Source organism: Aliiroseovarius marinus (genome assembly GCF_004360145.1).
In the GTDB taxonomy this organism is placed as follows: domain Bacteria; phylum Pseudomonadota; class Alphaproteobacteria; order Rhodobacterales; family Rhodobacteraceae; genus Aliiroseovarius; species Aliiroseovarius marinus.
This window is the reverse complement of sequence record NZ_SAIT01000011.1, coordinates 55,102-111,493: the sequence shown is the minus strand read 5'-3', so window position 1 is coordinate 111,493 and position 56,392 is coordinate 55,102. Positions and strand designations below refer to the sequence as shown.

Here is a 56,392-nt window from a genome sequence, read left to right as displayed (position 1 = left end):
CGCGCGGCCAGATCCTGCGGCGCGTCGTCTGAGGGCGTAAACTCGATCCGTCCCGGCTGGTAGGATGCCAGACGCACGCCGCCCTCGACCTCAACCAACAGTTTCACGTCGCGATTGGTGCGGATCAACTCGACCACATCCTCGAACCGCGCATATCGCGCAAGCGAGGTTTCGGCATCCGCCGCCACGGCCAAGGCAGTCGCCCCGCCCCCCGGTCCCGAGGGCATAGATTGCGTCGACATGGCTGGCGCACCCATTGGCGCTCCGCCACCAGCGGGCATTCCACCGCCACCACCCGGCCCTGCGGGTGGCGTGGGGTGGTCTTTCAACTTACGCACCAGTTCTTCCGGCGAGGGTAGATCAGCCACATGGGTCAGACGAATAACCGCCATTTCCGCCGCCATCATCGCGTTGGGCGCACGGCCCACTTCCTCGATCGAGGTCAAAAGCATCTGCCACATTCGCGCCAACACGCGCATCGGCAAAGCCTGCGCCATCTGCTGCCCACGCGTGCGCTCGTCAGGCGAGACCGTCGGATCCTCGACCGCTTCCGGCGTGATTTTGATAACGCTGACCCAGTGCGAAACCTCGGCCAGATCGCGCAGCACCGCCATCGGGTCGGCCCCGTCGGCATATTGCGCGCCCAGCTCGGTCAACGCACCCGCAGCGTCACCCTTCAGGATCATATCAAACAAGTCCAAAACCCGGCCACGGTCTGCCAAGCCCAGCATCGCGCGCACCTGATCGGCGGTGGTTTCCCCCGCCCCGTGCGAAATCGCCTGATCCAGCAATGACTGCGCGTCGCGGGCAGAACCCTCGGCCGCCCGCGTGATCAGTGCCAGCGCATCATCCGCAATCTCAGCGCCCTCGGCATCGGCAATCCGGCGCAGCATGGCCAGCATGTCTTCAGGTTCAATCCGACGCAGGTCAAAACGCTGACAACGGGACAGAACGGTGACCGGAACCTTGCGAATCTCGGTCGTCGCAAAGATGAACTTCACATGTGCCGGTGGCTCTTCCAGCGTCTTCAACAGCGCGTTGAACGCACTGGTCGACAGCATGTGAACCTCATCGATGATGTAGATCTTATAACGGGCCGAGGCCGCCCGGTAATGCACGCTTTCAATGATTTCACGAATGTCGCCAACCCCGGTGCGCGATGCTGCGTCCATCTCCATCACGTCCACGTGCCGCCCTTCGGCAATCGCAACGCAGTGCTCACACTCGCCACAGGGCTCAACGGTCGGGCCACCCTGCCCATCCGGGCCGATGCAGTTCATCCCCTTGGCGATAATCCGCGCCGTGGTCGTCTTACCGACCCCGCGAATGCCGGTCATCACAAAGGCTTGCGCAATCCTATCCGCCTCGAACGCATTTTTCAGCGTGCGGACCATCGCCTCTTGCCCGACCAGATCGGCAAAGGTTTCAGGGCGATATTTACGCGCCAGAACCTGATAGGCGGGGGCGTCAGATTGCGTGTCGGTCATGGAATGCCTTCGGGCCGGATTCGTGTCCGGGCCAGACTATGCGGCCAAAGCCGCGCCGTCCACCGAAAGCCAATTGGCGGATGGCTTTCTGCGTGCTACGCCAAACGCATGGAACCACTTTTCCCCATCGCACACCTGCCCGCAGGCAACGGAACCCTTGGCATCTGCCCCATCCCCGGTCGCAGCGGAGATTACCGCGAAGACTTGGAAACCCTGCTCGACTGGTCACCTGATATGGTGCTGACCATGACCACCACGCGCGAGATGCAAAGCTTTGGCGGTGCCGATCTGGGCCGCGACCTCACACAGGCTGGCGTCATCTGGCACCACCTGCCCATTCAGGATTTCGGCGCCCCCACTGCCAAAATCATCGCCAGCTGGAGCGACATATCCCCCACCACCCACCGCATCCTTGCCCAAGGCGGCAAAGTGCTGGCCCATTGCAAAGGCGGTTGCGGGCGGTCCGGCATGATGCTCCTACGCATTCTCTGCGAAGCCAGGGAAGAGCCCGCCACAGCCCTCACCCGCCTGCGCGCAGCCCGCCCCTGCGCTGTCGAAACCGACGCACAGTACGCTTGGGCCAGCCAGCTCTAACCCTTATTTTCTTGTCCTAAATACCTTGGGGGAATGTGAAAGCCCGCAGGGGTTTCGCAGGGGGCTAAGCCCCTCAGGCTCGCGAAGCGAGCTAACGACCTTTCCGCTTGCCCGCCCCACGCACATGCGCGTTGACCATTTTCGAAAACTTCTTCTCCCGTGACCGCGACTGCGCCACGGTTTCCGAGTTCTTCTTCTCGCCCTTGCGCAGCTTCATCCAGCGATCCAACCGTTCTAGATCCAGATCCCCCGCCGCGATGGCAGCCTGTACAGCGCAACCCGGCTCGGTTTCATGTGCACAGTCAGAAAAGCGGCATTGCGCTTCCAGCTCGGCCAGATCGTCGAATACGTTGTCGATACCCTCGCGCGAGTCCAACAGCCGCAGCGCGCGCATGCCCGGCATGTCGATGATCCACCCGCCTTGCAACATCGGGCGCATCGAGCGCGCAGTGGTCACGTGGCGCCCTCTGGCGTCATCCTCGCGGATTGCGCCCGTCGCGGCGTCACCTCCGGTCAATGCGTTGGTCAGGGTGGTTTTCCCCACGCCAGACGAGCCAATGAAGGCGGCGGTTTGCGGCGCTTTACACCACGCCGCGACTTCGGCCGCGCTGTCAGGATCGCGCGCATTCACCGTCAGGATCGTCAGCATCGGGTCCAACGCCTGCGCCTCACGCTCGTAGTCGCGGGGATCGTCGCACAGGTCGGCCTTGGTCAGCACCAGTACTGGATAGCACCCGGCCTCGTGCGCCAAGGCCAAAAACCGTTCCAGCCGCGCGATGTTGAAGTCGTCGTTACACGAAGTCACGATGAACAGCGTGTCCACGTTGGCCGCGATCAACTGCACATGGGCGTCCGTCCCCGCGCCACGCCTCTGCAACAAAGACCGACGCTCAAGGATATGCTGAATACGCATTTCCGGGTCGGCCAGAATCCAGTCGCCCACCGCCAGTTCACCGGCCGAGAATTTCGGCGTCGTCAGCGTTACAGCGCCAGCTTCACCCAACGCAGACATCTGCGCGCGGTGGATTTCGGTCAGTCGATAAGGGGTCAGCGTGTCTGGATGTTCGGCGCGTTCCTGTTCAAACGCGGGCGACCAGCCTAGATCCACAAGCGCCAGCGTCATTGGGCGTCCTGATGGGCCGGTAGAACACGCATGAAACACTCCGTTCAATTGCGGGCGAATGTGGGGGATCGCCGCGCGGGCTTTGGTCCGACTGTGTGAAACGGCGTTTCATCTGTCGGGGAAATCGATGTCCCTCTTGGGGAAACTGCGTTTCCCCTGTCGGGGTTTCAAATCCGGGGGATTTGAAACTAGGTGAGAGGCTGAACACGACCCAGACGGGGCTCGTTGTGGCTGCTTCCTTCCGGACCTGACCATATTGGCGAGGCGCCTACCCGCGCCAACCTCTCGCCTTCCATATATGAGGCTGCGCTGAGGGATGCAAGCCTCAGAGCGGTAGCTCGTAGCAGGTAAATCCACGCGCATCACATGCGGTCAGTTCGTTCAGACGAAGCCACGGATACTCTTGGACAACCTCGCGCCCTTGTGGCGAGGATCGAAACCAGACAGATGCACCGTCGACGGGCACAAACTGCCAGATCGGAGACGCTTCGACCGCGATACAATCCTGATTGGCAACATAATCCATCAACAGCTCGCGAATCTCGATCGGGGCGACTGGAAGAATGTCCTCAGCCACCGGCAGCGGATAGTTTCCCCCGCCCAACACGCGATAATCCGTCGTGGCCAGCAGGAACTGGTCCTCATCCCGCACAGGACGTCCCTCGTGACACAGCGCCCTGATGCGCCCCGCGGTGGCCGACCGCAGAGCCCCAGCGGGCGAAAACCGCGACGGCTGGGTCAGATCAACCTGATAGGTCAGCCCCAGAATGCTCTCGTGAATGTATCCCGGCACGCCGTCATCTTTCAGCTGCACCGCCTTCTGTCCCGGCAGAACCCGATTGAAGATGCTGCAGGACCGCTCAAGCCAATCGCGCAGGAATGCGCCCGTCACCTTTACCAGCGCAAAGCTGTTGGGAAACATATAAAGGTCCGCCAAAGACCGCTGCGTCAGCGTTCCCGCACCAAGGGCCGTATAATAGTCCGGCCCGCCAAAACCCCCGGACTTGAAGGCCGCACTGGCGGCCAGAAGCGGCAGATCGGGCAGGCCCAGCGCGTCTTTGCACAAACGAGCGTGGTCCAACATAGCATGCTGTACCAACCGAGTGGCGCTGTCTGCCCCCACCAGCGTGAAATAGTTATTCAGCGGGCGCACCGTTTCCCCAACCCGCGCCTGCATCGCCGCGCGGGTGCTGTTGTGCAGATCCGAAAACAGCGCCTCAATGGTGTTATTTTCAGGAGCCTCGCAACAGGGATCGTCCGACACCGCGCGCAGGCTGGCCGCGCCGCTACACACACTCCACTGCCCATCAAGACGGGTCATCGACAGGTCAATCACGCCCAGATGAGACCCCCAGAACCCCGGCATGACCGTGGGAATGCCGTTCAGAAAGCCGTCATCCTCGGCGCCTTCGGCAGGGAACACCTGATGCGTATGCCCGCCAACCAGCGCGTCGATCCCCGGAATGGTCGAGAGCGGATGCAGCACGTTCTCCATATCCGCACTGTGCGCTGTGTCCCCCAACCCACTATGGGCCAGCGCGATAATCACATCTGCGCCTTCCGCCTTCATCTGAGGCACATAGCGAAGGGCGGTGTCCAGAATATCACGCGTGTCGATCTGCGCCTGATGCAAAGAGTTCGGCGGCAGGAAACCAATCACGCCAATCGTCAGCACCTGCACCCCACCGTGATCGTCTTCCACCTGCCGCCGCAGCAAGACATAGGGTGCAATTCCCGCGTCTTTAGGCAGGTCCGCATTCGCCGTTAGCACAGGGAAATCCGCCCCGCGAATGGACCGCAAGACCGCGTCGCGCCCCTGATCGAAATCATGATTGCCCAGGTTCATGGCATCATAGTTCAGGTGGTTCATCGCGCGGATCATGGGATGCACTGGATCGCTGCCCACATCGGGCAGGCGCTCGCCCAGCGCCGAGCCATACAGGCAATCCCCGTTATCCACCAAGATCACATTGGCCGCTTCCCCGCGCGCCGCGTCGATCAGCTGCGCCGTCCGTGATAGCCCCCACCCGCTGACAGACCGGTCCGCGTGATAGTCATAGGGCAGGATATTCATGTGCAAATCGGTTGTGGCCAGGATCCTCAGGCGCACGCGAACCCCTTGATCCGCAACTGGATTCTGAACGAAATGCCTCATCCCCTTACCATTTCTTTCCCTCGGCCACTTTTCACACTCACCCCTTGGGTGTTTAGGTAGCTCCAATTCTCGCTAATGTTGCATAATGTCAATTTAATGACCCGATAACGGCAAGATTCAAAACTGGACAGTCGGGTGGGCTCTGATAGCGTGCGCGGCAATGAACCAACGTAGGACCGCCCCATGAAAATCGCCGAGCAGGTCACATTTGCAGCAGGCAATCTAAACCGGGATGCCGAAAGCCGTGGAAACCCGGAAAAGCTCGCCGCATTGGCGCAGACTGGGCACCTGTTGCCCCTGTGGCGCGGGAAAATCCTGCTGAAGCCCGAGGGCGATGGCTGGGATCTGGCTTATCTGACCCAAGCCACGCTGCCTGCCGATTTCGAAGCCGCCCCGCGCGTTTATCTTGGCCTTCAGAACGATGTGCCGCTGTTCGCACTGGACGTGTCCCGGTGGGAGCCCGAGGACGACCTGCCGGACGCCACGCAGTTCGTGGATCGCAGCATCCAGCGCCACCCCGATCTGCCCGCGGACTTTGGCTTTGCCGAGCTGCGCGCAACGATGGCAGGCCTGACCCCGGACGAGGCCGAGGTCGCGGCCACCGCGCGCTCGATCTTGGAATGGCACCGCATCCACGGGTTCTGCGCCAATTGCGGCACGAAGACAGATGTTGCGATGGCTGGCTGGCAACGGGATTGCGGGGATTGCGGGCGCTCGCATTTTCCCCGGACCGATCCGGTGGTGATCATGCTGATCACACACGGCAACTCGGTTCTGGTGGGGCGGGGAATCGGCTGGCCCGAGGACATGTATTCCCTGCTGGCAGGATTCGTCGAACCCGGCGAGACCATTGAAGCGGCCACACGGCGCGAGGTCTACGAGGAATCAGGCGTTCGCGTTGGGCCGGTTGGCTATCTGGCGTCTCAGCCCTGGCCCTACCCGTCATCATTGATGGTCGGCACCTGGGGGCATGCGACAACCACCGAAATCAAGCTGGATCCGAACGAACTGGCCGATGCCCTTTGGATCACGCGCGAGGACATGCTGGACATCTTTGCCGGTCGCAATCCCGAGATCAAACCCGCCCGAAAAGGTGCAATTGCGCATTTTTTGATGCAGAACTGGCTTGCGGATCGCTTGGACTAACTTCATTTTCACCGTCGACGCGAATGGCAGGAGCATTTGATGAAAATCAAGACCCACGAAGACATCGAGGCCACAATCGATCAGGTATTCGACGCCGTCACCGATTTCGAAAGCTTCGAACTTGCCGCATTGCGCCGCGGGGCCGAGGTGCGCCGCGTCGATACGCTGACCCAGCCCGGACAGGGCATGAGCTGGCAGGCAAAGTTTGCCCATCGTGGCCGTCAGCGGGTTGCCGACATCAATCTTGAACAGTTCGAGCGCCCGAACCAGCTGCGCGTCTGGTCGAAAATCTCGGGACTAACCGCCGATGTGGACGTCGAGTTGGTGCCCTTGTCCCGCACGCGCACACGCATGACCCTAAGCGTCGACATGCGTCCCAAGACCATTCCGGCACGGCTGTTAATCCAGTCATTGAAGCTGGCACGCACGACGATGCTGCGCCGCTTCCGTAAACGCGTCTCGGAATACGCTGCCACGATCGAGGCGCGGTACAAGACCTGACCGCGCCTAGCGCATTCTCTTAGTCGCGGGCGGGATCGCGGGGGTAGACTCCAAGAATGTCCAGTGACGACGTAAAATAGGCCAGTTCTTCTAGCGCCAATTGAACGCCCCGATCATCCGGGTGGCCTTCGATATCCGCATAGAATCGCGTTGCGGTGAAAGATCCATCCACCATGTAGCTTTCCAGCTTCGTCATGTTGACGCCATTGGTCGCAAACCCGCCCATCGCTTTGTAAAGCGCAGCCGGGATATTTCGGACCTCGAACACGAATGTGGTCATCATGCCATGCTCGCCACGCCGCTCTAGATTGGTCTCGCGTCCCATGATGACGAAGCGGGTGGTGTTGTGGCCGTGATCTTCGACATCCTCGGCCAGCAGATCGAGGCCGTAAATATCCGCCGCCAGCGCGGACGCTAGAACCCCTTCACCCTGCGTCTTGGCTTTCGCCAGATGTGCAGCCGCCCCGGCGCTGTCCGCAGCACCAACGCCGCGCATGCCGTGCATCTTCAGGAAGTTTGCCGATTGCGGCAGCAACACGGGATGTGCGCGCACCAGCTTGATGTCGTCGATCTTGGCGCCCGGTAGCCCCATCAGGCTGATCCGAACGCGCACGAAAGCCTCGTCCAGAATATGCAGCCCACTTTCAGGCAGAAGCCGGTGAATGTCCGCAACCCGGCCATAGGTCGTGTTTTCGATCGGCAACATCGCCTGATCCGCCTGCCCCGAGCGCACGGCCGCGATGACCTCGTCAAAGGATTCGCAGGGCATGGCTTCCATATACGGTCTGGCGGCCTGACATGCCTCGTGGGAATAGGCGCCTGGCTCTCCTTGAAAGGCGATTCGGCTGGTCATTTTGCGGACCCTCCCTGCGGGTTAGCGTTAAAGGACTATAAGTCGCGCGTCATATCGCTTGAAAAGACACAAGGGAAGCGGCTAGAAGGCTTCTGACTTTGGATGAGACGGATCGCGACATGTTCGACACAATGACCTTTACAAAAGCGAGCGCCGCCGTGATTGGCACGCTCTTGGTACTTCTGCTGGGCAACTGGGCCGGCAGCGCGCTGTATAACACCAGCGGCGGCGGCCACGGCGCAGGCCATGGCGATGAAGCACACGCAGCCGCCACCGGCTATGTCATCGCAGTTGAAAGCGGCGACGCTGCCCCCGCGGAAGAGGAAGAAGCCGTTCCCTTTGCAGATCTGGTTGCAGCAGCTGACCCCGCCAAAGGCGAAAAGGTCTGGGGCAAGTGTAAAGCCTGCCACAAGCTGGAAGACGGCGCCAACGGCACCGGCCCGCACCTGTACGGTCTGGTTGACCGCCCGATCGCTGGCGTTGCTGGCTTCGGCTACTCGGACGTTCTGGCTGGCATGAGCGGTGACGCTTGGACCATCGAAGCTCTGGACGCATGGCTGGCCAACCCGAAAGCTTTCGCTCCGGGCAACAAAATGACCTTCTCGGGTCTGAAGAAAGACAAAGATCGCGCCAACCTGGTTGCGTATCTGGCCACCATCGGCGGCTAAGCGCCCCTTCGGTGAAGAAATTCAAAGGCCGTCCGGTATTCCGGGCGGCCTTTTTCGTTGCGCCGTTTCGGGCGGCGTACGGCGGATTAACACCCAGTTCACCAATTCGCGCCTTGAATGTTATCGGGCAGCGCTTTTTACTCGGATCAACGCATTCCGCTGATGAACGGAGGTACCGCCATGCGCGACGCACAGACCAAGACCATGACCCGACCTGATACCCGCGCCCTGACACTGGGGTTCGGATTGGCCGCGGGGGCCTTGCTGGCGCTGGCACCTTTGGCCGCCAAGGCCGAGACCACGGTCAGCCACGGCTATTCCAATTTCGGCGAGCTGAAATACGGCCCGGATTTCACACATCTGGATTACGTAAACCCGAACGCCCCAAAGGGTGGCGAGATTTCGATCTGGGCGCAGGGCACGTTTGACAGCTTCAACCAGTTCACCCGCAAGGGGACGACGGCCTCGATGGCGACGATCGGGTATGAAAGCATCCTGACCTCGACCGCAGACGACCCCTATGGCACCTACTGCTTCCTGTGCACCACGATGGAGTATCCAGACGATCTGTCTTGGGTCATCTTCAACCTGCGCGACGACGTGACCTTCTGGGACGGCACCAAGATGACGGCAGAGGACATCGCCTTCAGCCACAACCTGTTTGTCGAACAGGGCATCGCCGAATACCGCGCCATCATCACGGAAATCGTCGCGGGCGTCGAAGTCACCGGCCCGCTGCAAGTCAAGTACACCTTCACGGAAGACTCCCCGAAACGTGACCGGATCAGCTTTGCGGGCAGCAGCATGGCCCTGTCGAAAGCGTGGTTCGAAGAAACTGGCGCACGGGTGGACGAACGCTCGGACGCGCCGTTCATGGCGACCGGCGCCTATAAGCTGGGCAGCTTCGACTATGGCCGCCACGTGACCTATGAGCGCGACCCGAATTATTGGGGTGCAGATCATCCGCTGTCGGTCGGACAGAATAACTTTGACGAGATCACGGCGATCTATTTCGCTGACGGCACCGCCGCGATGGAGGGCTTCAAGGCAGGCACCTACACGTTCCGCACCGAGAACTCCTCGCAAATCTGGGCCGAGGATTACGACTTCCCGAACCTGCGCAACGGATATGCAATCAAGGCCGAGTTTCCCGATGGATCGGTCGGAACCGCGCAAAGCTTCATCTTCAATCTGGACAAAGGTGTTTGGCAGGATCCCAACGTGCGTGACGCATTTGGGCTGATGTTCAATTTCGAATGGTCGAACGAGGCCCTGTTCCGCGGGCTCTACAGCCGTGTCGACAGCTTCTGGCCCGGCATTGATCTGGGTGCCAAGGGTGCTCCCAGCGCGGGTGAGGTCGAGATCCTTCAGCCGCTGGTCGATCAAGGCTTGCTGCCCGAAACCATCCTGACCGCCGACGCCGTGATGCCGCCGGTCCACGACGCCGACGAAAACCGCCCTTCGCGCAAATTCTATCGGCAGGCCAACAAACTGCTGGAAGACGCCGGGTGGGAGATCGGATCGAGCGGCTTCCTTGAAAAAGATGGCCAGCGCATGTCGGCAACTTTCGTCACCTACAGCCCCGCTTTCGACCGCGTGATCAACCCCATCGTCGAGAACCTGAAACAGCTGGGCGTGGATGCCAAACTCGACCGCGTGGACATCCCGCAATATATCGAGCGGACCCGCTCGGGCGATTTCGATCTTGTAACCCACTCGATTGGCATGGGGTTCGAACCCGGCACGGGGCTAGAGCAATGGTTCCACTCGAAAACCGCCGAAGACAGCTCGCGCAACCTGATGCGTCTGCGCGATCCTGCGGTGGATGCGCTTCTGCCCATCGTGGCACAGTCGGAAACGCTGGATCAGCTGCGCACCTCGACCAACGCGCTGGACCGCGTGCTGCGCCATATCGGCTTTACCATTCCGCAATGGTACAAGAACAAGCACACCGTGGCCTTCTATGACATCTTCGGCTACCCGGAAAATCTGCCGCCGCTGGCTCTGGGCGAACTGTCCTTCTGGTGGTACGACGCGGACAAAGCCGCCAAATTGGAAGCGGCGGGCGTGTTGAAATAACCCGCCCCAGATAACCGAGCACAAAACCAAGGACCGCATATGGGCGCCTATATTCTGCGAAGACTGCTTTTGATCATCCCGACCCTGTTTGGGATCATGGTGATCAATTTCACGCTGACGCAATTCGTGCCCGGAGGCCCGATCGAACAGATCATCGCCCAGATGGAAGGCGGCGGGGATGTGTTCGAGACGATCTCGGGCGGCGGGGATGCGGGGATCGAGGCCAGCGGTGGCGACGAAAGCTATCTTGGTGCGCGCGGTCTGCCTGCGGAATTCATTGCCGAACTTGAGAAAGAATTCGGCTTCGACAAGCCCCCGCTTGAGCGTTTCTTCACGATGATCTGGAACTATATGCGACTGGATTTCGGCGAGAGCTATTTCCGATCCATCGGCGTGTTCGAGCTGGTGGCCGAGAAAATGCCCGTGTCCATCACGCTGGGGCTGTGGTCGACCGTGATCGCCTATATGATCTCGATCCCGCTGGGCATTCAGAAAGCGGTGCGCGACGGATCGGATTTCGACACCTGGACCTCGGCCATGATCATTGTGGCCTACGCCATCCCGGGCTTTCTGTTCGCGATCCTTCTGCTGGTGCTGTTCGCGGGCGGGTCTTACCTGCAATGGTTCCCGCTCCGCGGCCTGACATCCGACAACTGGGAAGAGTTGTCCCTGTGGGGCAAGGTCGTGGATTACTTCTGGCACATCACATTGCCGGTGCTGGCGTCGACGATTGCCAGCTTCGCGACGCTGACCCTTCTGACCAAGAACAGCTTTCTGGATGAGATCAAGAAGCAGTATGTCGTCACCGCCCGCGCCAAGGGTCTGGCCGAGAACCGCGTGCTCTATGGCCACGTCTTCCGCAACGCGATGCTGATCGTGATCGCGGGCTTCCCCTCGGTCTTTCTGGGCGTGTTCTTTGGCGGCTCGGTCATTATCGAGACGCTCTTCTCGCTCGATGGGCTTGGCCGTCTGGGCTACGAGGCCGCACTCGCCCGCGACTATCCGGTGATCTTCGGCACCCTCTTCGTCTTCGGTCTGCTGGGCCTTCTGGTCGGCATCCTCTCGGACCTCATGTATGTCTTCGTCGATCCCCGCATCGACTTTGAAGGGCGCGAGGTCTGATCATGGCGCTGTCCCCCCTCAACCAACGCCGCTGGCGCAACTTCCGCCGCAATGGCCGCGCTTTCTGGTCGCTGATCCTGTTCGCGATCCTGTTTGGCCTGTCGCTGTTTGCCGAGCTTCTGGCCAACGACAAACCGATTTTGGTGAAGTACGATGGCGGCTTCTACACGCCGGTTGTCAAGTTCTACCCCGAAACCGCGTTCGGCGGCGACTTCAAGACCGAGGCCGTCTATGGCGATATCGAGGTGCAATGCCTGATCATCGCCCAAGGGTCACAGGCCTGCTGGGACGACCCGGAAGGTGTGATTGCCGAGGCCAAAACCGGCACGGTCGAGGGTGAACCGATCAACAAAGGTTGGCTGATCTGGCCGCCGATCCCCTATAGCTACACCACCATCAACGACATCGACGGCGCCGCCCCCAGTGCGCCAGATGCGCAGCACCTTCTGGGCACCGATGACACCGCGCGCGACGTGTTGGCCCGCGTGATCTATGGCTTCCGCCTGTCCGTGTTCTTCACCGTTGTCGTGACCATCCTGACCTCGATCATCGGGATCACGGCAGGGGCCATTCAGGGCTATTTCGGGGGCTGGATCGACCTGATCTTCCAGCGGATTTTGGAAATCTGGGCCTCGACCCCGTCGCTCTACGTGATCATCATCCTCTTCGCGATCCTTGGGCGAAGTTTCTGGCTGTTGGTCTTTGTGACGGTCCTGTTCGGCTGGCCCGCGCTGGTCGGCGTCGTCCGCGCTGAATTCCTGCGCGCCCGCAATTTCGAATACGTTCGCGCCGCCCGTGCGCTTGGCGTGTCCAATCGCGTGATCATGTTCCGCCACGTACTGCCCAACGCAATGGTCGCCACGCTGACCATGCTGCCCTTCATCATCACCGGTACGATTTCCACATTGGCCACGCTGGACTTCCTTGGCTTCGGCCTGCCGTCTTCGGCCCCGTCGCTGGGCGAATTGACCCGTCAGGCCAAGCAAAACCTGCAAGCCCCGTGGCTGGCCTTTACCGCCTTCATGACCTTCTCGATCCTTCTGTCGCTGCTCGTCTTCATTTTTGAGGGCGTACGAGACGCGTTTGACCCAAGAAAGACCTTCCAATGAGCCTTCTGACCGTCAACAACCTAAGCGTCAGCTTCCGACAGGACGGGCAAAGCCACCCCGCCGTGCGTGGGATCAGCTTCACCGTCGAGAAGGGCGAGACCGTCGCGCTGGTCGGCGAAAGTGGGTCGGGGAAATCCGTGTCCGCCCTGTCGACCGTGTCGCTTCTGCCAGACAGCGCCGAGGTCACTGGGTCCATCACCTATGAAGGGCGCGAGATGATTGGCGCGTCAAAGTCAGATCTGCGCGATGTACGTGGCAATGACATCAGCTTTATCTTTCAAGAGCCGATGACCTCGCTGAACCCTCTGCACACGATCGAAAAGCAGATGGCAGAGTCGATCCAGCTGCATCAGGGCCTGACCGGCGACGCCGTGCGCGCCCGCATTCTGGAGCTTCTGGACAAGGTCGGTATTCGCGACGCGGAAACGCGGTTGCAGAACTATCCGCACCAGTTGTCCGGCGGGCAACGGCAGCGCGTGATGATCGCGATGGCGCTGGCCAATGGGCCGGAGCTTTTGATTGCGGATGAACCCACCACGGCGCTGGATGTGACCATTCAGGCGCAGATCCTCGACCTGCTGGCGGATCTGAAGGAAAGCGAGGGGATGAGCCTTCTGTTCATCACCCACGACCTTGGCATCGTGCGTAAAATCGCGGACCGCGTTTGCGTCATGAAAGACGGCGAGATCGTTGAAGCCGGCCCCACCGCCGAGGTGTTCGAGAACCCGCAGCATGACTATACCAAGATGCTGCTAGGGGCCGAGGCGCATGGCCGTCCCGATCCCGTCCCCGCCGACGCACCGGAAATCGCAAGCGCCAAAGACCTGCGCATTTGGTTTCCAATCCAACGCGGCTTGATGCGCCGCACTGTCGGCCACATCAAGGCGGTGAACGCAGCCACCTTCAACGTCCGCGCGGGCGAAACGATCGGCATCGTGGGCGAAAGCGGATCCGGCAAGACCACGTTGGCGCTGGCCGTGATGCGATTGATCAGCTCGGACGGGCCGATTGTCTTCATGGGTGACGGCATTCAGGGGCTGAAATCGCGTCAACTGCAGCCCCTGCGCCGTGATATGCAGATCGTGTTCCAAGACCCCTATGGATCACTGTCCCCCCGCATGACCGCCGAGGAGATCATCGCCGAGGGTCTCTCCGTGCACGGGCTGGAACCGGGCCGCAACCGGCGCGAGATGGTGGCGGAAATCATGGAAGAGGTGGGCCTCGACCCCGACACGATGCACCGCTATCCGCACGAGTTTTCCGGCGGGCAACGTCAGCGCATCGCTATCGCCCGCGCCATGATCCTGCGCCCAAAACTGGTGGTACTGGACGAGCCGACTTCGGCCCTCGACATGACCGTGCAGGTGCAGATCGTCGAGCTTCTGCGCAACCTGCAAAGGAAGCACGGGCTGGCCTATCTGTTCATTTCGCACGACCTGCGTGTGGTGCGCGCGCTCAGCCACAAGGTGCTGGTTATGCGGGCAGGCGACGTGGTGGAGAGCGGTGACGCGGATCAGATCTTTGATGCACCCGCGACAGACTATACCCGCGCGCTGATGGCCGCGGCCTTCGACATGAAGGCCAGCGACGCTGTTTCTCAGTAGAGTGGGACGGCCCTTTTTAGGAGGGGCCCAGAACCTTGCACCGCGTATTGCGGGCGTTCAGGCGACGGCAGGCCAGATCGGCCTGTTCCTGCGTCAGGCTGACGAAGTTCGCATGCCACCCATCCGAACGTTTCACGACCTTACGCAGGGCTTCATCCAGCGTGTCGATCTCGCGCAGCGCCGTTTTCAGCAGGCGACGTTCCGCATGATAGCGCGTAGACAGAACCCCCACGTTGATCGCGTAGTGCCGCCCACCTGACGTGGACATACGGGTCACGATCTCGGGTGCGGCCTCGGCAGGCTGCGCGGCGGGTTCCAGCGAAGCCAGAATGATCGCAGCGGGACGCGGCGGCGGGGATGTCATGGCCGCAGACGCGACGGTCGCCTCGCCACCGAAGGGCTGGGTCGCGGTCGGCACTGGTGTCGTTTCGATGGCCGGAGCCAGCGCAACAGCTTCAGCCTCGGGCGGGGTGGTGCCGTCTTCTGTCACCGCGACCACGGCGTCTTTGATGCTATCGGTCAGGCTGGCCAGTTGGGTGTCGACAACCGGTTCTTGCGCCGCACCCGGACGGGGCGCAGGGCGCGGGCTGCGTTTGACGGCAGTGACCAGACGGATGATTTTGCCAGCCGCGCCGGGTTCAGGCGTGTCGGTTCCCACATTGCCCGCATAAGCAGGCAGCGCAGGCTTTCGCACCGCGGCATGGCTAGGCGCACGGCGGAAGCCAAGGTCCATCAGCTCGGCCACTTTGGCGTTGCGCGACGCGGTCGAACGGCCACCGAAAACGGTCGTGATAATCCGCTCTTGCCCACGTTCCGCCGAGGCCACCAGATTGAACCCGGCGGCATTGGTATACCCCGTCTTGATCCCGTCCGCCCCCTTGTAGGCGTTCAGAAAACGGCGGTTGGTGTTGTTGACCGCTTTCACACCGGCATGGGTCGAGCGGCGCGAGAACAGGTTGTAGTAGTCCGGGTGGTCATAGAAAATGTGACGGCCCAGCGTGGTCATGTCCCGCGCGGTCGACAGGTGACCGCTTTCGGTCAGCCCGTGGGCGTTCTTGAAATGCGTCCGCGTCATGCCCAGCGCCTTGGCGGTGCGGTTCATGCGGCGCGCAAAGGCGGCTTCCGAGCCCGAGATCGCCTCGCCAATTGCGGTGGCGGCGTCGTTGGCAGATTTCACCGCAGCGGCGCGGATCAGATAGCGCAGTTTGATCTTCTGGCCCTTACGCAGGCCCAGCTTGGACGGCGGCTCAGCGGCCGCTTTGGCCGAGATCGTCACGACCGTATCGGCCGAAATCTCGCCATGCTTGATGGCTTCAAACGCCACATAAAGCGTCATCATTTTGGTCAGAGAGGCCGGGTGCAACCGGGTATCCGCGTTTCGGGAATGCAAAACTTTGCCGGTGCGCGCATCGATCACCATCGCCGCATAGGGCGCGGCCTGCGCACGCATGGGGGCAAGCGCCACCAAACAGCCAATAACTGCGAGAATGAACCCAAAACGGGCCAACTGCTTAAAACGCGTCATCACGACGGTTACCTTTTCTGCCTCAATCGCCGGATCTTTTTTCGCCCAGCTGATTTGTTTTTTTCAGGCTAGCACGCGGATTTCGTTTGGGAAACCGCTTATTTACTTCGCCCGATTGCGTGTCCAAAGGGCCACGGCACGTCCCCAACCGCAAGATATGGGGCGCATGGCGCGGCGCACTTACTAGATCTGCACGCAAACCGTGGCCGCACGGGATCGTGCAGACAGCGGATTTGTCGCATCCGAACAGCCCAATGAAACCAATTGTTGAGACTTTCGCCCCCATTTTGTATGAGCGGTCCCGGATGCGCGGCCCCCTGCCCCTTTTCTCGGCGCGGGCAAGCCTTATATTGTGTGTCCCGGACGCTTTTGACTGCAACCCACGGAGCGATGTCGACATGACAACATCACCCTTCATCCTGTCCTCGGGTGGTCCCGATGATGACGGTGACGCCGGCCTTGCGGTTGCAACCAAGCCGAAGACCAAGCGCCCGCCGATGTACAAGGTGCTGCTCTTGAACGACGATTTCACCCCGATGGAGTTCGTCGTCATGGTGCTGGAGCGCTTCTTCGGCTTGAACCACTCGCAAGCATTCGAGCTGATGCTGACCGTCCACAAAAAGGGTCTGGCCGTGGCGGGGGTCTTCTCGTACGAGATTGCCGAAACCAAGGTCACTCAGGTGATGCAGCTGGCGCGCGAACACCAGCACCCGCTGCAATGCACCATGGAAAAGGAATGACCGCCGCGCGCGGGGTTCAAGATGCTTCACACACGTTTGTCCATTGCCCTTGATGATGGGCTGATTGCGCTGCCCGACGACGGTGCGCTTCTGGTGATTGGCCCGACGCCGGATCACGATATCTCGGCGCTTCCCAAGGATCGCGTGACAATCTACAGCCATTTCTATCCCGATGTGCAGTTCTGGAGCGCGCGCGGATATAACGTGGTCAACGATCTGCCGGACGCGGGCTTCGCCGCCGCGCTGGTCTGTGCGCCCCGGTCGAAGACGCAAGCGCAGGCGTGGCTGCATGCCGCAGACCGCGCCACGGGTGGCGGGCTGGTTGTGCTGGATGGTCAGAAGACTGACGGGATGGACAGCCATCTGAAAGCGCTGAAGAGACGCGCAGAGCTTCTGGGGAACCTGTCGAAAGCGCATGGCAAGATTGTCTGGTTCCAAGGCCTGGACGCACCCGAATGGGCCGCCCAAGACATCACCCTACCCGACAGCTTCATCACCCGCCCCGGCGTCTTCTCGGCAGAAAAGATCGACAAAGGGTCCGAGGTACTGGCTGCCGTCATGCCTGACGCCATCAATGGCCGCGTGGCCGATCTGGGCGCGGGCTGGGGATATCTGTCGCGCCACATCCTGTCGCGCGAGGGTGTCGAGGCGCTCGACCTGATCGAGGCCGACAAAGTCGCGCTGGACTGCGCGCGGCGCAACATCGACGACCCGCGCGTTCGGTTTTTCTGGGACGATGCCACTGCGTTCACGCCGGATCAGCCCTATGATGTGGTCATCTCGAACCCTCCCTTTCACACCAGCCGTGCGGGCCGTCCCGAATTGGGGCAGGCTTTCATCCAGTCGGCGGCACGCATCCTGAAGCCCTCGGGCCGTTTCGTCATGGTCGCCAACCGCCACCTGCCCTACGAAGACACGCTGGCCAAATATTTCCGCGTGGTCGAGGATCTGGGCGGCACCCCCGGCTTCAAGCTTCTGGCCGGGCTGAAACCGCATCGCGTGACGCGGTAAACTCCGCTAGTCTGGCGCGGGGAATCGCCCCGAGATAGGAGAGCTCATGTCCTTCAACATCCAAGGCAAGACCGCCATCATCACCGGCGCCGCCAACGGCATCGGCCTGTCCATCGCCCGCCATTTCGCCGATCACGGCGCCAATGTGGTCTGTGCCGATATGGACGAAGCCGGGCTTCTGGATCAATGGGGCCCGAACCCCGATGAAGACAGTGACGAGGCTGGAAACACCCGCATTTTCGCCGGCGACCTACGCGAGAAGCTGACAATTGCGAACCTGCTGTCCGCCACGATCGATGCGTTCGAGCGCGTGGACATTCTGGTCAACGCCTCGCGCCAAGTGGCGCTGGCCGATCCGCTGGACGCGGATGACAAATCCGTCACCTCTCTGCTGGATCAGAACCTGATGACCAGCCTGCGTCTGAGCCAGTTGGTCGCCAAGCGCATGATCCTGCAAGGCGAGGAGTTGGACGATGAAGACGATGAGACCCCGCTGGGCGCCATCGTAAACCTGTCCTCGATCGCGGCGACCCGCACCCAGCCGGGGTTGATGGCCTATTCAATCGCCTCGGCGGCGGTGGACCAGATGACCCGGTCGCTGGCCGTGGCCCTTGCCCCCAACCGCATCCGCGTGAACGCGGTGTCGTTTGGATCTTTGATGAGCGCAAGCCTGCGCAACACGATCCGCGAACACCCCGAGACCCGTCAGGACATCATCGAGGGCACGCCTTTAGGTCGGATCGCACCAGCCGCGGACATTACCGAAGCGGTGCAATTTCTGGTGTCGGAAGCCTCGAGCTTCATGACCGGCCAGATTGTTCAGGTCGATGGCGGGCGCAGTTTGTTGGACGTGGTGGGCAACCCGGCGCACTGACCGCGCGCGCCCTCGCGACATCCTGCCTTTTGCCAAACCCGCCCAGCTTTGATAGCTGGTCAGGACAGCCGTAACCTTTGACACCCGGAGCCACCGATGACCGACCAGATGACCGATCAAAAAGCACGCGCCAGCCAGTGGTTCCACGAGCTGCGCGACCAGATCGTTGCCGCGTTCGAGGCGCTGGAAGACAGCCAGACGGACGGTCCCCTGTCGGATCAACCTGCCGGTCGGTTCGAGGTCACAAAAACCACCCGCCAGTCGGATGATGGCTCGGATGCCGGGGGTGGCTTGATGAGCCTCATGCGCGGTGGCCGCGTGTTTGAAAAAGTGGGCGTCAACATCTCGACCGTTTACGGCACGCTGGGCAAGCCCGCCCAACAGGCAATGGCGGCCCGTGGCGTTCCGGGGATCGAGGATGATCCGCGCTTCTGGGCCTCGGGCATTTCGCTGGTGGCGCATATGCAAAACCCGCATTGCCCCGCAGTGCACATGAACACCCGCATGTTCTGGACCCCCGGCGCGTGGTGGTTCGGCGGTGGCTCGGACCTGAACCCCTGCATCGAATATGACGAGGACACGGCGCATTTCCACAACGTCCAGAAAGAGCATCTGGATCCGCACGACCCCACGCTTTACGGCAAGCTGAAGGAATGGGCGGACGAGTATTTCTATGTCCCCCACCGTGGCCGTGCCCGTGGCGTTGGCGGGATCTTTATGGACGACCGCAACACCGGTGATTGGGAGGTTGATTTCGCCCTGACCCAAGACATCGGCCGCGCCTTCCTACCGGCCTTCATTCCGGTGACCGAGAAGCGCCGCAACACGCCGTGGGACGAAGCCGACAAGGATACGCAGCTGGTGCATCGCGGGCTCTATGCCGAATACAACTTGGTCTATGACCGCGGCACCAAGTTTGGCTTGGCGACCGGGCACGACGCAAATGCTGTGTTGATGAGCCTGCCGCCGATGGCGAAGTGGGTCTAAAGACTTCGTTGGCTCGTTGACGCGAGCCTGAGGGGCTTTGCCCCTCGCCCTTTCGGGCTCACCCCAAGGATATTTATGGCAAGAAAATGCACAGGTGGGCTTTGGCTTGCCTTGGCGCACGTGTCGGGGCAAGCTGTGTGGAAAACCCGAAAGGCCCCCGCGTGACCAGCTTTAAACTTGACGATTTCCTGCCCTATCAGCTTGCTGTTCTGTCCAGCCGGGTGAGTGCGGAGTTTTCCAAACACTATCGCGAGGCCTATGGGATTTCGGTGTCCGAATGGCGGGTCGTGGCGCATCTGAGCCAAGCCGACAGTGTCAGCGTACGCGAGATCCACAAACGCGTGGACATGGACAAACCCAAGGTCAGCCGGGCGGCGTCTCGGCTTGAGGCGGCGGGCTATGTCACCAAGACCATCAATCCCTCGGACCGCCGTCTGGTCGAACTCAGCCTGACCGACAAGGGCCGGGCGATGATCGAAGCTTTGGCGCCTATTGCCGATGACTATGAGGCGCAGCTATCGACGCTTCTGGGGGCGGAAGATTCCAGTTTTCGTGAAGCGCTGACCGGTTTGCTGCACAAACTGGACCCCGACACCACCGCGGACAGTTGATCCCGCTCCTCTGACGGAGCGTTACACAAGACAGGTCTTCTGCTTTGCGGCACAGTGTTGCCAACTCAAAACAGGAGGTCCAGACATGTCCGATATTGTCATTCTTGACGGCGTACGCACTGCAATCGGTGGCTTTGGCGGCAGCCTTGCCCAAACCCCGCCCAGCGCGCTTGGCGCAACCGTCACCCGCGAGGCGATGGCCCGCGCGGGCGTATCCCCGGAACAGATCGGGCATGTGGTGTTCGGTCACGTGATCAACACCGAACCGCGCGACATGTACCTGTCGCGTGTGGCGATGATCGAGGCCGGCATCCCCGACACCACCCCCGCGATGAACGTGAACCGCCTGTGCGGCTCGGGCCTGCAGGCCATCGTGTCCGCCACCCAGAACCTGATGCTGGGCGACGCTGATTTCGCCGTCGCAGGTGGGGCCGAAAACATGAGCCGCTCGCCCTATATCTTGCCGCAGGCGCGGTGGGGTCAGAAGATGGGCGACACCGGTGCGCAGGACATGATGCTGGGCGCGCTGAACTGCCCCTTTGGCACTGGTCACATGGGCATCACCGCTGAAAACGTCGCGTCCGAGAACAACGTCACCCGCGACGATCAGGATGCGTTTGCACTGGAAAGCCAGCGCCGCGCCGCTGCTGCGATCGAGGCCGGGTATTTCGACAGCCAGATCGTGCCGATCGAGGTCAAGAAGCGCCGCGAGGTGGTGGCCTTCGCCCGCGACGAGCACCCCAAGCCGACGACCGCCGACGCGCTTGCCGGTCTGCGCCCTGCGTTCCAGAAAGATGGCAGCGTGACGGCAGGCAATGCCTCGGGTATCAATGATGGTGCGGCGGCGCTGGTTCTGGCCCGCGCGGACGCCGCCGAGGCCGCAGGTCTGAAACCCAAGGCGCGTATCATCGGCTATGGCCATGCAGGCGTCCGGCCCGAGGTCATGGGCATCGGCCCCGTCCCGGCGGTCGAGAACCTTTTGGCGCGCACCGGGCTGTCGGTCAGCGATTTCGACGTGATCGAATCGAACGAGGCCTTCGCCGCCCAAGCCATCGCCGTGAACAACGGTCTGGGTCTGGACACGGCCAAGGTGAACCCGAATGGCGGCGCGATTGCGCTGGGTCATCCGGTCGGCGCCACCGGCGCGATCATCACGGTGAAGGCGCTGTATGAATTGGAACGCATCGGCGGCTCGAAAGCGCTGATCACCATGTGCATTGGCGGCGGTCAAGGCATCGCACTGGCCATCGAGCGTCTGTAAGCACGCACCCGAAAGAAGAAAGGCCCGGTCGCGATGCCGGGCCTTTTGTTATTTCCAGTCGAAGAAGTCGTCGCCGACGCGGGACAGAAGCTCTGCGGCGAGCTTTCGTCCCAGCTCTGGCCCATCCGCAATCGGACCCGAGACCTGATCGGCCACGCTTTCCGATCCATCCGTCCGCAGGATCTCGCCCTTCAGGGTCAAGGTATCGCCGTCCAGCATCGCAAGCCCGGCAATCGGGGTTTCGCAGGATCCATCCAGCGCGCCAAGGAAGGCGCGTTCGGCAGCCAAGCGCTGGCCGGTTTCCAGATCGTGGATCGCATCCAGCATATCTTTGGCACGGGCATCGTCGGCGCGGCGTTCGATGCCGATGGCGCCTTGGGCGACGGCGTTCAGCATATCCGCCGTCTCGATTGCCGCGGCGGGCACGTCGTCCATGCCAAGGCGGTTCAGGCCTGCCATCGCAAGGAAAGTCGCCTCGGCCACGCCCGCACCCAGCTTTTTCAGGCGGGTCTGCACGTTGCCACGGAACTCGACCACGTTTAGGTCGGGGCGGCGGTTCAGAAGCTGCGATTTACGGCGCAGGGACGAGGTGCCGACGACGGCGCCCTCGGGCAGTTCTGCAATCGATTTGTACTTGAGCGACACGAACGCATCGCGCGTGTCTTCGCGCGGCAGGTAGCAGTCCAGCACCAACCCCTCGGGCTGCTCGACCGGCATGTCCTTCATCGAATGCACCGCGATGTCGATGCGTCCATCCAACATCGCCTCTTCGATTTCCTTGGTGAACAGACCTTTGTTGCCGATCTCTTTCAGCGGGCGATCCGTGTCGATCATCGAGCGGTTGTCGCCGGTGGTGTGGATCACCACGATCTCGAACGCCGCTTCCGGCAGATCAAACGCAGCCATCAGGCGGCGGCGCGTTTCATAGGCCTGTGCCAGCGCCAAGGGGCTGCCACGGGTGCCGATGTTCAGGGGGGCGTCGGGGGTCGGAAGCGTGTAAGTCATGGCGGTTGGTTTACGCGCGAAGCCCCCCTCTGTCCATGCCTGCGACACACCCGGCGCTTGACATCTTGCCGCTGCTTTGGGACGAGGCTTGGACCCGAACAGGAAAGGCCACCTTATGACCCAGCAAAAGACCATTCTGCGCGCACTTGCAGGCGAGACCCTTCCGACCCCTCCGATCTGGATGATGCGTCAGGCGGGGCGATATCTGCCCGAGTATCGCGCCACGCGTGCGCAGGCCGGGGATTTCCTGAAGCTGTGCTATAACTCGGAACTGGCCGCTGAGGTCACGTTGCAGCCCATCCGCCGTTACGGCTTTGACGCGGCGATCCTGTTTGCCGACATCCTGCTGCTGCCGCAGGCGCTGGGTGCGGATCTTTGGTTCGTGACCGGCGAAGGTCCGCGTCTGTCCACGATCACCGAGCAGGCTGATTTCGATAAGCTGTCGGGCAAGGATGACATTCACGAAACGCTGAACCCGATTTACGAAACCGTCCGCATTCTGCGCCGCGAGCTGCCGGAGGAGACCACTCTGATTGGGTTTGCCGGGATGCCGTGGACCGTGGCGACCTATATGATCGCGGGTCAAGGCACCAAAGATCAGGGTCCGGCCCACGCGCTGAAAGCTGAAAACCGTCCGCTGTTCGAGGCGGTGATGGATCGTCTGACCGAGGGCACCATTGAATACCTGTCCAAGCAGATCGAGGCTGGCGCCGAGGTCGTGAAGCTGTTTGACAGCTGGGCCGGATCGCTGAAAGGCGAAGACTTCCAGAAATACGCGGTGGAACCTGCCCGTGTGATCACCCAAGAGCTGAAGAAACGTCACCCCGGCATTCCGGTCATCGGTTTCCCGCGCGAAGCGGGCGAGGGCTATGTTGGGTTCGCCAAGGCGACCGGCGTGGATTGCGTGGCGCTGGATAACTCGGTCAGCCCGGAATGGGCAGCGGCCAATGTGCAGGTTGATGGCTGCGTACAGGGCAACCTGAAATCCAGCCACATGGTCACCGGCGGTCAGGCCTTGGTTGACGAGACCCGCGCCATCGTCGAGGCGTTCAAGAACGGCCCGCATATCTTCAACCTTGGCCACGGGATCACCCCGGATGCCGATCCTGAAAATGTGCAGCTGATGATCGACACGGTTCGCAACGGCTGATCAGGTAGAACTACCAGCCCGCTTGCCAAATCACCCCGGCCCGTGTCTTCTGCGCGGGTTGAGATTGGGAGGTCCGCATGCGGGTTGGTATCATCACATTGATCGTGGCTTACGTGTTAAGCCAGTTTTATCGCGCCTTTTTGGCGGTGATGACGCCTGCGCTGAAGACAGATCTGGGCGCCACGCCCGAGGATCTGGCCCAAGCATCCGGCGCGTGGTTCCTTGTCTTTGCCTTGATGCAGATCCCCGTTGGCTGGGCGTTGGACAACATCGGCCCGCGCAAAGTGGCCGCCGGATTGCTGGCGCTTGGCGGGGCCGGAGGGGCCGCGCTGTTCGCAATGGCCTCCAGCCCGGATCACATCCTCTATGCGATGGTGCTGATCGGGATCGGCTGCTCTCCGGTGTTGATGGCCAGCTATTTCATCTTCGCACGCCTGTATTCCCCCGCCGTTTTCGGCACGTTGGCCGGAATGGTGATCGGATTTGGATCGCTGGGCAATATTGCGGGCGCCTTGCCCTTGGCGCTGGCAGTCGAGCAGTTCGGCTGGCGCACCTGCCTGTGGGCCTTGGCGGCGGTCACACTGGTGGTCGCGGCGCTGATCATGGTGACGGTCGATAACCCGCCGAAAGTTACAGTCGAGGAGGGACAGGCCAAGGGGTCCGTGTTGGACCTGCTAAAAATGCCCGCGCTATGGGCGTTGTTCCCGCTGATGTTTGTCAACTATGCAGCGGCAGCCGGGCTGCGCGGCAGCTGGGCGGGGCCGTTCTTGCGTGATGTCTACGGGTTGGACACGAAAGGTATCGGCTGGGTCACAATGGCGATTGCACTGGCCATGGTGGTGGGCAGCTTCACTTATGGCCCGATGGACCGCATCTTTGGCACCCGCAAATGGGTGATCTTCACCGGCAATATGATCGCGGTTGGTATGGTATTCCTGTTGTGGGCCTTCCCCGAGGCGGGCGTGTTGCAAGTATCCCTGACTATGGCCGCAATCGGGCTGTTTGCTGCCAGCTTCCCTTTGCTGATGGCGCATGGCCGCAGCTTCTATCCGCCCCACCTTGTCGGGCGGGGCGTGACGCTGATGAATATGTTCGGGATCGGCGGCGTGGGTGTATTCCAATACGCCTCGGCCAGTGTGTATCGCTCGGCACAGGGGCCTGACGTGGCAGTGGTTGCCCCCTATCAGGCCGTGTTTCTGTTCTTCGCGGTGCCGGGTCTGATCGGCTGCCTGCTGTATCTGTTCAGTCAGGATCGCACGGATTAAGCCGACTTGCGCGATCTGCGACGGCGACGCTGCTTAGGCGCACCACCGGGGTTGCCTGAAGGCTTCTGACCCTGCGCGCCGCGCGGCTTGCGACCACCGCCGGCGCCAGCGCCTCCGCCACCACGGCGGCCGCCTCCGCCACCGCCGCCACCTTGGCCGCGCTGCGGGCGTTTTTCCTCGGCGGGGCGTTTGCCGCCCAGCACCGGGATCTCGATCTTCATGACTTTCTCGATGTCGCGCAGCAGGCCCAGCTCGACACCGGACACGAAGGAAATCGCATCCCCATCAGCACCCGCACGCGCGGTGCGGCCGATGCGGTGAACATAGTTATCCGCGACCTCGGGCAGGTCAAAGTTGTAGACATGGCTGACGCCGGGAATGTCGATCCCGCGTGCGGCCACATCGGTGGCGACCAGAATACGCGCCTCGCCCGCGCGGAAGGCGGCTAGGGCGCGATCACGCTGGCCTTGGCTTTTGTTCCCGTGGATCGAGACCGCCGCAAAGCCCTCGTGCACCAGATGCTTCATCAGCTTCTCGGCCCCGTGCTTGGTGCGAGAGAAGACCAGAGACAGCGCCTGTTCATCATGGCGAAGCAGATCGACCAGTCGGGTGATCTTTGCGCCGCGGTCCGGGCAGTAATACAGCCCCTGCGTGACCTTGTCCGCCGCCTTGCCCGGAGGCGACACCTGCACGCGCGCCGGATTGGTCAGATAGGCTTTCGACAGCTCGGCCATCAGTTTCGGCATGGTGGCCGAGAACAGCATGGTCTGACGCGGCTCGCCCAGCTCGGGCGCGATTTTGCGCAGCGCATGGATGAAACCCATGTCGAGCATCTGGTCGGCTTCGTCCAGCACAAGGAACGTCGCCGTATCCAAACGGATCGAGCCCCGGTCCATCAGGTCGATCAAGCGGCCCGGCGTGGCGACCAGAATGTCGATCCCGTTCGCCAGCATGCTGATCTGCTTGTTGATCGATACGCCCCCCACAACGGTGCGCACTTTCAGATGCGTGCCCTGCACGTAAAGGCGCAGGTTGTCGGCGATCTGGTTCACCAGCTCGCGCGTGGGGGCCAGCACCAATGCTTTCACCGATTTCGGCTGACGTTTGTCATGATTGCTTAGAAGCTGATGAATCAGCGGCAAACCAAACGCGGCGGTCTTGCCGGTGCCGGTTTGGGCCAGGCCCATTACATCACGGCCTTCAAGCACCAGCGGGATAGCCTGAATTTGAATAGGGGTCGGGGTTTCGTAACCAGCCTCAGACACGGCGGCTACCAGCTTCGGGTCCAACCCGAGCTCTGCAAATTTTGTCATCATCGTCTTTCTGGCGCACGCACGGGTGCACCGCTGTCACGCGGGTGGGGCTTTGTGCCCGTCGCTTAGGTTTGCGGTGGATGCTCGCACAAAGGCCGAATGCCCAAGCGCCGATCTGACCGCTAGAACCCCGCGTGATTTGGGAACTTGTAGGAAGGGCTGTCTGCCTCACATCTGGGGCGGGTCGCTCACGCGTCGACCGGACAGTTGATGCGCGTATCACAGCGAAAAGCACACAAGTCAACGACAAATGATGGCGGCACACCGCGAAAAGCCTTTTCTGCAAGGCAGAATTGCTCTAAGGAACCCTCCGTCTTTGGGTGGTTCAAAGACAGATTCATTATAGGAGGCCGTAATGGGCTATAAAGTCGCCGTCGTAGGCGCCACGGGCAACGTGGGCCGCGAAATGCTGAACATCCTGGCAGAACGCCAGTTTCCTGTAGACGAGATCGCCGCGCTTGCATCGCGCCGTTCGCTCGGTACTGAAGTCAGCTTTGGTGACAAGACCCTGACCACCCAGGATCTGGACACCTTCGACTTCACCGGCTGGGACATGGCTCTGTTCGCCGTGGGTTCGGAAGCAACCAAGGAATACGCACCGAAAGCGGCTGCGGCTGGGTGTGTGGTGATCGATAACTCGTCGCTGTACCGCTACGACCCCGACATTCCGCTGATCGTGCCCGAGGTAAACCCGGATGCAATCCACGGCTATAAAAACAAGAACATCATCGCAAACCCCAACTGCTCGACCGCGCAGATGGTGGTGGCGCTGAAACCCCTGCATGACCGCGCCAAAATCAAGCGCGTTGTCGTGTCGACCTACCAGTCGGTGTCGGGCTCGGGCAAAGATGCGATTGATGAGCTGTGGAACCAGACCAAAGGCATGTATGTCCCCGGTCAGGAAGTCGAGCCGAAGGTTTACCCCAAACAGATCGCCTTCAACGTGATCCCGCATATCGACGTCTTCATGGACTCGGGCGACACGAAAGAAGAATGGAAGATGATCGCCGAGACGAAGAAAATCGTCGACCCGTCGATCAAAGTCACCGCGACCTGTGTGCGTGTGCCGGTCTTCGTGGGCCACTCGGAATCGATCAACATCGAAACCGAAGAGTTCCTGGACGAAGACGAAGCCCGCGATATCCTACGCACTGCCCCAGGCATTCTGGTCGTGGATAAGCGCGAGAACGGCGGCTATGTCACCCCGGTTGAATGCGTCGGCGACTTCGCCACCTTCATCAGCCGCATCCGTCAAGACGTGACGGTCGAGAACGGCCTGAACATGTGGTGCGTCTCGGACAACCTGCGCAAGGGCGCCGCCCTGAACGCCGTCCAGATCGCCGAGTTGCTGGGCCGTGAGGTTCTAAAGAAGGGCTGATCGACCCTCGATAGATTAAGAGAAAGCCCTGCCATTTGGCGGGGCTTTTTTGTGGGGTGGTGTCTGATCTGAACCCGAAGCGGGCATTTGATCACTCGTCATTGGGCGGGAACATCCACGCCTGGGAAAAATTTTGGTCGAGCGTAGGCTGACTTCCAGTCCAAAGTTGTCATGTAGCATGGTGCACAAAGCTTGCAGCCAACGTTGTTACAGGCGTTTGTAAAGTATGAGAGATTACGTAGCAGCGTTTGTTTGCCAGATTTTATCTCGCTTCTGGAGAGCATGCGCTTCAATTCGGCATGAGGTACTATCCCTTTGTTCATGTGCATGCCACAGACAGTTGCCTTGCCCTCAACGTTTATCGTTGCGTATGCGATTATGGTTTCTCCTCGCTGCTCGGCCTCCCACTTCACAGTCGTCTTTCTGAAAAGTTGCTCGTTGCCTTTTAATGCCAGGCAACCTTCGAGAAATTCGCCGCCAGCGCTTGCTGCCGAGATCGATACGACAAATACGAGCATCGATGCGAAACAATTTCTAATGAACAAAGACATAAACTCCCCCTCCTTCGGTTTTCAAAGCGGATAACTCTTCACGCAAGAAATCGCTTTGACCTACCACAAAAGTCTGGAATATCGCGAAAGAATAGTGGCCGTTCTGTCCGCGCGAAAGTTATTGACCCCGAGATCAGTTTGACTACGAAGATCGCAAGGGTGTTTCGGTCTGGAATCCAAGCAACCCCGCGAACGGCCAGTCTGAAATCATCATCGAAACCACTCTGCGTTGGCCCGAGGGTAAGACCCTCTCGTGGACACCTTAAACGCCACGGGTGACGGCCTCAAAGAAATGGGCAGCGGCAACGGGCCGCTGTCCCCAGAGTGAGGTGTGACTACGCCTCGGCCTCTGCCAGCCAGCTGTCCACCTCGCGGCGCAGTGCGCTCCAATCGGTATAGTCGTGATCCGTGTCCAGATCGGCCTCGGGATCTTTCTCCGCAATGATCCGGCGCATGACAAAGCGGCTGAGGACGCCATATTCCGACGGCATATAGGCTCCGGCCACTTGGACCACGCGGTCGGGCGTCCAAGTGGTGGCATCGGTGAACTCGCTGAGAATACGTTCCAGCCCACGCCAGTCTTCAGCGTCATGCCCGGCTGCGGCTAGCGATACGGACAGAAACAAGGTCGGCATGTTCCCAAGCTTTGACGCGTGTGCGCTGGCGAACTCGGCCACCTCTGGCTGGTAGTGCCCAACATGCACTGATCCCGCCATGACCACACCATCGTACCGGTCAAGATCGATGTCCTTCGCATCCGCCAGCCGAAGCAGCTCGACCGAGTGGCCCTGATCATAGATGCCATCAGCAACCCACCGGGCGACCTTGCGCGTGTGGCCTTCGCTTGTGGCATAGGAAACAAGAATTTTCATAGGAACCTCCTTTGGCGACGACGGGCCATGTAGACCAAAGTTAGTGTGGCATGGTTTTCAGCAAGGCTCATTGACTCGCGTCAATTGCGGGGCGGGCGTGGACCGGCCCGAAATCCCGCGCAATTCGAGGTAATTTCAACGCATCCATATACGATTTCTTGAGGCCCTGCGGTCATTCTGCCCCTGAGGGAAAGAGACAACCGGGGTGCTGGTATGAGTGACATTGCGACATTAACCCATTTCGAAGACATCCAACTGGATCGGGATCAGCTGCGCGCGCTGTATGTGCGCTTTGGACCGGTGCAGGCGGATCGTAACCTGAACCAATCGCTTGAGGATTTGGCGCTTTGGCTGGGACGTCTGCAACATGCGCAGAAGACCCGTCGATACGGGGATCTGCGACAAGGGGCCAAGGATCTGAAGCGCATTGCGCAGCGGCTGGGCATGACCACATTGGCCCGCGTGGCGCGTGATGTGGAGGAACAATGTGTGGCACAGGATCCAGCAGCCCTGCCCGCAACACTGGCCCGCCTGAACCGCGTGGGAGAACGCAGTCTGATCGCTGTGTGGGATCATCAGGACATGTCGCTTTAAGAAGATCATTCGGGGATTGCCCTTGCGCCGGGGCGCGCTACTCTGCCAGTCAGAACCGGCACAGATAAGGACAAAGGCCCCGATGACCCTGACTTTCGCCCCCCAAACGGACGCTGCCATTCCGCTTTACCTGATCGAAAAGGGCGAAGCGCTGCCGCAATCGGCCCAGAGCTGGGCCGAAGTCAACGGGTTTACCGGCGCGCTGGGGCAGAGCTTGGTCGTGCCGTCGGCGTCGGGCGTGGTCGAGATGGCTCTGGTCGGGCTGGGCACCGCGCAGGCGCGCAAACGCAAGCGTTTCGGCGCGGTTGCGGCACGCGGAAAGCTGCCCGACGGCGTGTATCAACTGGCCAGCACGCAGCCTAAGCAGATCACGCAAGAGTTTGCCCTTGGCTGGCTGCTCGAGGGCTATCGCTTTGACCGCTACGCCAAACAATCCTTCCCGAAAGCGCAGCTTGTCGCCCCTGACGGCGTGGACGCCGCACAGCTGGAGGCGATCGCTGCGGGCGAGCTAACCACGCGCGATCTGATCAACACCCCGGCCGAGGATATGGGCCCGGACGAACTGGAGCTCGCCGCCCGCAAACTGGCCGAGGCCCATGGGGCAACGATCTCGACCATCTTGGGCAAGTCGCTGCTCGACCAGAATTTCCCGATGGTCCACGCCGTTGGCCGCGCCGCCACCCGCGCGCCGCGTCTGATCGACATGCGCTGGGGCGACGAGGGCCCCGCGCTGACTTTGGTGGGCAAGGGTGTGTGCTTTGACACGGGCGGGCTGAACCTGAAACCTGGCGGCTCGATGGGCTTGATGAAGAAAGATATGGGCGGTGCGGCGACGGTGCTGGGGTTGGCACAGATGATCATGACGCTGGGTCTGAAACTGCGCTTGCGGGTGCTGATCCCGGCGGTGGAAAACGCCGTCGCAGGGAATGCGTTCCGTCCCGGTGACATTCTAACCTCGCGCAAAGGACTAACAGTTGAGATCAACAACACCGACGCCGAAGGCCGCCTTGTGCTGGCCGACGCGCTGGCGCTGGCGGACGAGGACAAACCGGATCTGATTGTCTCGATGGCGACGCTGACCGGGGCCGCGCGCGTGGCAGTCGGCCCGGACCTGTCGCCCTTCTATGCCACTGAAACCGGTGACGCAGACGCCCTGCGCAAAGGTGCGCAATCCAGCGCCGATCCGGTGTGGGAGATGCCGTTTTGGGAACCCTACGAGGCGATGATCGAACCCGGCATCGCTGACCTAGACAACGCGCCGAAGGGCGGATTCGCTGGCTCGATCACCGCCGCCCTGTTCCTGAAACGCTTCGTCACCGACACGCCGCGCTATATGCATTTCGACATCTACGGCTGGAACCCCACCGCCGCACCGGGCCGCCCGAAAGGCGGCGTCGGTATGGGCGCGCGGGCGCTGCTGGACGCACTGCCTGAGATGCTGGAGTTGTGATGGATCGCCGCCTAACCCCCGCCAACGAGCACGTTGCGCATGAAAGCCTGCGCGGGAAGGTTGATGCCCCGCGTTACACAGAAGGCACGGTGAAACAGGTCGTCGGAGACAGTTTCCTGCTGGATGCGCCCAGCGGCAACCGAGACCGGCAAGTCTTGTCCGGCGATCAGGTCAACATTCTGGACGGCGACGATCACATGGTGTTCGGGCAGTCTCTGAAAGACGGCTATGTCGGCTACCTTGAAGCCTGGAATCTGGGCGATCCGCAATCGCTGACCCACCGCGTGATCCGGCGCACGACGCATATGTATCGCGAGCCGGATTTCAAATCGCCCTACAGCCGCGCATTCCACCTGAACAGCACGGTGCAGGTGGTCTCGCAGCAAGGCAAATGGGCCGAGGTGAAACTTCCCAAGACCCCGATGTCCGCCCCAAAACACGGGTTTATCCCGGCGGCGCATCTGCGACCGATCGACGAGGTTGCCTCGGACCCGGTCGCGATTGCCGAGCAGTTTTTGGACACGCCTTATGTCTGGGCAGGCAACTCGGGCTTCGGCATCGACTGCTCAGGCCTTGTGCAGGCCGCCCTTCTGGCTTGCGGCATCCCCTGCCCCGGCGACAGCGACCTGCAAGAGGCAGCATTGGGTCAAGACATCCCGAAAGATGCACCGCTGCAGCGGGGGGACATTTTGTTCTGGAAAGGTCATGTGGCGATGGTGGTGGATGCCGACCGGATCATTCACGCCAACGCGCATCACATGTCGGTGGTGTATGAGAATACAGCAGACGCCATCGCGCGCATTGACGCTCAGGGCGATGGCCCTGTCACCGCGCGCAAGCGGCTCTAGGCTTATTCGACCGCGCGGATCAGCTTGCGCTCCAGCACCCGCAACACGGTGCGCAGATCGCTCCCGCGCTTCAAGATGCGCCCATCCATGCCGATCACGGAATACTGCCCCTGCTTGTTACGCAGCTTGGGGCGCTTCTCGATTCGGTAAATGGGGTGCTCTGCGGTGCGTCGGAAGATCGAAAAGATCGCAACATCACTGAGAAAGCTCATCCCGTAATCGCGCCATTCACCTGCGGCAACCATGCGGCCATACAGCCCCATGATGGCGCCAAGTTCCATGCGATTAAAGGCGACCTGCTCGGCCGGTTTGCCCGTACCTTGGAAGGGCGTCGTTGTCTGCCAGTTCATAAATTCAGAGTGGACCGACATGGTAAACAAATCAATACCTGCCCCAGTTTTGCCCAGAAATGACCGGTAAGTTACCTTTCAGAGACCGCGTTAACGCCCCCTTAGTAGGAAATTGTTAACAGGTAGCGAGCGAGAGCTCTTCCGGCGCCGCATGTAGAGCCCCCATCCAGTGAGCGGCGCCGGAATCGAGCACATTCCACAAAAATTCACCCCTCTCCGCAGCAGATCCAATCGGTGACGCTGCGTGCCTTCCTGTCGGAAAATCAAAACACATTATTGACCGCGCGGTCGGTTTTGTGCATTTTGGAACCGAGTGATCTTGGGGGGAGGCCACATGACGCCGCAGGAAATCGCAGAGAAAAGCGCCGACGCGATGTGGGCCGACGATCCGGCTAGCCAGGAATTGGGCATGCGGATCGACGCCATAGCGCCCGGCCGTGCCGTCATGTCGATGGAGATCCGGAAGGATATGGTAAACGGGCATGGCATCTGCCACGGCGGATTTTCCTTCACGCTGGCCGACAGCGCCTTTGCCTTTGCCTGCAACAGCTACAACAACCGCGTGGTCGGGCAGCATTGTCAGGTCACCTATCTGAGCCCGGGCAAGCTGGGCGAGCGCCTGACCGCCACCGCGACCGAAGTCAGCCGCGCAGGACGCTCGGGGATCTATGACGTGACCGTCACCGGCGAAGACGGGCGCAACGTGGTAATTTTCCGCGGCCATTCACGGCAGGTCAGCGGCACACATTTTGACGAACAAGACGGATGACAGCACGGGGCGCTGCCCCGTCGGAGGAGAGACATGAAAGACCTGACACCTCGCAAGGAAGACCTTGACCCGATCGAAATCGCATCGCGCGATGAAATCGCCGCCACCCAGCTGGAACGTATGAAATGGTCGTTGAAACACGCCTATGAGAACGTGCCGTTCTATCGCAAAAGCTTTGACGACGCGGGCGTGCATCCTGATGACCTGAAGACGCTAGCGGATCTGGCCAAGTTCCCGTTCACCGTCAAACAGGACCTGCGCGACAACTATCCGTTCGGCCTGTTCGCTGTCCCGCGCGAGCAGATTTCGCGCATCCACGCCAGCTCGGGCACTACGGGTCAGCCGACCGTAGTGGGCTATACCGCGAATGACCTGAAGATGTGGGCCGGTGTTGTGGCCCGCTGCATGCGCGCCTCGGGTCTGCGTCCGGGCGACGTGCTGCACAACGCCTATGGCTATGGCCTGTTCACCGGCGGTCTGGGCGTACATGGCGGTGCGGAAGCCGCTGGCCTGACCGTTGTTCCGGTCTCGGGCGGGATGACCCAGCGCCAGGTGCGTCTGATCGAAGATTTCCGCGCCGACGGCATCACCGTGACGCCCTCTTACGCGTTGTCCATTCTGGACGAATACGCCAAGCAAGGTCTGGACCCGCGCAAAAGCCCGCTGAAGGTCGGCATTTTTGGCGCCGAGCCGTGGACCAACAACATGCGCCGCGAGATCGAAGATGCGTTCGACATGCACGCCGTCGACATCTACGGCCTGTCGGAAGTGATCGGACCGGGCGTGGCGAACGAATGTGTGGAAACCAAAGACGGTCTGCACATCTGGGAAGACCATTTCTATCCCGAGATCATCAACCCCGAGACCGGCGAGGTCTGCGAGGATGGTGAGCTGGGCGAGCTGGTGTTCACCTCGCTGACCAAAGAGGGCTTCCCGATCATCCGCTACCGCACCCGCGACCTGACGCGTCTGCTTCCGGGCACCGCACGCTCGATGCGCCGGATGGAGAAGATCACCGGCCGCTCGGACGACATGATCATCCTGCGCGGCGTGAACGTTTTCCCGACCCAGATCGAAGAACAGCTGATGGACGTGCCCGCCCTGTCGCCGCACTTCCAGATCGAACTGGTCCGCCCGGGCCGTATGGACGAGATGCACGTACACGTGGAGATGGCCGAAGGTCAGTCGCAGGAAGGTGCCGAAGCCGCCGCCCGTGCCCTGTCTGGCAAGATCAAATCCAACGTGGGCGTCAGCGCCAAAGTGCATGTTGCCGATGGCGGCAAGGTTGCACGAAGCGAGGGTAAGGCTGTAAGGGTCGTTGATAACCGCCCGAAGGAGTAATCCATGCCACGTGGGATCGCCCGTGATCACGAAGAAAAACGCGCTGCCATCCGCAAGGGGGCAGCGGCCTATTTCGCTGAACACGGGTTTGACCGCGCGTCGATGACCGCAGCCGCCAAGCATTGCGGGGTCTCAAAGGCGCTGATCTATCACTATTACGACAGCAAAGAGGCCCTGCTTTACGACATTCTGGATCACCACCTTTCGGGTCTGGTGGCCGAGGTCGAAGCCGCCCCGGAAACCGACGGGCTGCGCGGTTTGGTCCGCGCAATCCTTGTCGCCTACAAGGGCGCAGATGCGGAACATAAACTGCAGCTGGATAGCCTTACGGTTCTGGAACCCGATCAGCAGGCGCCACTGGTAGATCTGCAGCGCCGCCTGATCGACATGATGGGCGCCGCGTTGAAAGCCGAAGCACCCGAGCGGTTTGAAAACGGCACCAACCTGCGCGCCGTGACCATGTCGGTCTTCGGCATTTTGAACTGGTACTATATGTGGAACCGCCCCGGCAAAGGGCTGAACCGCGAAGACTATGCCGATCTGGTAACGGATCTGGTTCTGGGCGGCATTCACGCCCTGTAATTTCGGCCCTGTCCGATACGCCCTTTCGGCGAACTTCCCCCACATCTAAGCAGATCACGATCCTGTGATTTCGAAAATAGATGCATATGCATACAATTGGGAAAACGAGTCACCATCGCCTGAAAGGACTAGGTATGAAATCTGCACGCATTCTCGCCCTCGCAACCCTTGCCAGCATCACTATGGCAAGCGGCCTTGCCGCACACACAGACGCCACAAACCCCGCCGTGATCAAGCGGATGGAGGTGATGAAGGCCATTGGCGGCTCAATGAAGACGCTGGCGGGCATGGCCAAAGGCGAGATGGCGTTTGAAGCTGAAAAAGCCAATGCAGCCGTTGCGACCATCGCCGAGCAGGGCATGATGGTTCCGGCTGTTTTTGAAGCCAACGAAACCGACCCCGCCACCGAAGCCCTGCCCGCAATCTGGGAAAACTGGGACGACTTCGCTAAGAAAGCCGACGACATGGTGATGGCCGCCAAAGGCGTGGCCGAGATCACCGAACAAGGCGCGATTGGCGCGGCTTTGGGTCAGATCGGCGGCACCTGCAAAGCCTGCCACGATGATTACCGCAAGAAGTAAGCGCGAAGCGAACAGAACGGGGGCGGTGCAGGGATGCGCCGCCCCTTTTCGTTTCGGGGATTAGAAAACACCTTAGCGCGGCTTCGTCAAACGCGACCATCCCCGCACAGCAAAGGATTTCCTTTTCAATGTCGCGCTTGTACAAATGCGTGTCGCTGGTTGCTTGAAACGTCATCGGTTTTTCGCCCACTCTTGCGACAACCAACAGAGGAGTATGAACATGCGCACCCGTGCCGCCGTCGCCGTAGAAGCAGGCAAACCGCTTGAGATTATGGAAGTGAACCTTGAAGGCCCGCGTGCCGGCGAAGTTCTGGTCGAAATCAAGGCCACCGGCCTGTGCCACACCGACGAGTTCACCCGCTCTGGCGATGACCCCGAGGGCATCTTCCCGGCCATTCTGGGCCACGAAGGTGCAGGCGTGGTGATCGAGGTGGGCGAAGGCGTGACCTCGCTTGAGGTCGGCGACCACGTCATCCCGCTCTACACCCCGGAATGCCGCGAGTGTGAATACTGCCTGAACCCGAAAACCAACCTCTGCCAGTCGATCCGCTCGACCCAAGGCGCTGGCTTGCTGCCCGATGGCTCGACCCGTTTCTCGATGCTGGATGGCACGCCGATCCACCACTACATGGGCTGCTCGACCTTCGCCAACCACACGGTTGTACCTGAAATCGCACTGGCAAAAGTCCGCAAGGACGCGCCGTTTGACAAGATCTGCTACATCGGCTGCGGCGTCACCACCGGCATCGGCGCGGTGATCAACACCGCCAAGGTCGAGATCGGCTCGACCGCCGTTGTGTTTGGTCTGGGCGGCATTGGCCTGAACGTGATCCAGGGCCTGCGCATGGCCGGCGCGGATCAGATTGTCGGAGTAGACCTGAACGACAGCAAAGAGGAAATGGGCCGCCACTTCGGCATGACCGATTTCGTGAACCCCTCGAAGGTTGAGGGCGATCTTGTCGCCCATCTGGTCGAGCTGACCGGCGGCGGTGCGGATTATTCGTTCGACGCAACCGGCAACGTGAAGGTAATGCGCGACGCACTGGAATGCGCCCATAAAGGCTGGGGTGAATCGATCATCATCGGCGTGGCCCCCGCAGGTGCCGAGATTTCGACCCGCCCGTTCCAGCTGGTCACCGGCCGCGTCTGGCGCGGTACCGCCTTCGGCGGCGCGTCGGGCCGTACGGACGTTCCGAAAATCGTCGACTGGTACATGGACGGCAAGATCGAGATCGACCCGATGATTACCCACAAGCTGACGCTGGATCAGATCAACGAAGGGTTCGATCTGATGCACAAGGGCGAAAGCATCCGTGCGGTGGTGGAGTTCTGATCCACTTTCTATTCCTGAGCAACTTAGGGGGCCTCGGCCCCCTTTTTTCATTCTGGCGCGACAGAATGTAGTCTTGCCTTCCGCTTCTAAACCCATACATTAGAACCATTCTAATTCAGGAGCTTTCCATGCTGTCCGCCAACCTGCACCGCCGCCGCTTCTCGGACCTGTCCGAACAGGAAATTCTGGCGCTGGCGATCTCGAACGAAGAAGACGATGCGCGGATCTATCGGCAGTATGCCGAAACGTTGCGCGAAGAGTTCCCCTCCTCGGCAAAAGTGTTCGACGGCATGGCCGAGGAAGAGGACGAGCATCGACGCCTGTTGATCGAGGCCCACAAGGCCCGTTTTGGCGACGTCATCCCGCTGATCCGGCGCGAACACGTAGCCGGCTTCTATGCCCGCCGCCCCGTCTGGCTGGTCGAAAATCTGGGTCTGGAAACCATCCGCGGCGAAGCCCGCGAGATGGAGCGCCAAGCCGAACAGTTCTATCGCAAGGCCGCCGACCGCACCTCGGACGCGAACACCCGCAAGCTGCTCGGCGATCTGGCCGCCGCCGAGGCCGACCACGCCCACGCAGCCGTCGATCTAGAAGCCAAGCATCTGGATGACAGCGCCCGCGAAAGCGAAGACGAGGCTGCGCATCGTCAGTTCATTTTGACATGGGTTCAGCCGGGTCTGGCCGGGCTGATGGACGGCTCGGTCTCGACCCTTGCACCGATCTTTGCCACGGCTTTTGCCACGCAAGACACGCACACCACCTTCCTTGTGGGGCTTGCTGCCAGCGTCGGTGCGGGCATCTCGATGGGCTTCACGGAAGCAGCTTCGGACGATGGTGAACTGTCGGGGCGCGGTAGCCCTGTGAAGCGCGGCTTTGCCTCGGGCATCATGACCACGCTTGGGGGCTTGGGCCACGCCCTGCCCTATCTGATCACCGATTTCTGGACCGCTACAACCATCGCAATCCTCGTCGTATTCGTCGAGCTGTGGGCAATTGTCTGGATCCAGAACCGCTTTATGCAAACCCCGTTCATGCGCGCCACGCTGCAAGTTGTTGTCGGCGGTGCGCTGGTCTTCGCCGCGGGGGCACTGATCGGCGGCGGCTGACCGCAGTTTCTTGCTCAAAATATCCTGGGGTGAATGTGCGCAGCACAGAGGGGCAACGCCCCTACAGGCTCACAACGTGAGCCACCCCGCCTTTTGGCGGTGTCTCTCGCCAAGCGCGCAGCACCGTGCTAGGCCTGCGCCATGATCGACGTTCTTCTGCAGACCCTTCCATTTTTTGCCCTGATCGGGCTGGGCTTTGGCACCGCCGCACGCGGCTTTTTCCCGCCCGAGGCGACCGCCTATCTGACCCGCTTCGTGTTCTACTTCGCCCTGTCAGCCATGCTGTTTCGCTTCTCGGCCAACCTGTCGCTGGCCGAGGTCATCAACTGGCCCTTCATCTGGGCCTACGCGCTGGGGGGCTTGGGGGTCTATATCCTTGCGACCGTGGTGGCACTGGTCCGCAAACGCGGCGCGCAAGAGGCCGCCGTGGAAGCGCAATGCGCGGTGATCGGCAACACCGGTTTTCTGGGCGTGCCCATGCTGGCACTTCTGCTGGGCGAGGCCGCGATCCCCGCCGTCATGCTGGTGCTGGCGGTCGATCTGTTTCTGTTCAGCAGCCTGATCGTCATCATCATCACCGGCACGCGCGACGGGCGGGTCAGCCCCGCTGTGCTGGGGACGGTCGGCAAAGGGCTGGTGTCGAATCCGATGATTGTCTCGATGGCGCTTGGGTTCGCGTGGTCCGCAACAGGGTGGGATTTGGCAGACCCCGTGCAGCGGTTCCTTGACCTTCTGGCCGGGGCCTCGACCCCCGGCGCGCTGTTTGCCATTGGGGCATCTCTGGCCTCGAAATCCGCAGAACGCTTGTCCGTCGCGGGCTGGCTGAGCTTCGCCAAGCTGATCCTGCATCCGCTGGCCGTTGGCGTTCTTGCCTTCATGGTGTTCGATGTCGAGCCCTTCATGGCAGGCGTCATGGTGGCCGCAGCGGGCCTGCCGGTGGCGGGCAACGTCTATATCCTTGCGCAGCACTACGGCGTGGCCCCGCAACGGGTATCCTCGGCCATTTTGCTATCGACGCTCATTTCTGTGCTGACCGTGTCAGCCATCATTGCGTGGGTGACGTCGTAACTACACGGGCAGCCGACGCATTCCCCATTGCCATTGCACCCCGGCTCTAGTTAGGTCGGAACACTATCTTTCGCAAAGGAACGCGCCATGGAAACGATTTCGGAAAACGCCTGTTTCGGCGGCACCCAAGGGGTCTATAAACACGCCTCAGCGGCGACAGGTACGGACATGACCTTTGGCTTGTTCCAACCGGCCGAAGCACAGGACGGCCCCGTGCCAGTCCTGTGGTACCTGTCGGGTCTGACCTGCACCCATGAAAACGCCATGACCAAGGCGGGCGCGCAGGCGTGGGCCGCCGAACAAGGCATCGCGCTGATCTTCCCCGACACCAGCCCGCGTGGCGACGGTGTGGCCGATGACGACGCCTATGATCTGGGCCAAGGCGCCGGGTTCTATGTGAACGCCACGCAGGATCCGTGGGCGCCGCATTTCCAGATGTGGGACTATATCACCGAGGACCTGCCCGATCTGGTCTTTAACAATTTCGCACTGGACGCCGAACGTCAGGGCATCACTGGCCATTCGATGGGCGGCCACGGCGCGCTGACCATTGCCATGACTTTGCCCGAGCGCTTCCGCTCGGTCTCGGCCTTCTCGCCGATCTGCAATCCGACCGCATCGGACTGGGGCACGAAGCAGCTGGGCGCTTATCTGGGCGACGACGCCACCAAATGGGTCGCGCATGATGCCAGCCTTCTGATGAAGAACGTGGGCTTCGATGGCCCGATGCTGATCGACACTGGCACCAAGGACCAATTCATCGACCTTCTGAAACCCGAGACTCTGGCCAGTGCCATCGCCGCCCGCCGGCAAGAGGCCGTGTTCCGCATGCAGCCGGGCTATGACCACAGCTATTTCTTCGTCTCGACCTTCATGGAAGACCACGTGAGTTTCCATGCCGAGGCGCTGTGGGCGTAACCTGATGGCGCTTTATATCGACGCAGATGCCTGCCCGGTGAAGGCCGAGGCCGAGGCCGTCGCGACCCGCTATAAGACCCAAATGTTTCTGGTGTCGAATGGCGGGCTGCGGCCGTCGCCGAACCCTCTGGTCGAAATGATCTATGTCCCCGATGGCCCAGACGTGGCCGACATGTGGATCGCCGACCGCGCGGCGCCGGGCGATGTGGTGGTGACCGGGGACATCCCGCTCGCCGCCAAATGCGTCGAAGCCGGGGCCGAGGTGCTGCGCCATAACGGCGAACGCTTCACCCAAGCCAATGTGCGCGAACAGCTTGCCATGCGCGACCTGATGGCCGACCTGCGTGCGGCCGATCCGTTCCGACAAGGTGGCGGCAAGGCGTTCTCGAAAGCCGACCGCGCGCGGTTCCGGCAGGCGTTGGACACCGCCTTGCGCCGCTGCGCCTCGGCGGGTTGACCAAAACGTAAGCGTCGGTTTTTGCCAAGTTTTCCCCTTAATTGCCCTTGCGTCACCGTGCTTCGCTGGTCCTATTACGGACAGCCCTTCTGCATGCTTGCGGGCCGGGTTGACGGCAGCATGTTGCGTGCTGTGGTAGGCGTTATGCCCAACATGCTGGCGACTATTGAACCCAAGCCATTTTCAAACACCGGGGGAAGGCAGCCGCTTTCCCCTTTTTTCTTGGGCAATTCAACGCAATTGCTTGCCTATCGGAGCGTCCGGGACTAGGCAGGAATGAACACTGACCGGAGGGCAAGCCATGCCGCATAGCGACCCGAAAACGCTGGTCTCGACCGACTGGCTGGCGAAACATTTGAAAGATCCCGACCTGCGCATCCTCGATGCCAGCTGGTACTTGCCGGATATGAACCGGGACGCAAAGGCCGAATATGACGCGGCCCACATCCCCGGCGCGCGTTTCTTCGACATTGACGAGATCGCCGACCTGCGCTCGGACCTGCCGCACATGATGCCTCCTGTCGAGAAATTCATGTCCCGCGTGCGTGCGATGGGTGTGGGCGATGGGCACCAGATTGTCGTCTATGACGGCATGGGCCTGTTTTCCGCCGCCCGCGTCTGGTGGATGTTCCGCCTGATGGGGCACAAGGACATTGCCGTTCTGGATGGTGGTCTGCCGAAATGGCAGGCCGAGGGCCACCCGACCGAAGATATGCCCCCCGTCATCCGTGACCGCCACATGACGGTTACGCGTCAGGCGCATATGGTTAAGGACGTCACGCAGGTGGCGGCTGCCTCGAAACTTGGTGATTACGAGATCATTGACGCCCGCGGCGCCGAACGCTTCCGCGGCGAGGTGCCAGAACCGCGCGAGGGTCTGCGCGCCGGACACATCCCGAACTCGAAAAACGTACCCTTTGCCACGCTTCTGAACGCGGACGGCACGATGAAATCCCCCGAAGACACCCGCGCCATTTTTGAGGCCGCAAATGTCAATCTGGACAAACCCGCCATCCTTAGCTGCGGCTCGGGCGTGACGGCCGCGATCCTTGCGCTTGCGCTGGAACGTCAGGGCCATGACCGCCACGCGGTCTATGATGGCAGCTGGTCCGAATGGGGCATGTATTCCGACCTGAAAGTCGAAACCGGAGAGTAGACGATGTTCACCAACCTGAAAGCCCAGCCCAAAGACAAGATCATGGCGCTGATGCAGCAGTACCGCGAAGACCCGCGCGAAGGCAAAATTGACCTTGGCGTTGGCGTGTACAAGAACGCGCAGGGTGTCACCCCCGTCATGCGCGCTGTCAAAGCCGCCGAGAAGGTTCTGTGGGACGTTGAAAGCACCAAATCCTATACCGGTCTGGCGGGCGATCCGGCCTATGGCAACGCTCTGACCAAGCTGGTTCTGGGCGATGCGGTCCCGTCCGAGCGTCTGTCGATGGCTGCCCAACCCGGCGGCACTGGCGCGATCCACCAGGCGGTCGAGTTGATCAAGATGGCCTCGCCCGACGCCACGATCTGGCTGTCGGCGCCGACTTGGCCGAACCACCCCTCGATCATCAAGCACCTTGGCATGAACATGGCCGAGTACCGCTATTTCGACAACGAAAGCCGCGCGGTTGATTTCGACGGGATGATGGAAGACCTGAAGGGCATCAAGGCGGGCGACGCGGTGCTGTTGCACGGCTGCTGCCACAACCCGACCGGCGCGAACCTGACCCTGCCCCAGTGGAAAGAGGTCGCGGACCTGATCGTTGAAAAGGGCGCAACGCCCCTGATCGACATCGCCTATCAGGGCTTTGGCGACGGTCTGGAAGAAGACGCCGCTGGCGTGCGCCTGATCGCGCAGGCCGTGCCAGAAGCGATGATTGCGGCCAGCTGCTCGAAAAACTTCGGCATCTACCGCGAGCGAACCGGGCTTTTGACCTGCATCTCGGAAAACGCCGAGCATGCTGGGATCACCCAGCAGAACCTGACCCACCTGAACCGCCAGAACTTCAGCTTCCCGCCCGATCACGGTGCCCGTCTGGTGACCATGATCCTAGAGGATGAAGGTCTGAAGGCGGACTGGATGGCCGAACTGGAAGAGGTTCGCACCGGCATGCTGGCCCTGCGCGAGCAACTGGCTGGCGAGCTGCGCGCCCGCACGGGTTCGGACCGCTTTGGCTTCATCGCCGATCACCGCGGCATGTTCTCGCGCCTCGGCGCCACGCCCGAACAGGTCGAGGCCCTGCGCGTCGATCACGGCATCTACATGGTCGGAGACAGCCGCATGAACATCGCGGGCCTGAACGAAGAGACCGTGCCGATCTTGGCAGAAGCGATTGCGAAGGTTGGGGTGTAAGTCTTAGCTTTCGCAACAAAATACTGAAAGGCAACGGAGAAAGTCATCGCCGACAACTTCGTTGCCTTCTTTGCTCGCGCTAATTCTGCGTGATATATTCCCGGCATGATTGTTAAATTTTTTGAGAATCTCGAGAAGTCGAGATGGCTACCGTGGGTCGGAACTGCCCCATTCATTATCGCACCACTTGCAATCATGTATTACGGGGAAATGTGGCGCGGAATAGGGTTTGCTCTATTTGTCGTAAGTATCTGGCTAGGCATCGCTTCAGGTGGATTTCTTGCCCGCTTGATCTCAGCCAGGATGCTTAGTGCGTCGCCCGATACAGCTAAACGCTTATCCGGCGCGGGTAACGTGTTTGGCTTCTTGTTTCTTCCTCCGGCTGTTGGACACTGGACGAACACCCACTTAGATACCGAAATCGGTCTGCATCCTCTCGGCGCCCATTTGCTTTGGGCTTGTATTGCCAGCGGAGTGGCCTACTTCATCACCCCCCAAGACTTCGAAGATTGAAGAAACTAAAAGGGGCCACTTAGGCCCCCTCAAATTCTAATACCCAGCAGGCATCGCCCTGCCACTATGACGACCGAAAACCCGTGCCCGCGTATTACGTGGCAGGTCTCAGCCCAAGCTTCACGAGAATCTTTGTCAGGGGGCAAAAGCCCGTCAGTCCGGCTTGGAACAGGTTCAGGCCAACGAAAGCTGTGAACCAAAGCCAGCTCACCGAGGTGATATCGATCTGCCCATTGGCGTGGGCCAGTCCAAGGCTGATCAGAACGAACAGTCCTGCGATGGACATTGTTGCGCGTTGTGCATTCATTTCCGCTATCCAGTATCTTTGTGACCGAGGAGTACTCTCTATCACATACAATTTTCTGAATGTGAAGGCCTGCCATTGTCGCAGCGTGGGAAGTGGAACGGCATGGGGATAACGCAAAAAGAAAAGGGAGCCTTCCAGCTCCCTTTTCCACCCTGTTGGCCTTGGTCTAGTGCCGGCCTTACAAAACCGCGCCGGGTTGCCTCGGCGCGGTTGTTTCTTATTACCCGTTGGTGAATTCCGGGTAGGCTTCCATGCCCAGCTCGGCCATGTCCAGCCCGTTGACTTCCTCTTCTTCGCTGACACGCAGACCCATGGTGGCCTTGATGATCGCAAAGAAGATGTAGCTTACGACGAAGACGAAGATGCCGATTGCCAGGAAGCCCATGATCTGGGTGCCAAAGCTGGCGTCGGTGTTGGTCCAAGCTACGATGAACGTACCCCAGAAACCTGCAACCAGGTGTACCGGGATGGCACCAACCACGTCGTCGATCTTCAGCTTGTCCAGCAGCGGGACCACGAAGACTACGATTGCGCCACCGATGCCGCCGATGATCAGCGCTTGGAACAGCGAGGGGGCCAGCGGTTCGGCGGTGATCGAGACCAGACCAGCCAGTGCGCCGTTCAGGGTCATCGTCAGGTCGACCTTCTTGAACATCACTTGGGTCATGATCATCGCGACAACAGCACCTGCAGCAGCAGCCATGTTGGTGTTGGCGAAGATACGGGCCACGTCCGAGACGTCCGAGATGGTGCCCATGGCCAGCTGCGAGCCGCCGTTGAAGCCGAACCAACCCAGCCACAGGATGAACGTACCCAGAGTTGCCAGCGGCAGGTTCGAACCCGGCATGGGAACGGTGCGGCCGTCTTTATACTTGCCGATACGCGGTCCCAGGATCAGGACACCAGCCAGTGCAGCGAAGCCACCCGCAGCGTGCACCAGTGTCGAACCCGCGAAGTCCGAGAAGCCAGCTTCCGACAACCAGCCGCCGCCCCACTGCCAGCTTGCTTCGATCGGATAGATGAAGCCGGTCAGGACAACAACGAAGGCCAGGAAGGGCCACAGTTTGATACGTTCAGCCAGCGTACCCGATACGATCGAGGCCGTGGTGGCACAGAACATCAGCTGGAAGAAGAAGTCCGATGCGCCCGAGGCATAACCTACGTCTACGGCATCAGCAGCAACGCCAACCGGATCAAGCGAGGTCACGGCGAAGAACGGGCCCAGCCAGCCTTCGATCAGCCAGTCACCGGGATACATGATGCCGTAACCGGCCAGCCAGTACATGATCGCCGCGATCGAGAAGAGCGCGATGTTCTTGGTCAGCTGCATAGTCACGTTCTTGGAGCGCACAAGGCCAGCTTCCAGCATGGCAAAGCCTGCGGCCATCCAGAACACCAAGAAGCCACCGACCAGAAACAGGACCGAAGTCAGGATAAAGCCGGTATGTGCAGCCGCTTCGCCTTCCGCGAAGGCCAGCCCGGGCAGTGCGGCCAACAGGGCCGTCGAAATCAGAAGTTTGCGTGTCATCGTCTGTCCTTTCACGCTTATACGGCGTCTGCGCCGGTTTCGCCGGTGCGCACGCGCATGGCGTCCGACACGTCGAGGGTGAAGATCTTGCCGTCACCGATCTTGCCGGTATGCGCGGCTTTCGAGATGGTCTCGACGACCTCGGCAGCCAGATCGTCATTCACGACGATCTCAAGCTTGATTTTCGGCAAGAAGTTCACGGCGTATTCCGCGCCGCGATAGATTTCGGTGTGACCCGACTGGGCCCCAAAGCCCTTGATTTCTGAAACCATCATGCCGGTGACGCCCACTGTGGTCAGAGCCTCGCGTACGTCTTCCAGCTTGAACGGTTTGATCGCTGCAATGATCAGTTTCACGTTCTTTCCTTTCCCTTTTCGGCATGGCGTGATCACCATGCGCTTGAGGTAAGTCAGACGCCGCAGCGCAGCAAATTGCACGGGAACGGGCATAAATTGGGCAGGAAAGCTGACCTGAAAACCTGTCACGCCCGGAAATTGACGCGATTGCCTAGGGCCGTGCTGAAAAATGCGGCAGCGCGAAAAGTCGCGCGATGATGGGGTTCGGGCTACACTTGCCCGTAACGAATCGCTAAGTCACAAATGACAAGCCCAGAGCACACACCGAGCAGACCCGGACGAGTATCATGAGCCAATCTGGCCAGAAACGCCCCCCTTTGGTGGCAGACAAGCGTTACCCTGCGAAAAAGGCGGCGCCCAAGAAGCCTGCGCGCAAGACAACGACCACCAAGCGCAAGGCAGCCCCCAAGCGGCGCGGCGGGGGCGGCGGCGGGCCGAAGAAGCCACGCTCGATCTTCATGTGGCCCTTCGTGCTGATCGGATGGGTGTTCCGGCTGTTCTGGCGCCTGATGTGGAAGGGCGCGGTGGTCACGGCGCTGATCGTCGGGGGTGCAGTATTCTATTTCGCCTCGACCATGCCCGAGCTGAACGCGATGCTGGACGGTCGGGCCAAGGGGTCTGTCACCATTCTGGACCGCTATGGCGAGGTCTACGCCTGGCGCGGAGACCAGCGCGGGCGCACCATCACCACCGAAACCGTCAGCCCACATCTGAAGAACGCCGTGGTCGCGACCGAGGACAAACGGTTCTACGGACACTTTGGCCTCAGCCCACGCGGGATCGCCAGCGCGGTGCGGATCAACCTGCGCGAAGGGCGCGGGCCTTTGTCGGGTCACGGTGGCTCGACCCTGACCCAGCAGGTCGCCAAGCTTCTGTGCTTGGGCGTGCCGTATGATCCCGACCAATGGAAGAACGAAGCCGCCTACGAGGCTGACTGCCGCCAAGGATCGCTGTGGCGCAAGATGAAAGAAGCCGTCTATGCGATGGCCCTTGAGACCAAGTTCACCAAGGACGAGATCCTGACGATCTATATGAACCGCGCCTATCTGGGGGCGGGATCGTTCGGGTTTGACGCGGCATCGCAACGGTATTTCGCCATCCCCGCGTCGGAACTGAACCCGGCGCAGGCCGCGATGCTGTCGGGCATGCTGACCGCACCTTCGCGCTTCGCCCCGACGAACGATCTGAAACGTTCGCAGGATCGTGCAGCCACGGTTTTGCGCCTGATGAACGAGCAGGGGTATCTGTCGGACAAAGAAACCGCCCAGTATCAAGCGAACCCCGCCACCCTGTCGAAAGCCGCCAAGGCGCAGGCAGGCGGGTACTTTGCGGACTGGATCATGGGTGACCTGCCGGCCTTCCTGACGCGCAAGACGACCGAGGACGTCATCATCAAGACCACGCTTGATCCGCGCATTCAGAAAGCGGCGGAAGATGCGATGGCCAAGATCTTTGACGAGAAGGTCTCGGAAGGATCGAAAGCGCAAGCCGCGATTGTGGTGATGAGCGCCGATGGCGCGGTGCGCGGTCTGGTCGGCGGACGCGAAACCCGCGTCACAGGGGCGTTCAACCGCGCCACGCAGGCGAAACGCCAAACCGGATCAGCCTTCAAGCCCTTTGTCTACGCCGCTGCGCTGGATATGGGGTACCAGTGGAACGATTTCGTCATCGACGAACCCTATTGCCTGAACATTGCAGGGTCGGGCGAATGGTGCCCTAAAAACTATACAAACCGGTTCTACGGCCCCGTCAGCTTCACCGAGGCGCTGGCCAAGTCCCTGAACATTCCCGCCGTAAAGGTATCAGAAGAAGTCGGGCGCGAGGCTGTGCGCTCGGTCGCGTCAATGTTTGGCATCGAAAGCGATTTGGCGGCCGGCCCAGCGCTGGCGCTTGGCGCCTCGGAAAGCACGCTTCTGGAAACCACCGGCGCCTATGCGGGCATCCTGAACGGTGGCTCGTCCGTGACGCCCTATGGCCTGACCGAGCTAAGCCTTGTGGGTGACCGTGATCCCCTGATGACCCAGACAGGCGGGATCGGCGAGCGCGTGATCTCGCGCGAGGCCGCCGCGCAGCTGACCTATATGATGAGCCGCGTGGTCGAAGAAGGAACCGGCACCCGTGCGCGCATTGAGGGGCTTGAGATCGCAGGGAAGTCCGGCACCAGTCAATCCGCGCGCGATGCGTGGTTCATCGCCTTCACCGCGGATTACGTGATGGGTATCTGGATGGGCTATGACGACAACACGCCCCTGAAAGGCGTAACCGGTGGTGGCCTTCCGGCCGAGATGTGGCGCGAGGCGATGGTGAACATCCAGTCGCAGCTGGTCCCCACGCCTCTTCCGATGATCCGCCCGGATTTCGTGCCGCAGTTCGACGGTCGCATTATGAACTCGGGCGAGCCCGGCTTCCAAGGCATTCCGCAGAACGGTCAGGGCGGCGGCTCCGTGGGCGAGGCCGTCGAGGATGTGTTTATCGGGGTGCTCCGATCGATCTTCGGCCAAGGAAACTGATCCAACGACTTGAATGAAAAAGCCCCGGCACATTGGCCGGGGCTTTCTTTATTCTATGGGGGCGAAGGTCAGCCCTTCTGAAGATCCGCGATCAGCTGGTTCAGATCGCCCTTACGGCGGTCCAGCATCGCGCCGATTTCCTTGCGCTCGGACTTCACGATCGAGATGCCTTCGACCTGCATATCAATGAACTTGCCATTCTTGGCCGCCACGATGAACACAACATCAAACGGTGCGTGTCCTTTCAGCGTGGTCTTGGTCAGAACCTCATAGCGGCTTTTCACCTGCGTCGTGCTGACGACATCAATGCGCCCGCCCTCGAACTCGCGGAAGCGGCTGCCATAGCGGCGGGCAATGTAGGCGCGGAACGCTTTGACGAATGCGCTTTTCTGCGACGCACTTGCCGACCGACCATCCGGCCCCAGCGCGGACAGCGCGATAAAGTTCACGTCAGCGTATTTTGCGAACACATCTTCAAATCGTTTGATCATCGTCGCCTCGGGCGCACCCGAGTTGATGATCGAGTTGATGTCACGCACGACTTTGCCAATCAGGCTTTCCGCCTGCGACGCCGAAATCGCGGCCAGTGCGCGGCCCGGCATAGCGGCCAATACGCTCAACCCGGCCAGCCCGCCCACAAAGGCGCGGCGTGTCATCGAGGTCTCGTTACCCATCATACGCATCATAAATATCCTCAAGCTCATCGTCTTCCACTTCAACGCCCAGCTCGTAACGGCGCGAGTCCAGATAGTAGAGTTGCATCAGCTCATAGCCGGTTTCGCTCTCATAAAACTCATCCACGGTGTCGCTGAACTGATAGCGATCACCAAACTTAGACAGAACCCAAGCCGCTTTTGGAAGGTGTTTTACATCGGTCGGCAAAGCCATGCTGAGCGGGTTCAACACGAAGTCCACCAAGATCCCGATACCATCACGCTCGGTCGATGGGCCAAAGAAGGGCAGAACAACATAGTCCCCTTCCGGCACACCCCAAACGTGCAGGGTTTCACCAAAATCACTGCTACGTTCTTCCAATCCAATATCGGTCGCTACGTCGAAGATGCCAAGCAGGCCTAACGTAGAGTTGAACACGAAGCGAACGGTGTTGTGGAGCGCATCTTCAATCTGGCCCTGCAACAGGTTGTTCGCCACCACGCCCGGCAAGGACGCGTTGTCTGAAAACGCCGAAACCGAATCGCGCACGGGTTGAGGCAACACAGTGCCGTAGGTGTTGGAGGCCGGCGACACCAGCACGCGATCCAACTTGATATTAGCACGGTGCGTCCACCGGTTCTGATCCTCGTGCGGATCAGCATAACCGGACGGTGCGGGCGCCGTTGCACAAGCACTTAGCCCCATAAGCGCCAGACCAGCCAACGCCACCACAATTTTCGAATTTCTTTTCTTCACGTGAACTATCGCTGAACTTGGTTTTTCTGCTTATCCGGGCAACACATAATAGATGCAGATCTATTGCACAGATGTTAAGGCTTCCGCAGCTATTGAATGTGACTATTTGGCGACAGGTGCAAGCAGATTCCCGCCGAACGCCACACGTGATCCGGGCTGCAGGCAGGCGATTTTGGGAATAAACAGGCCAATATGAAACAGAACCAACTGATTCAAGGACTGGAAGAGCTTCGATCTCAGCGCCGCAAACTGCGGGGCCTGATGTGGAGCGTTGCGCTATTCTCGGTCTTCGTAAACCTGCTGATGCTGACGGCGCCAATCTATATGCTGCAGCTTTACGACCGCGTGCTCGGCAGTCGGTCGGAGGCGACACTGATCGCCCTGACCCTATTGATGAGCTTCCTGTTTTTGATGATGGGTATTCTCGACTATGCCCGTGCGCGCATTCTGGCGCGTGCCGGGGCGCAATTTCAGGCCTCGCTTGACCATCGGGTATTTTCGGCCGTCCTGCGCCAACCCAGCAAGGATGGCGGCACCACGGCGGGCCTGAAGGACTTGGAGGCGGTGCAAAAACTGCTCTCAAGCCCGGTCATCACTGCGGCATTCGACATTCCGTGGACCCCGGTCTTCCTGCTCGCCATCAGCATCTTTCACCCGTGGCTGGGCATTTTGGCCATTGCGGGCGGGGCTGTGTTGATCGGCATCACGGTGCTGAACCAGATCATGACCAAGGGGCCGTTGACCAAGGCCACCGTCGCGACACACCGCGCGGATCAGATGGCCGAGCAGATGCGGGTAGAATCCGAAATGGTACGCGCCCTTGGCATGTCCAGCGGTGCCTACAAGCGCTGGCATCGGTCGCGCGAGGTGTCGCTGCATGAAAACCTGCGCGCCTCGGATCGGCTGGGTCAGTTCTCGGCCATGTCCAAGACCTTCCGCCAGTTCCTGCAATCGGCAATGCTGGGCCTTGGGGCCTATCTGGCGTTGCAGGGCGAGATATCGCCGGGCGCGATGATCGCGGGGTCGATCCTGTTGGGTCGCGCTCTGGCGCCTGTCGATATGGCGGTGAACCAGTGGCAACTGGTGCAACGCGCACGCGCGGGCTGGCAAGCGCTGGCCGAGCTTTTGGCCGAAACGCCCACTGAACAGGAACGCACTCGGCTGCCGCGCCCGAACGCAAAACTGCAAGTGGACAAGCTGACCGTCATTCCACAGGGGGCCAGCCGCGCGGTTCTGCGGCAGGTCACATTCGACCTAAACCCCGGCGAGGCTTTGGGCGTGATCGGCCCCTCCGGATCGGGCAAATCAACCCTCGCGCGCGTACTGACGGGCGTCATTGCGCCGGATGCCGGCACGGTGCGCTTGGGCGGTGCGTCGCTGGACAATTACGCGCCCGAGGCTTTGGGCCAGTATATCGGCTATCTGCCGCAGCGCGTGCAGATGTTCGAAGGCACGATCGCCGAAAATATCGCTGGGCTTGAGCTGCAACCAGACGCCACCGCCGTCGTGGCCGCGGCCCAGATGGCTGGCGCACACGAGCTGATCCTGTCGCTGCCCGATGGCTATGACACGCGCCTCGCACCGGGTGGCGCGCCCCTATCTGGCGGGCAGATGCAGCGCGTCGGGCTGGCCCGCGCGATCTATGGCGAACCGGTCATTCTGGTGCTGGACGAACCGAACTCGAACCTCGACAACGAAGGGACGCAAGCGTTGAACAACGCGATCCGTGCGGTGAAGGACCGAGGCGGTGCCGTGATGATCATGGCCCACCGTCCCGCCGCCATACGGGAATGCGAGCTGCTGCTGATCATCGACGACGGCGTCGCCCGCAGCTTTGGCCCGCGCGACGAGGTGCTGAACAAGCATGTTCAGAATGCGCAGCAAATCCAGACAGCGCAGACGAACGGGGGCACGCAATGACACAAGCACCCGACACCCCAAACTTCTCGGCCCGCCGCCCGTTGATCCTTGGCTTTATCGCCTTGCTGGTCCTGATCGGCGGCTTCGGCACGTGGTCTGTTGCCAGCAAACTGTCCGGCGCCGTGATTGCCGAGGGGCAGGTGCAGATCGAACAGAACCGCAAGGTCGTTCAGCACCCGGACGGGGGCGTCGTCACCCAGATCCTGATCAAGGAAGGTGACGCGGTGCAGGCGGGCGATGTGCTGGTGCGTCTGGACGCAGCGCAACTAGCTTCGCAGTTGACCATCATCGAAGGTCAGTACTTCGAGCTTCTGGCCCGCCAAGCCCGGTTCGAGGCCGAGCGGGACGGCACGGACATATTGGCATTTGACCCCGAACTGATCGACGTCGCCGCGAAAAATCCGGAAATCGACAGCCTCATGCAGGGGCAAATCCGTCTGTTTTCCTCGCGTATGGACGGGCTGTCGACGCAGCTTGAACAGCTCGACAAACGCAAGACTCAGATCTCGCGCCAACTGGACGGGCTGGACGCGCAAACCACTGCGCTGCGTGAGCAATTGGCCCTGATCCAAGAGGAACTGACCAGTCAGCAAGCCCTGCTGGACAAGGGCCTGTCGCAAGCCTCGCGCGTGTTAGGGCTGAAGCGCGAGGAAGCGGGCATATCCGGGCGGCTGGGCGAACTTTCGGCCGCGCGCGCCGAGGCCGAGCTGCGTATCACCGAGACCGAGCTGCAAAGCATTGGACTGCAAACCGACTTGCGCGAGCAGGCGATCTCGGAACTACGCGATTCCCGCGCCAACACCCGCGATTTGGCCGAACAGCGCCGTAACCTGCTGGAGCAACTGGACCGTTTGGAAATCCGCGCACCCGTCACCGGCGTAATCCACGGGTTGCAGGTCTTTGCGGAACGCGCGGTGATCCAACCGGCACAGCCGTTGCTGTATGTCGTTCCGCAAGACCGCAATCTGGTGATCAATGCGCGGGTGGAACCGCTGCATGTCGACCAGATCTATGTCGGCCAGACCGTGTACCTGCAGTTCCCAGCCTTCAACAGCCGCGAAACCCCGGACCTTTTGGGCCATGTCACGCGCATTTCGGCGGATTCCTTCGTGGATGACGTGACCGGGCAGGCCTTTTATCTGACCGAAATCCAGATGAATGACGGCGAAATCGACCGCCTGCCCCAAGGCGCGGTGCTGATCCCCGGCATGCCGGTCTCGGCCTTCATCCGCACCACGGATCGCAGCCCAATCCTGTATCTGGTCGAGCCGCTGTGGGACTATTTCAAGAAAGCCTTCCGCGAGTCCTGATCCCCGCGACGGGGAAAAGCACGCAGGCGTCGGTTTCCCCCTTCCCCTGATCCCGGACGCGGGCTAGCGTCCGAACAACGCCTGCCCGTCAGGCACGTCAAACGAAAGGATCGCCCGATGAGCGCTTTTGAAACCCGCCTTGCAGAACTGGGCGTCACCCTGCCCGACGCCCCTGCCCCTGCCGCCAACTATGTGCCCTACGTTCAGGTCGGAGACCTCGTGCATGTCTCGGGCCAGATCTCGATGAAGGACGGCGCGTTCCTGACTGGAAAGCTGGGTGACGACATGACCGCCGAAGACGGCGCCGAGGCCGCGCGCAGCTGCGCCATCGCCCTGCTGGCCCAAGTGAAAGCCGCCTGTGGTGGCGATCTGGACCGCCTGCAACGTGTCGTGAAATTGGTGGGCTTCGTGAACTCGACTGCTGATTTCGGCGACCAGCCGAAAGTGATCAACGGCGCCTCGGACTTTATGGTCGAAGCACTGGGCGATGCAGGTCGTCACGCCCGTTCCGCCGTCTCTGCCGCCAGCCTGCCCTTTGGCGTGGCCGTCGAAATCGAAGGCATCTTCCAGATCAAATGACGCGCAAACCCGTCCCGCTGCCACAAAGCTTCTTTGACCGGCCGATTGCCCACCGCGCCTTGCACGACCTGTCGGCAGGCCGGCCCGAGAACTCGCGCGCGGCCATTCGGGCCGCTGTGGACGCGGGCTATGGGATCGAGATTGATCTGCAAATGTCGAAAGACGGGCAGGCCATGGTCTTTCACGACTATGACCTGTCCCGCCTGACCGGCGACACCGGCCCGGTGCGCCAGCGCAGCGCGGTCGAGCTGGGCGGCATTGCGCTGACCGGCGGGGACGAGGGCATTCCAAGCTTCGCCGAGGTTTTGGAAATCGTCGCCGGCCGCGTGCCCCTGTTGGTCGAACTGAAAGACCAGCACGGCGCGATGGGACCGCATGAGGGCGTGATGGAGAAAGCCACGGCCGAGGCGCTGGAAGGCTACACCGGCGACGTCGCCGTCATGTCCTTCAACCCCCATTCGGTTGCCGAATTTGGCAAGCACAACGCCACTCTGCCCCTTGGCCTGACGACCGAGGCTTACACAGACGAAGATACCTCGCTTTTGCCCGCCGCCACGCGCGCGCACCTGCGCGACATCCCCGATTTTGACCGGGTCGGCGCAAGTTTCATCAGCCACGACGTGCGCGATCTGGACAATCCTGCGGTCACACGCCTGAAGGATCGCGGTGTGCCGGTATTGTGTTGGACCGTGCGATCACAAGAGGTCGAAGCCAAGGCCCGCAAGATCGCAGACAACGTGACGTTCGAAGGCTATCTGGCTTGACCCGTCCTGCCCTCTGCCCCTCAATAGGACCGTGAGCGAAACCCAAGTCGACATCCGCACCCACCAATCCCTCGACGCCATCCGCGCCGAGGATTGGGATGCCTGCGCCAGCCCCGAACGGGCCGCGGGCGGGCGGGCATTGGACCCATTCACCACCCACGCCTTTCTGTCAGCGCTGGAGCATTCGGGATCTGTCGGGGAAGGCACGGGTTGGCATCCGCAGCACCTGACGGTCCACGCGGGCGATCAGGTCATCGCGGTGATGCCGCTGTATGTGAAGACTCACAGCCAGGGCGAGTACGTGTTCGATCACGGCTGGGCGGATGCGTACGAGCGTGCCGGGGGAAGCTATTACCCAAAACTGCAATCCGCCGTCCCGTTCTCGCCCGTCACGGGCCGCCGGTTCCTGACCCGTCCCGGACACACACAGATCGGGCAAGCGGCCCTTGTACAGGGCATGGTGCAGATCGCCGCGGACAACCAGATCAGCTCGGCCCATGTGACCTTCTGCACGGGGGACGAGGCTGCGGCGGGTAAGGCGATGGGACTGCTGGCGCGCGAAGGGTTGCAGTACCATTGGCAGAATGACGGCTACGCCGATTTCGATGCGTTTTTGAGCGCGCTGAGTTCGCGCAAGCGCAAGCAGATCCGCAAGGAACGCCGCATTGCGCAAAGCTTTGGCGGACAGATCCTGTCGCTCACCGGCGACCAGATCCAACCACAACACTGGGATGCCTTCTGGCATTTCTATCAGGACACTGGCGCCCGCAAATGGGGCCGCCCCTACCTGACCCGCGCCTTCTTTGATCAGCTCCATGACACGATGGCAGACGATGTGCTGCTGGTGCTGGCCGAACGCGAGGGTCGCCCGGTCGCCGGTGCGCTGAACATAATCGGCCGCGACACGCTGTTCGGCCGCTATTGGGGCTGTGTCGAGGACCATCCGTTCCTGCATTTCGAGCTGTGCTATTATCAGGCCATCGACTATGCCATTCAGCACGGGTTGGACCGGGTCGAGGCCGGCGCGCAGGGCGAGCACAAACTGGCGCGCGGCTATCTGCCCGTCACCACCCATTCGCTGCACTGGATCAACGACCCGGGTTTTCGCGAGGCCGTCGACCAGTTTCTTCAGTCAGAGCGACGGGCCGTGGCGCAGGACATCGACATCCTGACCTCCTACGGCCCGTTCAAATCCGTGGACGTGTCGGAACACGACTAAAGGGCTTAGCCCTGAATGGCCTCGAGCATCGCCTCGCCCGCCGAGATACCGCACATGCCGGGGTTATCCTCGATATGCAGGATCTTCACCTCGCCATCCACCACATAGGCGCCATAGCGTTTCGAGCGGTTGACCAGACCCACATGCGGCGCGGTGAAATCCATGCCGACCGCCTTGGTGTACTCGGACAAGGCATCCGACAGGAACACCAGCCCGGCCTCGGCGGCGCCAGTTGCGTCTGCCCACGCGCTCATGACGAACGGATCGTTGGCGGCGATACAGATCACATCGTCCACCCCAGCCTCATCCAACGCGGGCTTGGTACGGATATAGCTGGGCACATGGGCGGTCGAGCAGGTGCCGGAAAACGCACTGGGCACCGCAAAGATCACCACGTTGCGCCCTGCCAGCAGGGACGACAGGCTGACAGATTCGGGACCTTCCGCGCCCATCCGCAGCAAATTTACATCAGGTAACGTGTCACCAACACTCAGGGTCATTCGCGCATTCCTTACTTATGATTCAGCAAATTGACTTTTGACATCTTTCGGCGCCATGTCATCCAACAATCTTGTGTAGAGCACGAATGCCAATCGTTGCCAAAGCAACTATTTTCGGCCTATCGTCCCCTGACAGAAACGCGGAGAAAACCATGAGCCATATCGTCGTGATCGGAGCCGGGCAGGCCGGAGCATCACTGGTCGCCAAACTGCGCAACGCGGGCTTCGACGGAGAGGTCACTTTGATCGGCGCGGAAAGCGCGCCGCCCTATCAACGTCCGCCCCTGTCCAAGGCCTATCTGCTGGGCGAGATGGAGTTGGAGCGGCTCTATTTGCGCCCCGAAAATTTCTATGCAGACCAGAACATCACCCTGCGGCTGGACACCCGCGTGGACGCAATTGATGCGGCGGCGAAAGAGGTTGTGATCGGGGATGAACGTATCTCCTATGACCAACTGGCCATCACCACCGGATCGACCCCGCGCTATCTACCTGCAGCGATTGGCGGCGATTTGGACGGTGTGCATGTAGTGCGCACCTTGGCCGATGTGGACGGCATGGCGCCCGAGTTCACCGAAGGCCGCAGCGTCTTGATCATCGGCGGCGGCTATATTGGGTTGGAGGCTGCAGCCGTGGCCGCCAAGAAGGGCTTGAAGGTCACGCTTGTCGAAATGGCCGACCGCATTCTGCAACGTGTCGCCGCGCCCGAGACCTCGGACTATTTCCGCGCGCTGCACGGCGGGCACGGCGT

The 56,392-nt window shown here is 61.0% G+C and carries 55 protein-coding genes and 1 other RNA gene (2 of these 56 running past the window's edge); 39 read left to right on the top strand and 17 right to left on the bottom strand.

Going from position 1 to position 56,392, the window contains the following annotated elements:
- On the bottom strand, nt 1-1,487 hold the 5' portion of the coding sequence (locus EOL43_RS12545; RefSeq protein ID WP_133489110.1) for a DNA polymerase III subunit gamma/tau. The gene continues 274 nt to the left of window position 1, outside the view; 1,487 of the gene's 1,761 nt are visible here — the first part of the coding sequence; it begins with the start codon at nt 1,485-1,487; the stop codon falls past the left edge of the window.
- Nucleotides 1,488-1,595: 108 nt separating this feature from the next.
- On the opposite strand from EOL43_RS12545, the gene EOL43_RS12540 reads away from it, so the two are divergent.
- Nucleotides 1,596-2,081 (top strand): phosphatase domain-containing putative toxin, encoded by a 486-nt coding sequence (locus tag EOL43_RS12540; protein ID WP_133489108.1) that lies wholly within the window; start codon nt 1,596-1,598, stop codon nt 2,079-2,081.
- A 91-nt stretch (nt 2,082-2,172) separates the two neighbouring features.
- On the opposite strand, the gene rsgA is transcribed toward EOL43_RS12540, so the two are convergent.
- The 3 genes from rsgA to EOL43_RS12525 form a co-directional block, all read right to left on the bottom strand.
- Nucleotides 2,173-3,204: a ribosome small subunit-dependent GTPase A gene (gene rsgA, locus EOL43_RS12535; RefSeq protein ID WP_133489106.1), complete on the bottom strand. Its 1,032-nt coding sequence runs from the start codon at nt 3,202-3,204 to the stop codon at nt 2,173-2,175.
- 190 nt (nt 3,205-3,394) lie between these two features.
- Nucleotides 3,395-3,492: signal recognition particle sRNA small type (ffs, locus tag EOL43_RS12530), an RNA gene on the bottom strand.
- Nucleotides 3,493-3,529: 37 nt separating this feature from the next.
- Nucleotides 3,530-5,314 carry a bifunctional 2',3'-cyclic-nucleotide 2'-phosphodiesterase/3'-nucleotidase gene (locus EOL43_RS12525; RefSeq protein WP_166636247.1) on the bottom strand — a complete coding sequence of 595 codons (1,785 nt, stop codon included), beginning with the start codon at nt 5,312-5,314 and terminating at the stop codon, nt 3,530-3,532.
- Nucleotides 5,315-5,542: 228 nt separating this feature from the next.
- On the opposite strand from EOL43_RS12525, the gene nudC reads away from it, so the two are divergent.
- Together nudC and EOL43_RS12515 are read left to right on the top strand one after the other, a co-directional pair.
- On the top strand, nt 5,543-6,505 hold the full coding sequence (nudC, locus tag EOL43_RS12520) for an NAD(+) diphosphatase (protein WP_133489103.1): 963 nt from the start codon (nt 5,543-5,545) through the stop codon (nt 6,503-6,505).
- Between the two features lie 39 nt (nt 6,506-6,544).
- Nucleotides 6,545-7,006, top strand: coding sequence for an SRPBCC family protein (locus EOL43_RS12515; protein ID WP_133489101.1), 462 nt, complete (start codon nt 6,545-6,547; stop codon nt 7,004-7,006).
- A gap of 19 nt (nt 7,007-7,025) precedes the next feature.
- On the opposite strand, the gene EOL43_RS12510 is transcribed toward EOL43_RS12515, so the two are convergent.
- Nucleotides 7,026-7,859: a prephenate dehydratase gene (locus EOL43_RS12510; RefSeq protein WP_133489099.1), complete on the bottom strand. Its 834-nt coding sequence runs from the start codon at nt 7,857-7,859 to the stop codon at nt 7,026-7,028.
- Between the two features lie 119 nt (nt 7,860-7,978).
- Between EOL43_RS12510 and EOL43_RS12505 the strand changes: the two genes are divergently transcribed.
- From EOL43_RS12505 to EOL43_RS12485, 5 genes are all read left to right on the top strand, one after another.
- On the top strand, nt 7,979-8,527 hold the full coding sequence (locus EOL43_RS12505; RefSeq protein WP_133489097.1) for a c-type cytochrome: 549 nt from the start codon (nt 7,979-7,981) through the stop codon (nt 8,525-8,527).
- 180 nt (nt 8,528-8,707) lie between these two features.
- Nucleotides 8,708-10,606, top strand: coding sequence for an extracellular solute-binding protein (locus tag EOL43_RS12500; protein ID WP_133489095.1), 1,899 nt, complete (start codon nt 8,708-8,710; stop codon nt 10,604-10,606).
- A 39-nt stretch (nt 10,607-10,645) separates the two neighbouring features.
- Complete coding sequence (locus EOL43_RS12495; RefSeq protein WP_133489093.1) at nt 10,646-11,728, top strand: microcin C ABC transporter permease YejB; 1,083 nt, start codon at nt 10,646-10,648, stop codon at nt 11,726-11,728.
- 2 nt (nt 11,729-11,730) lie between these two features.
- On the top strand, nt 11,731-12,837 hold the full coding sequence (locus EOL43_RS12490) for an ABC transporter permease (protein ID WP_133489091.1): 1,107 nt from the start codon (nt 11,731-11,733) through the stop codon (nt 12,835-12,837).
- Entirely contained in the window at nt 12,834-14,441 is a 1,608-nt protein-coding gene (locus EOL43_RS12485; protein ID WP_133489089.1) for an ABC transporter ATP-binding protein, read from the top strand. Before EOL43_RS12490 ends, EOL43_RS12485 begins: the two co-directional genes overlap by 4 nt.
- A 16-nt stretch (nt 14,442-14,457) precedes the next feature.
- Here EOL43_RS12485 and EOL43_RS12480 read toward each other — a convergent pair whose 3' ends face one another.
- A complete protein-coding gene (locus tag EOL43_RS12480; RefSeq protein ID WP_420867517.1) occupies nt 14,458-15,966 on the bottom strand; it encodes a serine hydrolase in 1,509 nt (502 codons plus the stop codon).
- A 398-nt stretch (nt 15,967-16,364) separates the two neighbouring features.
- Between EOL43_RS12480 and clpS the strand changes: the two genes are divergently transcribed.
- The 6 genes from clpS (at nt 16,365) to EOL43_RS12450 (ending at nt 21,450) form a co-directional block, all read left to right on the top strand.
- Entirely contained in the window at nt 16,365-16,706 is a 342-nt protein-coding gene (clpS, locus tag EOL43_RS12475; RefSeq protein ID WP_133489087.1) for an ATP-dependent Clp protease adapter ClpS, read from the top strand.
- A 21-nt stretch (nt 16,707-16,727) separates the two neighbouring features.
- Entirely contained in the window at nt 16,728-17,717 is a 990-nt protein-coding gene (locus tag EOL43_RS12470) for a class I SAM-dependent methyltransferase (RefSeq protein ID WP_133489085.1), read from the top strand.
- A gap of 46 nt (nt 17,718-17,763) precedes the next feature.
- Nucleotides 17,764-18,591 (top strand): SDR family NAD(P)-dependent oxidoreductase, encoded by an 828-nt coding sequence (locus EOL43_RS12465; RefSeq protein WP_133489083.1) that lies wholly within the window; start codon nt 17,764-17,766, stop codon nt 18,589-18,591.
- A gap of 96 nt (nt 18,592-18,687) precedes the next feature.
- On the top strand, nt 18,688-19,578 hold the full coding sequence (gene hemF, locus EOL43_RS12460; protein ID WP_133489081.1) for an oxygen-dependent coproporphyrinogen oxidase: 891 nt from the start codon (nt 18,688-18,690) through the stop codon (nt 19,576-19,578).
- A gap of 161 nt (nt 19,579-19,739) precedes the next feature.
- Nucleotides 19,740-20,189 carry a MarR family winged helix-turn-helix transcriptional regulator gene (locus EOL43_RS12455; RefSeq protein WP_240686552.1) on the top strand — a complete coding sequence of 150 codons (450 nt, stop codon included), beginning with the start codon at nt 19,740-19,742 and terminating at the stop codon, nt 20,187-20,189.
- Between the two features lie 85 nt (nt 20,190-20,274).
- A complete protein-coding gene (locus EOL43_RS12450) occupies nt 20,275-21,450 on the top strand; it encodes an acetyl-CoA C-acyltransferase family protein (RefSeq protein ID WP_133489077.1) in 1,176 nt (391 codons plus the stop codon).
- 48 nt (nt 21,451-21,498) lie between these two features.
- Here the strand turns inward: EOL43_RS12450 and hemC are convergent, their stop codons facing one another.
- On the bottom strand, nt 21,499-22,455 hold the full coding sequence (gene hemC / locus EOL43_RS12445) for a hydroxymethylbilane synthase (protein WP_133489075.1): 957 nt from the start codon (nt 22,453-22,455) through the stop codon (nt 21,499-21,501).
- A 115-nt stretch (nt 22,456-22,570) separates the two neighbouring features.
- Between hemC and hemE the strand changes: the two genes are divergently transcribed.
- On the top strand, nt 22,571-23,605 hold the full coding sequence (gene hemE, locus EOL43_RS12440; protein ID WP_133489073.1) for a uroporphyrinogen decarboxylase: 1,035 nt from the start codon (nt 22,571-22,573) through the stop codon (nt 23,603-23,605).
- 77 nt (nt 23,606-23,682) lie between these two features.
- Nucleotides 23,683-24,870, top strand: a complete 1,188-nt coding sequence (locus EOL43_RS12435; RefSeq protein ID WP_133489071.1) for an MFS transporter — start codon at nt 23,683-23,685, stop codon at nt 24,868-24,870.
- Here the strand turns inward: EOL43_RS12435 and EOL43_RS12430 are convergent.
- Nucleotides 24,867-26,183: a DEAD/DEAH box helicase gene (locus EOL43_RS12430; RefSeq protein WP_133489069.1), complete on the bottom strand. Its 1,317-nt coding sequence runs from the start codon at nt 26,181-26,183 to the stop codon at nt 24,867-24,869. The genes EOL43_RS12435 and EOL43_RS12430 overlap by 4 nt on opposite strands.
- 355 nt (nt 26,184-26,538) lie before the next feature.
- On the opposite strand from EOL43_RS12430, the gene EOL43_RS12425 reads away from it, so the two are divergent.
- Nucleotides 26,539-27,561 (top strand): aspartate-semialdehyde dehydrogenase, encoded by a 1,023-nt coding sequence (locus EOL43_RS12425; RefSeq protein ID WP_133489067.1) that lies wholly within the window; start codon nt 26,539-26,541, stop codon nt 27,559-27,561.
- Between the two features lie 98 nt (nt 27,562-27,659).
- On the opposite strand, the gene EOL43_RS12420 is transcribed toward EOL43_RS12425, so the two are convergent.
- Complete coding sequence (locus tag EOL43_RS12420; protein ID WP_133489065.1) at nt 27,660-28,112, bottom strand: hypothetical protein; 453 nt, start codon at nt 28,110-28,112, stop codon at nt 27,660-27,662.
- Nucleotides 28,113-28,447: 335 nt separating this feature from the next.
- Complete coding sequence (locus EOL43_RS12415; RefSeq protein WP_133489063.1) at nt 28,448-28,984, bottom strand: flavodoxin domain-containing protein; 537 nt, start codon at nt 28,982-28,984, stop codon at nt 28,448-28,450.
- Nucleotides 28,985-29,197: 213 nt separating this feature from the next.
- Here EOL43_RS12415 and EOL43_RS12410 point away from each other — a divergent pair, with 213 nt between their 5' ends.
- From EOL43_RS12410 to EOL43_RS12400, 3 genes are all read left to right on the top strand, one after another.
- A complete protein-coding gene (locus EOL43_RS12410) occupies nt 29,198-29,578 on the top strand; it encodes a hypothetical protein (RefSeq protein ID WP_133489061.1) in 381 nt (126 codons plus the stop codon).
- An 82-nt stretch (nt 29,579-29,660) separates the two neighbouring features.
- Nucleotides 29,661-31,028, top strand: coding sequence for a leucyl aminopeptidase family protein (locus EOL43_RS12405; protein WP_133489059.1), 1,368 nt, complete (start codon nt 29,661-29,663; stop codon nt 31,026-31,028).
- Nucleotides 31,028-31,876, top strand: a complete 849-nt coding sequence (locus tag EOL43_RS12400; RefSeq protein ID WP_133489057.1) for a C40 family peptidase — start codon at nt 31,028-31,030, stop codon at nt 31,874-31,876. Before EOL43_RS12405 ends, EOL43_RS12400 begins: the two co-directional genes overlap by 1 nt.
- 2 nt (nt 31,877-31,878) lie before the next feature.
- Here EOL43_RS12400 and EOL43_RS12395 read toward each other — a convergent pair whose 3' ends face one another.
- Nucleotides 31,879-32,226: a DUF2794 domain-containing protein gene (locus EOL43_RS12395; protein ID WP_133489055.1), complete on the bottom strand. Its 348-nt coding sequence runs from the start codon at nt 32,224-32,226 to the stop codon at nt 31,879-31,881.
- Between the two features lie 334 nt (nt 32,227-32,560).
- Here EOL43_RS12395 and paaI point away from each other — a divergent pair, with 334 nt between their 5' ends.
- The 12 genes from paaI (at nt 32,561) to EOL43_RS12335 (ending at nt 43,238) form a co-directional block, all read left to right on the top strand.
- Nucleotides 32,561-32,995: a hydroxyphenylacetyl-CoA thioesterase PaaI gene (gene paaI, locus EOL43_RS12390; RefSeq protein WP_133489053.1), complete on the top strand. Its 435-nt coding sequence runs from the start codon at nt 32,561-32,563 to the stop codon at nt 32,993-32,995.
- A gap of 33 nt (nt 32,996-33,028) precedes the next feature.
- Nucleotides 33,029-34,336, top strand: a complete 1,308-nt coding sequence (gene paaK / locus EOL43_RS12385) for a phenylacetate--CoA ligase PaaK (RefSeq protein ID WP_133489051.1) — start codon at nt 33,029-33,031, stop codon at nt 34,334-34,336.
- 3 nt (nt 34,337-34,339) lie between these two features.
- Nucleotides 34,340-34,918 carry a TetR/AcrR family transcriptional regulator gene (locus tag EOL43_RS12380; RefSeq protein ID WP_133489048.1) on the top strand — a complete coding sequence of 193 codons (579 nt, stop codon included), beginning with the start codon at nt 34,340-34,342 and terminating at the stop codon, nt 34,916-34,918.
- A 134-nt stretch (nt 34,919-35,052) separates the two neighbouring features.
- A complete protein-coding gene (locus EOL43_RS12375) occupies nt 35,053-35,499 on the top strand; it encodes a c-type cytochrome (RefSeq protein WP_166636246.1) in 447 nt (148 codons plus the stop codon).
- Between the two features lie 220 nt (nt 35,500-35,719).
- Nucleotides 35,720-36,832, top strand: a complete 1,113-nt coding sequence (locus EOL43_RS12370) for an S-(hydroxymethyl)glutathione dehydrogenase/class III alcohol dehydrogenase (protein ID WP_133489044.1) — start codon at nt 35,720-35,722, stop codon at nt 36,830-36,832.
- 128 nt (nt 36,833-36,960) lie between these two features.
- Complete coding sequence (gene mbfA / locus EOL43_RS12365; RefSeq protein WP_133489042.1) at nt 36,961-37,938, top strand: iron exporter MbfA; 978 nt, start codon at nt 36,961-36,963, stop codon at nt 37,936-37,938.
- 141 nt (nt 37,939-38,079) lie between these two features.
- Nucleotides 38,080-39,006, top strand: coding sequence for an AEC family transporter (locus EOL43_RS12360; protein ID WP_133489040.1), 927 nt, complete (start codon nt 38,080-38,082; stop codon nt 39,004-39,006).
- 87 nt (nt 39,007-39,093) lie between these two features.
- Entirely contained in the window at nt 39,094-39,924 is an 831-nt protein-coding gene (gene fghA / locus EOL43_RS12355) for an S-formylglutathione hydrolase (RefSeq protein WP_133489038.1), read from the top strand.
- Between the two features lie 4 nt (nt 39,925-39,928).
- Complete coding sequence (locus EOL43_RS12350) at nt 39,929-40,381, top strand: YaiI/YqxD family protein (protein ID WP_205669552.1); 453 nt, start codon at nt 39,929-39,931, stop codon at nt 40,379-40,381.
- 301 nt (nt 40,382-40,682) lie between these two features.
- Entirely contained in the window at nt 40,683-41,537 is an 855-nt protein-coding gene (gene sseA, locus EOL43_RS12345; RefSeq protein ID WP_133489036.1) for a 3-mercaptopyruvate sulfurtransferase, read from the top strand.
- 3 nt (nt 41,538-41,540) lie between these two features.
- Nucleotides 41,541-42,725 carry an amino acid aminotransferase gene (locus EOL43_RS12340; RefSeq protein ID WP_133489034.1) on the top strand — a complete coding sequence of 395 codons (1,185 nt, stop codon included), beginning with the start codon at nt 41,541-41,543 and terminating at the stop codon, nt 42,723-42,725.
- Between the two features lie 105 nt (nt 42,726-42,830).
- Entirely contained in the window at nt 42,831-43,238 is a 408-nt protein-coding gene (locus tag EOL43_RS12335; RefSeq protein WP_133489032.1) for a hypothetical protein, read from the top strand.
- Nucleotides 43,239-43,332: 94 nt separating this feature from the next.
- On the opposite strand, the gene EOL43_RS12330 is transcribed toward EOL43_RS12335, so the two are convergent.
- The 3 genes from EOL43_RS12330 to EOL43_RS12320 all read right to left on the bottom strand — a co-directional run bounded on the left by EOL43_RS12330 (nt 43,333) and on the right by EOL43_RS12320 (nt 45,429).
- On the bottom strand, nt 43,333-43,545 hold the full coding sequence (locus EOL43_RS12330; RefSeq protein WP_133489030.1) for a YgaP family membrane protein: 213 nt from the start codon (nt 43,543-43,545) through the stop codon (nt 43,333-43,335).
- A 220-nt stretch (nt 43,546-43,765) separates the two neighbouring features.
- Nucleotides 43,766-45,073: an ammonium transporter gene (locus tag EOL43_RS12325; RefSeq protein WP_133489028.1), complete on the bottom strand. Its 1,308-nt coding sequence runs from the start codon at nt 45,071-45,073 to the stop codon at nt 43,766-43,768.
- Between the two features lie 17 nt (nt 45,074-45,090).
- Nucleotides 45,091-45,429 carry a P-II family nitrogen regulator gene (locus EOL43_RS12320; protein ID WP_133489026.1) on the bottom strand — a complete coding sequence of 113 codons (339 nt, stop codon included), beginning with the start codon at nt 45,427-45,429 and terminating at the stop codon, nt 45,091-45,093.
- A gap of 287 nt (nt 45,430-45,716) precedes the next feature.
- On the opposite strand from EOL43_RS12320, the gene EOL43_RS12315 reads away from it, so the two are divergent.
- Nucleotides 45,717-47,939, top strand: a complete 2,223-nt coding sequence (locus tag EOL43_RS12315; protein WP_133489024.1) for a transglycosylase domain-containing protein — start codon at nt 45,717-45,719, stop codon at nt 47,937-47,939.
- A 68-nt stretch (nt 47,940-48,007) separates the two neighbouring features.
- Here EOL43_RS12315 and EOL43_RS12310 read toward each other — a convergent pair whose 3' ends face one another.
- Nucleotides 48,008-48,622 (bottom strand): MlaC/ttg2D family ABC transporter substrate-binding protein, encoded by a 615-nt coding sequence (locus tag EOL43_RS12310; protein WP_240686550.1) that lies wholly within the window; start codon nt 48,620-48,622, stop codon nt 48,008-48,010.
- Nucleotides 48,606-49,349: an MlaA family lipoprotein gene (locus EOL43_RS12305; RefSeq protein ID WP_133489022.1), complete on the bottom strand. Its 744-nt coding sequence runs from the start codon at nt 49,347-49,349 to the stop codon at nt 48,606-48,608. The genes EOL43_RS12310 and EOL43_RS12305 overlap by 17 nt, the downstream gene beginning before the upstream one ends.
- Before the next feature lie 192 nt (nt 49,350-49,541).
- On the opposite strand from EOL43_RS12305, the gene EOL43_RS12300 reads away from it, so the two are divergent.
- From EOL43_RS12300 to EOL43_RS12280, 5 genes are all read left to right on the top strand, one after another.
- Complete coding sequence (locus EOL43_RS12300; protein ID WP_133489020.1) at nt 49,542-51,269, top strand: type I secretion system permease/ATPase; 1,728 nt, start codon at nt 49,542-49,544, stop codon at nt 51,267-51,269.
- Complete coding sequence (locus EOL43_RS12295) at nt 51,266-52,579, top strand: HlyD family type I secretion periplasmic adaptor subunit (RefSeq protein ID WP_133489018.1); 1,314 nt, start codon at nt 51,266-51,268, stop codon at nt 52,577-52,579. Before EOL43_RS12300 ends, EOL43_RS12295 begins: the two co-directional genes overlap by 4 nt.
- A 117-nt stretch (nt 52,580-52,696) precedes the next feature.
- Nucleotides 52,697-53,158 (top strand): RidA family protein, encoded by a 462-nt coding sequence (locus EOL43_RS12290; protein WP_133489016.1) that lies wholly within the window; start codon nt 52,697-52,699, stop codon nt 53,156-53,158.
- Nucleotides 53,155-53,922, top strand: a complete 768-nt coding sequence (locus tag EOL43_RS12285) for a glycerophosphodiester phosphodiesterase family protein (protein WP_133489014.1) — start codon at nt 53,155-53,157, stop codon at nt 53,920-53,922. Before EOL43_RS12290 ends, EOL43_RS12285 begins: the two co-directional genes overlap by 4 nt.
- Before the next feature lie 31 nt (nt 53,923-53,953).
- Nucleotides 53,954-55,141, top strand: coding sequence for a GNAT family N-acetyltransferase (locus EOL43_RS12280; RefSeq protein WP_133489012.1), 1,188 nt, complete (start codon nt 53,954-53,956; stop codon nt 55,139-55,141).
- A 5-nt stretch (nt 55,142-55,146) separates the two neighbouring features.
- Here EOL43_RS12280 and EOL43_RS12275 read toward each other — a convergent pair whose 3' ends face one another.
- Nucleotides 55,147-55,641 carry a peroxiredoxin gene (locus EOL43_RS12275; RefSeq protein WP_133489010.1) on the bottom strand — a complete coding sequence of 165 codons (495 nt, stop codon included), beginning with the start codon at nt 55,639-55,641 and terminating at the stop codon, nt 55,147-55,149.
- A 152-nt stretch (nt 55,642-55,793) separates the two neighbouring features.
- On the opposite strand from EOL43_RS12275, the gene EOL43_RS12270 reads away from it, so the two are divergent.
- A protein-coding gene (locus EOL43_RS12270; RefSeq protein ID WP_133489008.1) for an NAD(P)/FAD-dependent oxidoreductase crosses the window boundary here: on the top strand, nt 55,794-56,392 show its beginning. It continues 610 nt past the right edge of the window; 599 of the gene's 1,209 nt are visible here — the first part of the coding sequence; it begins with the start codon at nt 55,794-55,796; its stop codon lies beyond the right edge, outside the window.

Bases quoted from the DNA above. Each gene is read 5' to 3' on its own strand.
- EOL43_RS12540 (WP_133489108.1), top strand. From the start codon at position 1,596: ATGGAACCACTTTTCCCCATCGCACACCTGCCCGCAGGCAACGGAACC.
- rsgA (WP_133489106.1), bottom strand. From the start codon at position 3,204: ATGACGCTGGCGCTTGTGGATCTAGGCTGGTCGCCCGCGTTTGAACAG.
- nudC (WP_133489103.1), top strand. From the start codon at position 5,543: ATGAAAATCGCCGAGCAGGTCACATTTGCAGCAGGCAATCTAAACCGG.
- EOL43_RS12515 (WP_133489101.1), top strand. From the start codon at position 6,545: ATGAAAATCAAGACCCACGAAGACATCGAGGCCACAATCGATCAGGTA.
- EOL43_RS12510 (WP_133489099.1), bottom strand. From the start codon at position 7,859: ATGACCAGCCGAATCGCCTTTCAAGGAGAGCCAGGCGCCTATTCCCAC.
- EOL43_RS12505 (WP_133489097.1), top strand. From the start codon at position 7,979: ATGTTCGACACAATGACCTTTACAAAAGCGAGCGCCGCCGTGATTGGC.
- EOL43_RS12500 (WP_133489095.1), top strand. From the start codon at position 8,708: ATGCGCGACGCACAGACCAAGACCATGACCCGACCTGATACCCGCGCC.
- EOL43_RS12495 (WP_133489093.1), top strand. From the start codon at position 10,646: ATGGGCGCCTATATTCTGCGAAGACTGCTTTTGATCATCCCGACCCTG.
- EOL43_RS12490 (WP_133489091.1), top strand. From the start codon at position 11,731: ATGGCGCTGTCCCCCCTCAACCAACGCCGCTGGCGCAACTTCCGCCGC.
- EOL43_RS12485 (WP_133489089.1), top strand. From the start codon at position 12,834: ATGAGCCTTCTGACCGTCAACAACCTAAGCGTCAGCTTCCGACAGGAC.
- EOL43_RS12480 (WP_420867517.1), bottom strand. From the start codon at position 15,966: ATGACGCGTTTTAAGCAGTTGGCCCGTTTTGGGTTCATTCTCGCAGTT.
- clpS (WP_133489087.1), top strand. From the start codon at position 16,365: ATGACAACATCACCCTTCATCCTGTCCTCGGGTGGTCCCGATGATGAC.
- EOL43_RS12470 (WP_133489085.1), top strand. From the start codon at position 16,728: ATGCTTCACACACGTTTGTCCATTGCCCTTGATGATGGGCTGATTGCG.
- EOL43_RS12465 (WP_133489083.1), top strand. From the start codon at position 17,764: ATGTCCTTCAACATCCAAGGCAAGACCGCCATCATCACCGGCGCCGCC.
- hemF (WP_133489081.1), top strand. From the start codon at position 18,688: ATGACCGACCAGATGACCGATCAAAAAGCACGCGCCAGCCAGTGGTTC.
- EOL43_RS12450 (WP_133489077.1), top strand. From the start codon at position 20,275: ATGTCCGATATTGTCATTCTTGACGGCGTACGCACTGCAATCGGTGGC.
- hemC (WP_133489075.1), bottom strand. From the start codon at position 22,455: ATGACTTACACGCTTCCGACCCCCGACGCCCCCCTGAACATCGGCACC.
- hemE (WP_133489073.1), top strand. From the start codon at position 22,571: ATGACCCAGCAAAAGACCATTCTGCGCGCACTTGCAGGCGAGACCCTT.
- EOL43_RS12435 (WP_133489071.1), top strand. From the start codon at position 23,683: ATGCGGGTTGGTATCATCACATTGATCGTGGCTTACGTGTTAAGCCAG.
- EOL43_RS12430 (WP_133489069.1), bottom strand. From the start codon at position 26,183: ATGACAAAATTTGCAGAGCTCGGGTTGGACCCGAAGCTGGTAGCCGCC.
- EOL43_RS12425 (WP_133489067.1), top strand. From the start codon at position 26,539: ATGGGCTATAAAGTCGCCGTCGTAGGCGCCACGGGCAACGTGGGCCGC.
- EOL43_RS12420 (WP_133489065.1), bottom strand. From the start codon at position 28,112: ATGTCTTTGTTCATTAGAAATTGTTTCGCATCGATGCTCGTATTTGTC.
- EOL43_RS12415 (WP_133489063.1), bottom strand. From the start codon at position 28,984: ATGAAAATTCTTGTTTCCTATGCCACAAGCGAAGGCCACACGCGCAAG.
- EOL43_RS12410 (WP_133489061.1), top strand. From the start codon at position 29,198: ATGAGTGACATTGCGACATTAACCCATTTCGAAGACATCCAACTGGAT.
- EOL43_RS12405 (WP_133489059.1), top strand. From the start codon at position 29,661: ATGACCCTGACTTTCGCCCCCCAAACGGACGCTGCCATTCCGCTTTAC.
- EOL43_RS12400 (WP_133489057.1), top strand. From the start codon at position 31,028: ATGGATCGCCGCCTAACCCCCGCCAACGAGCACGTTGCGCATGAAAGC.
- EOL43_RS12395 (WP_133489055.1), bottom strand. From the start codon at position 32,226: ATGAACTGGCAGACAACGACGCCCTTCCAAGGTACGGGCAAACCGGCC.
- paaI (WP_133489053.1), top strand. From the start codon at position 32,561: ATGACGCCGCAGGAAATCGCAGAGAAAAGCGCCGACGCGATGTGGGCC.
- paaK (WP_133489051.1), top strand. From the start codon at position 33,029: ATGAAAGACCTGACACCTCGCAAGGAAGACCTTGACCCGATCGAAATC.
- EOL43_RS12380 (WP_133489048.1), top strand. From the start codon at position 34,340: ATGCCACGTGGGATCGCCCGTGATCACGAAGAAAAACGCGCTGCCATC.
- EOL43_RS12375 (WP_166636246.1), top strand. From the start codon at position 35,053: ATGAAATCTGCACGCATTCTCGCCCTCGCAACCCTTGCCAGCATCACT.
- EOL43_RS12370 (WP_133489044.1), top strand. From the start codon at position 35,720: ATGCGCACCCGTGCCGCCGTCGCCGTAGAAGCAGGCAAACCGCTTGAG.
- mbfA (WP_133489042.1), top strand. From the start codon at position 36,961: ATGCTGTCCGCCAACCTGCACCGCCGCCGCTTCTCGGACCTGTCCGAA.
- EOL43_RS12360 (WP_133489040.1), top strand. From the start codon at position 38,080: ATGATCGACGTTCTTCTGCAGACCCTTCCATTTTTTGCCCTGATCGGG.
- fghA (WP_133489038.1), top strand. From the start codon at position 39,094: ATGGAAACGATTTCGGAAAACGCCTGTTTCGGCGGCACCCAAGGGGTC.
- EOL43_RS12350 (WP_205669552.1), top strand. From the start codon at position 39,929: ATGGCGCTTTATATCGACGCAGATGCCTGCCCGGTGAAGGCCGAGGCC.
- sseA (WP_133489036.1), top strand. From the start codon at position 40,683: ATGCCGCATAGCGACCCGAAAACGCTGGTCTCGACCGACTGGCTGGCG.
- EOL43_RS12340 (WP_133489034.1), top strand. From the start codon at position 41,541: ATGTTCACCAACCTGAAAGCCCAGCCCAAAGACAAGATCATGGCGCTG.
- EOL43_RS12335 (WP_133489032.1), top strand. From the start codon at position 42,831: ATGATTGTTAAATTTTTTGAGAATCTCGAGAAGTCGAGATGGCTACCG.
- EOL43_RS12330 (WP_133489030.1), bottom strand. From the start codon at position 43,545: ATGAATGCACAACGCGCAACAATGTCCATCGCAGGACTGTTCGTTCTG.
- EOL43_RS12325 (WP_133489028.1), bottom strand. From the start codon at position 45,073: ATGACACGCAAACTTCTGATTTCGACGGCCCTGTTGGCCGCACTGCCC.
- EOL43_RS12315 (WP_133489024.1), top strand. From the start codon at position 45,717: ATGAGCCAATCTGGCCAGAAACGCCCCCCTTTGGTGGCAGACAAGCGT.
- EOL43_RS12310 (WP_240686550.1), bottom strand. From the start codon at position 48,622: ATGCGTATGATGGGTAACGAGACCTCGATGACACGCCGCGCCTTTGTG.
- EOL43_RS12300 (WP_133489020.1), top strand. From the start codon at position 49,542: ATGAAACAGAACCAACTGATTCAAGGACTGGAAGAGCTTCGATCTCAG.
- EOL43_RS12295 (WP_133489018.1), top strand. From the start codon at position 51,266: ATGACACAAGCACCCGACACCCCAAACTTCTCGGCCCGCCGCCCGTTG.
- EOL43_RS12290 (WP_133489016.1), top strand. From the start codon at position 52,697: ATGAGCGCTTTTGAAACCCGCCTTGCAGAACTGGGCGTCACCCTGCCC.
- EOL43_RS12285 (WP_133489014.1), top strand. From the start codon at position 53,155: ATGACGCGCAAACCCGTCCCGCTGCCACAAAGCTTCTTTGACCGGCCG.
- EOL43_RS12275 (WP_133489010.1), bottom strand. From the start codon at position 55,641: ATGACCCTGAGTGTTGGTGACACGTTACCTGATGTAAATTTGCTGCGG.